General features: G+C 67.7%; 47 protein-coding genes, 1 tRNA gene and 2 pseudogenes (1 of these 50 running past the window's edge). 31 read left to right on the forward strand and 19 right to left on the reverse strand.

Annotated features, from left to right (window positions below; all coding sequences use genetic code 11):
- From SCNU_RS12490 to SCNU_RS12510, 5 genes are all read right to left on the reverse strand, one after another.
- Positions 1-355: the 5' portion of an aminodeoxychorismate synthase component I gene (locus SCNU_RS12490; protein ID WP_009679747.1), read on the reverse strand. The gene continues 809 nt to the left of window position 1, outside the view; 355 of the gene's 1,164 nt are visible here — the first part of the coding sequence; the start codon lies at positions 353-355; its stop codon lies beyond the left edge, outside the window.
- Positions 352-1,923: a methionine--tRNA ligase gene (metG, locus tag SCNU_RS12495; RefSeq protein ID WP_009679748.1), complete on the reverse strand. Its 1,572-nt coding sequence runs from the start codon at positions 1,921-1,923 to the stop codon at positions 352-354. Before metG ends, SCNU_RS12490 begins: the two co-directional genes overlap by 4 nt.
- A 51-nt stretch (positions 1,924-1,974) precedes the next feature.
- The gene (locus tag SCNU_RS12500) at positions 1,975-4,320 is read right to left on the reverse strand and encodes a glycoside hydrolase family 65 protein (RefSeq protein WP_040518377.1); all 2,346 of its coding nucleotides are present in this window, start codon (positions 4,318-4,320) and stop codon (positions 1,975-1,977) included.
- A 146-nt stretch (positions 4,321-4,466) separates the two neighbouring features.
- The gene (locus tag SCNU_RS12505; protein ID WP_040518378.1) at positions 4,467-5,198 is read right to left on the reverse strand and encodes an HAD family hydrolase; all 732 of its coding nucleotides are present in this window, start codon (positions 5,196-5,198) and stop codon (positions 4,467-4,469) included.
- Positions 5,199-5,296: 98 nt separating this feature from the next.
- On the reverse strand, positions 5,297-5,926 hold the full coding sequence (locus SCNU_RS12510) for a TetR/AcrR family transcriptional regulator (protein ID WP_009679751.1): 630 nt from the start codon (positions 5,924-5,926) through the stop codon (positions 5,297-5,299).
- Between the two features lie 162 nt (positions 5,927-6,088).
- Between SCNU_RS12510 and SCNU_RS12515 the strand changes: the two genes are divergently transcribed.
- The 9 genes from SCNU_RS12515 (at position 6,089) to SCNU_RS12555 (ending at position 16,571) form a co-directional block, all read left to right on the forward strand.
- Positions 6,089-7,831, forward strand: a complete 1,743-nt coding sequence (locus SCNU_RS12515) for an N-acyl-D-amino-acid deacylase family protein (protein WP_009679752.1) — start codon at positions 6,089-6,091, stop codon at positions 7,829-7,831.
- A gap of 33 nt (positions 7,832-7,864) precedes the next feature.
- Positions 7,865-8,731 carry a PhzF family phenazine biosynthesis protein gene (locus SCNU_RS12520; protein ID WP_009679753.1) on the forward strand — a complete coding sequence of 289 codons (867 nt, stop codon included), beginning with the start codon at positions 7,865-7,867 and terminating at the stop codon, positions 8,729-8,731.
- Positions 8,728-9,606, forward strand: a complete 879-nt coding sequence (locus tag SCNU_RS12525) for a TatD family hydrolase (protein ID WP_009679754.1) — start codon at positions 8,728-8,730, stop codon at positions 9,604-9,606. Before SCNU_RS12520 ends, SCNU_RS12525 begins: the two co-directional genes overlap by 4 nt.
- 76 nt (positions 9,607-9,682) lie before the next feature.
- Complete coding sequence (locus tag SCNU_RS12530) at positions 9,683-10,795, forward strand: resuscitation-promoting factor (protein WP_040518336.1); 1,113 nt, start codon at positions 9,683-9,685, stop codon at positions 10,793-10,795.
- A gap of 231 nt (positions 10,796-11,026) precedes the next feature.
- Positions 11,027-11,923, forward strand: a complete 897-nt coding sequence (gene rsmA / locus SCNU_RS12535) for a 16S rRNA (adenine(1518)-N(6)/adenine(1519)-N(6))-dimethyltransferase RsmA (protein WP_040518338.1) — start codon at positions 11,027-11,029, stop codon at positions 11,921-11,923.
- The gene (locus tag SCNU_RS12540) at positions 11,923-12,843 is read left to right on the forward strand and encodes a 4-(cytidine 5'-diphospho)-2-C-methyl-D-erythritol kinase (protein ID WP_009679757.1); all 921 of its coding nucleotides are present in this window, start codon (positions 11,923-11,925) and stop codon (positions 12,841-12,843) included. Before rsmA ends, SCNU_RS12540 begins: the two co-directional genes overlap by 1 nt.
- A 33-nt stretch (positions 12,844-12,876) precedes the next feature.
- The gene (locus SCNU_RS12545) at positions 12,877-14,694 is read left to right on the forward strand and encodes an ABC-F family ATP-binding cassette domain-containing protein (protein WP_009679758.1); all 1,818 of its coding nucleotides are present in this window, start codon (positions 12,877-12,879) and stop codon (positions 14,692-14,694) included.
- Positions 14,695-14,852: 158 nt separating this feature from the next.
- On the forward strand, positions 14,853-15,470 hold the full coding sequence (locus SCNU_RS12550; RefSeq protein ID WP_009679759.1) for a DUF4282 domain-containing protein: 618 nt from the start codon (positions 14,853-14,855) through the stop codon (positions 15,468-15,470).
- Between the two features lie 99 nt (positions 15,471-15,569).
- A complete protein-coding gene (locus SCNU_RS12555; protein WP_009679760.1) occupies positions 15,570-16,571 on the forward strand; it encodes an enoyl-CoA hydratase/isomerase family protein in 1,002 nt (333 codons plus the stop codon).
- A gap of 7 nt (positions 16,572-16,578) precedes the next feature.
- On the opposite strand, the gene SCNU_RS12560 is transcribed toward SCNU_RS12555, so the two are convergent.
- The 3 genes from SCNU_RS12560 to SCNU_RS12570 form a co-directional block, all read right to left on the reverse strand.
- Positions 16,579-17,262, reverse strand: a complete 684-nt coding sequence (locus SCNU_RS12560; RefSeq protein WP_040518341.1) for a hypothetical protein — start codon at positions 17,260-17,262, stop codon at positions 16,579-16,581.
- Positions 17,262-18,869, reverse strand: a complete 1,608-nt coding sequence (locus tag SCNU_RS12565; RefSeq protein WP_009679762.1) for a peptide chain release factor 3 — start codon at positions 18,867-18,869, stop codon at positions 17,262-17,264. Before SCNU_RS12565 ends, SCNU_RS12560 begins: the two co-directional genes overlap by 1 nt.
- A gap of 392 nt (positions 18,870-19,261) precedes the next feature.
- Complete coding sequence (locus SCNU_RS12570) at positions 19,262-20,281, reverse strand: beta-ketoacyl-ACP synthase III (protein WP_040518380.1); 1,020 nt, start codon at positions 20,279-20,281, stop codon at positions 19,262-19,264.
- A 151-nt stretch (positions 20,282-20,432) separates the two neighbouring features.
- On the opposite strand from SCNU_RS12570, the gene SCNU_RS12575 reads away from it, so the two are divergent.
- The 3 genes from SCNU_RS12575 to SCNU_RS12585 all read left to right on the forward strand — a co-directional run bounded on the left by SCNU_RS12575 (position 20,433) and on the right by SCNU_RS12585 (position 22,912).
- Positions 20,433-21,077 carry a PadR family transcriptional regulator gene (locus SCNU_RS12575; RefSeq protein ID WP_009679764.1) on the forward strand — a complete coding sequence of 215 codons (645 nt, stop codon included), beginning with the start codon at positions 20,433-20,435 and terminating at the stop codon, positions 21,075-21,077.
- An 85-nt stretch (positions 21,078-21,162) separates the two neighbouring features.
- Entirely contained in the window at positions 21,163-22,167 is a 1,005-nt protein-coding gene (locus SCNU_RS12580) for a daunorubicin resistance protein DrrA family ABC transporter ATP-binding protein (RefSeq protein WP_009679765.1), read from the forward strand.
- On the forward strand, positions 22,151-22,912 hold the full coding sequence (locus SCNU_RS12585) for an ABC transporter permease (protein WP_009679766.1): 762 nt from the start codon (positions 22,151-22,153) through the stop codon (positions 22,910-22,912). The genes SCNU_RS12580 and SCNU_RS12585 overlap by 17 nt, the downstream gene beginning before the upstream one ends.
- A gap of 245 nt (positions 22,913-23,157) precedes the next feature.
- Here SCNU_RS12585 and SCNU_RS12590 read toward each other — a convergent pair whose 3' ends face one another.
- The 3 genes from SCNU_RS12590 to SCNU_RS12600 form a co-directional block, all read right to left on the reverse strand.
- Complete coding sequence (locus SCNU_RS12590; RefSeq protein WP_040518343.1) at positions 23,158-24,276, reverse strand: beta-ketoacyl-ACP synthase 3; 1,119 nt, start codon at positions 24,274-24,276, stop codon at positions 23,158-23,160.
- 119 nt (positions 24,277-24,395) lie between these two features.
- Positions 24,396-25,685 carry an MFS transporter gene (locus SCNU_RS12595; protein ID WP_009679768.1) on the reverse strand — a complete coding sequence of 430 codons (1,290 nt, stop codon included), beginning with the start codon at positions 25,683-25,685 and terminating at the stop codon, positions 24,396-24,398.
- Positions 25,682-27,043 (reverse strand): GH1 family beta-glucosidase, encoded by a 1,362-nt coding sequence (locus tag SCNU_RS12600; protein WP_040518382.1) that lies wholly within the window; start codon positions 27,041-27,043, stop codon positions 25,682-25,684. Before SCNU_RS12600 ends, SCNU_RS12595 begins: the two co-directional genes overlap by 4 nt.
- A gap of 169 nt (positions 27,044-27,212) precedes the next feature.
- Between SCNU_RS12600 and SCNU_RS21140 the strand changes: the two are divergent.
- Positions 27,213-28,235, forward strand: a pseudogene (locus SCNU_RS21140) (isopenicillin N synthase family dioxygenase).
- On the opposite strand, the gene pth reads toward SCNU_RS21140, so the two are convergent.
- Complete coding sequence (pth, locus tag SCNU_RS12610; protein ID WP_009679770.1) at positions 28,223-28,789, reverse strand: aminoacyl-tRNA hydrolase; 567 nt, start codon at positions 28,787-28,789, stop codon at positions 28,223-28,225. The pseudogene SCNU_RS21140 and the gene pth sit on opposite strands and share 13 nt — an antisense overlap.
- Positions 28,790-28,812: 23 nt before the next feature.
- Positions 28,813-29,421, reverse strand: coding sequence for a 50S ribosomal protein L25/general stress protein Ctc (locus tag SCNU_RS12615; RefSeq protein ID WP_009679771.1), 609 nt, complete (start codon positions 29,419-29,421; stop codon positions 28,813-28,815).
- Positions 29,422-29,580: 159 nt separating this feature from the next.
- On the opposite strand from SCNU_RS12615, the gene SCNU_RS12620 reads away from it, so the two are divergent.
- Positions 29,581-30,048 (forward strand): limonene-1,2-epoxide hydrolase family protein, encoded by a 468-nt coding sequence (locus tag SCNU_RS12620; RefSeq protein WP_009679772.1) that lies wholly within the window; start codon positions 29,581-29,583, stop codon positions 30,046-30,048.
- Between the two features lie 51 nt (positions 30,049-30,099).
- Here the strand turns inward: SCNU_RS12620 and arsC are convergent, their stop codons facing one another.
- Both arsC and SCNU_RS12630 read right to left on the reverse strand, forming a co-directional pair.
- Positions 30,100-30,441, reverse strand: a complete 342-nt coding sequence (gene arsC, locus SCNU_RS12625; RefSeq protein WP_009679773.1) for an arsenate reductase (glutaredoxin) — start codon at positions 30,439-30,441, stop codon at positions 30,100-30,102.
- A gap of 10 nt (positions 30,442-30,451) precedes the next feature.
- The gene (locus tag SCNU_RS12630) at positions 30,452-31,045 is read right to left on the reverse strand and encodes a TetR/AcrR family transcriptional regulator (protein ID WP_009679774.1); all 594 of its coding nucleotides are present in this window, start codon (positions 31,043-31,045) and stop codon (positions 30,452-30,454) included.
- Positions 31,046-31,198: 153 nt separating this feature from the next.
- On the opposite strand from SCNU_RS12630, the pseudogene SCNU_RS20860 reads away from it, so the two are divergent.
- Together SCNU_RS20860 and SCNU_RS20865 are read left to right on the forward strand one after the other, a co-directional pair.
- Positions 31,199-32,596, forward strand: a pseudogene (locus SCNU_RS20860) (MFS transporter); the annotation flags it as partial.
- 30 nt (positions 32,597-32,626) lie between these two features.
- Complete coding sequence (locus tag SCNU_RS20865; RefSeq protein ID WP_238526441.1) at positions 32,627-33,472, forward strand: MSCRAMM family protein; 846 nt, start codon at positions 32,627-32,629, stop codon at positions 33,470-33,472.
- Positions 33,473-33,608: 136 nt separating this feature from the next.
- Here SCNU_RS20865 and SCNU_RS12640 read toward each other — a convergent pair whose 3' ends face one another.
- The 3 genes from SCNU_RS12640 to SCNU_RS12650 form a co-directional block, all read right to left on the reverse strand.
- Positions 33,609-34,586 carry a ribose-phosphate diphosphokinase gene (locus SCNU_RS12640; protein WP_009679776.1) on the reverse strand — a complete coding sequence of 326 codons (978 nt, stop codon included), beginning with the start codon at positions 34,584-34,586 and terminating at the stop codon, positions 33,609-33,611.
- A gap of 97 nt (positions 34,587-34,683) precedes the next feature.
- Positions 34,684-36,177, reverse strand: a complete 1,494-nt coding sequence (glmU, locus tag SCNU_RS12645) for a bifunctional UDP-N-acetylglucosamine diphosphorylase/glucosamine-1-phosphate N-acetyltransferase GlmU (protein ID WP_009679777.1) — start codon at positions 36,175-36,177, stop codon at positions 34,684-34,686.
- Between the two features lie 210 nt (positions 36,178-36,387).
- Complete coding sequence (locus SCNU_RS12650; protein ID WP_040518345.1) at positions 36,388-37,611, reverse strand: oxygenase MpaB family protein; 1,224 nt, start codon at positions 37,609-37,611, stop codon at positions 36,388-36,390.
- A gap of 140 nt (positions 37,612-37,751) precedes the next feature.
- Here SCNU_RS12650 and SCNU_RS12655 point away from each other — a divergent pair, with 140 nt between their 5' ends.
- The 15 genes from SCNU_RS12655 (at position 37,752) to SCNU_RS12725 (ending at position 52,063) form a co-directional block, all read left to right on the forward strand.
- Positions 37,752-38,411, forward strand: a complete 660-nt coding sequence (locus SCNU_RS12655) for a TetR/AcrR family transcriptional regulator (protein ID WP_009679779.1) — start codon at positions 37,752-37,754, stop codon at positions 38,409-38,411.
- A gap of 213 nt (positions 38,412-38,624) precedes the next feature.
- On the forward strand, positions 38,625-39,434 hold the full coding sequence (locus SCNU_RS12660; protein ID WP_040518347.1) for an MlaE family ABC transporter permease: 810 nt from the start codon (positions 38,625-38,627) through the stop codon (positions 39,432-39,434).
- The gene (locus SCNU_RS12665) at positions 39,434-40,294 is read left to right on the forward strand and encodes an MlaE family ABC transporter permease (RefSeq protein WP_009679781.1); all 861 of its coding nucleotides are present in this window, start codon (positions 39,434-39,436) and stop codon (positions 40,292-40,294) included. Before SCNU_RS12660 ends, SCNU_RS12665 begins: the two co-directional genes overlap by 1 nt.
- Before the next feature lie 3 nt (positions 40,295-40,297).
- Positions 40,298-41,602, forward strand: coding sequence for an MCE family protein (locus SCNU_RS12670; protein WP_040518348.1), 1,305 nt, complete (start codon positions 40,298-40,300; stop codon positions 41,600-41,602).
- Entirely contained in the window at positions 41,599-42,618 is a 1,020-nt protein-coding gene (locus tag SCNU_RS12675) for an MlaD family protein (protein WP_009679783.1), read from the forward strand. The genes SCNU_RS12670 and SCNU_RS12675 overlap by 4 nt, the downstream gene beginning before the upstream one ends.
- 10 nt (positions 42,619-42,628) lie before the next feature.
- Positions 42,629-43,672 (forward strand): MlaD family protein, encoded by a 1,044-nt coding sequence (locus SCNU_RS12680; RefSeq protein ID WP_009679784.1) that lies wholly within the window; start codon positions 42,629-42,631, stop codon positions 43,670-43,672.
- The gene (locus tag SCNU_RS12685; protein WP_009679785.1) at positions 43,673-44,824 is read left to right on the forward strand and encodes an MCE family protein; all 1,152 of its coding nucleotides are present in this window, start codon (positions 43,673-43,675) and stop codon (positions 44,822-44,824) included.
- Entirely contained in the window at positions 44,821-45,993 is a 1,173-nt protein-coding gene (locus SCNU_RS12690) for an MCE family protein (RefSeq protein WP_009679786.1), read from the forward strand. The genes SCNU_RS12685 and SCNU_RS12690 overlap by 4 nt, the downstream gene beginning before the upstream one ends.
- Entirely contained in the window at positions 45,990-47,219 is a 1,230-nt protein-coding gene (locus SCNU_RS12695) for an MlaD family protein (RefSeq protein WP_009679787.1), read from the forward strand. Before SCNU_RS12690 ends, SCNU_RS12695 begins: the two co-directional genes overlap by 4 nt.
- Positions 47,209-47,850, forward strand: a complete 642-nt coding sequence (locus SCNU_RS12700; protein WP_009679788.1) for a hypothetical protein — start codon at positions 47,209-47,211, stop codon at positions 47,848-47,850. The genes SCNU_RS12695 and SCNU_RS12700 overlap by 11 nt, the downstream gene beginning before the upstream one ends.
- A gap of 72 nt (positions 47,851-47,922) precedes the next feature.
- On the forward strand, positions 47,923-48,888 hold the full coding sequence (locus tag SCNU_RS12705; protein WP_050792823.1) for an oxygenase MpaB family protein: 966 nt from the start codon (positions 47,923-47,925) through the stop codon (positions 48,886-48,888).
- Positions 48,889-48,890: 2 nt separating this feature from the next.
- A complete protein-coding gene (locus SCNU_RS12710; protein ID WP_009679790.1) occupies positions 48,891-49,799 on the forward strand; it encodes an oxygenase MpaB family protein in 909 nt (302 codons plus the stop codon).
- 42 nt (positions 49,800-49,841) lie between these two features.
- Positions 49,842-49,913: transfer RNA gene (locus tag SCNU_RS12715), tRNA-Gln, on the forward strand.
- An 85-nt stretch (positions 49,914-49,998) separates the two neighbouring features.
- The gene (locus tag SCNU_RS20045) at positions 49,999-50,472 is read left to right on the forward strand and encodes a helix-turn-helix domain-containing protein (protein ID WP_009679791.1); all 474 of its coding nucleotides are present in this window, start codon (positions 49,999-50,001) and stop codon (positions 50,470-50,472) included.
- Positions 50,473-50,620: 148 nt separating this feature from the next.
- Positions 50,621-52,063, forward strand: coding sequence for an MFS transporter (locus SCNU_RS12725; RefSeq protein ID WP_009679792.1), 1,443 nt, complete (start codon positions 50,621-50,623; stop codon positions 52,061-52,063).
- Between the two features lie 11 nt (positions 52,064-52,074).
- Here SCNU_RS12725 and SCNU_RS12730 read toward each other — a convergent pair whose 3' ends face one another.
- Entirely contained in the window at positions 52,075-53,154 is a 1,080-nt protein-coding gene (locus SCNU_RS12730) for a DUF6670 family protein (protein WP_009679793.1), read from the reverse strand.
- Positions 53,155-53,902 lie beyond the last annotated feature (748 nt).

The following is a 53,902-nucleotide window of genomic DNA, read 5'->3' on the forward strand; positions in this document are numbered from 1 at the left end:
CCGCAGCGCGGCGCGGTGCGTCGAGCGCCGCTGCGGTCCACTCGGGTTGCGGCGCCCCCGAGACGCTCACCCACGACCACCGTCCATCGGCGAGTTTCAGCACGCCGTCGACCGTCCCGCCCACGACTGTGGGCAGCGGCGACTCGTCCGTGCGCACCGGGAAGCTGAGCGCTCCGAACCAGAACGCGTCCGGCCGGTCGGGCGGCAGTGTGCCCGCGGTCAGCTCGACCGACGGTGCGATGACCGCATCGGCATCGGCCCAGTCGCCGATCAACCCGGCGGGACCGGGCAGGCCGCGTTCGCGGGTCGCCGCGTCGAGCGCGTGCAGGACGTCGAGCGCGGTGTGCGCGGTCATGCCTGCGCGGCGGGGCTCTCCTGGCGCGGGAACACCGGCGTCGGCTTCGGCAGCTCGGCGCCGACCGCCAGCCGGTCGACGACGGCGGTGAACTGCCGGTTCTCGTCGCCGGACGGGACGGCGAGCAGGTCGAGCAGCGTCGCGGTCGACTGCGGCATCACCGGCTGGACCAGGACGGTCACGATGCGCACCACCTCGGCGCACACGTAGAGCACGGTGCCGGTGCGGTCGAGGTCGGTCTTGGCGAGCTTCCACGGCTCCTGCGCCGAGACGTACCGGTTCGCATCGGCGAGCACCGTCCACACCGCCTCCAGGCCGAGGTGGATCGACTGCTTGTCGAACTGTTCGCGGACCTTCGGCAGGAGTGCGTCGGCGGCGTCGAGCAGGGCGCGGTCGGCGTCGGTGAACTCACCGGGCTGCGGCACGCGCGATTCGAAGTACTTGCCGATCATGCTCAGCGTCCGCTGCGCGAGGTTGCCGTACTCGTTGGCGAGATCGGCGTTGTTCCGCGCGACGATCGCATCGGCGGAGTACGAGCCGTCCTGGCCGTACGACACTTCGCGCAGGAAGAAGTAGCGAACGGCGTCGAGGCCGAACTGCTCCACCAGTTCGTGCGGATCGACGACGTTGCCGATCGACTTGCTCATCTTCTCGCCGCGGTTGAACAGGAAGCCGTGCGCGAACACGCGCCTGGGTACCTCGAGGCCCGCGCTCATCAGGAAGGCCGGCCAGTACACGCAGTGGAACCGGATGATGTCCTTGCCGATGATGTGCAGGTCCGCGGGCCAGTAGCGGGACAGCGTCTGCTCGTCGTCGGGGAAGCCGACTCCGGTCAGGTAGTTGGTGAGGGCGTCGACCCACACGTACATGACGTGGTCCGGAGCGCCCGGCACCTTGACACCCCAGTCGAACGTGGTCCGCGAGATCGACAAGTCGTTGAGGCCGCCGGCGACGAAGCTGCGGACCTCGTTGCGCCGGACGTCGGGTCCGATGAACTCGGGATGCTCGTCGTACAGGGCGAGCAGCCGATCCTGATAGTTCGACAGGCGGAAGAAGTAGGTCTGCTCCTCGGTCCAGGTGAGGACGTGGCCGTTCTCCGTTGCGACGCGCCTGCCGTCGGCGTCGACAGTGGTCTCGTCCTCGGTGAAGAAGGCCTCGTCGCGCACGTCGTACCAACCGGCGTACGAGTCCAGGTAGATGTCGCCCGCGGCCTCCATCCGCTTCCAGATCTCCTCCGACGCCCGGTGGTGATCGGTGTCGGTGGTGCGGATGAACCGGCTCAGGTCGGTGCCGAGCGCCATGTGGAGAGCCTCGAACCGATCGGAGTTGGTCTTGGCGAGCTCAGCGGTGGAGACGCCCTCCTTCTCCGCGGTCTGCTGCATCTTCTGACCGTGCTCGTCGGTGCCCGACTGGAAGCGGACGTCGAAGCCGTCCAGCGCTTTGAACCGCGCGAGCACGTCCGCCGAGATGAACTCGTAGGCGTGCCCGATGTGCGGGGCGCCGTTCGGGTACGCGATGGCGGTGGTGATGTAGAAGGGCGACGACGCGCCAAAGGACTCGCTCGGCATAATGCGTCGATTGTACGTGCGGGGCCCTCGACCACCACACCAGCGGTCGCGTCAGGGACGCTGGTACGGCTCGCAGCCCGGAGGCGCGAGCGGGGCGGTGCGAGCGCCCAGGCGCGGGATGTCGCGGATCACCGGGTCGTCGCCGAGTACGAAGCGTTCGCCGTGGTGCGCGAGCTCGACGGTCGGGCCGGACAGCAGCCGGTAGGTGGCCTTCTCCGAATCGACGGCGACGACGATGCGCGACTCGCGGATCACCATCCGGAACGACATGTAGTCCAGCCTCGACGGCAGGCGCGGGGCGAAGGTGATCTGACCGTCGAAATCGCGCATCCCGCCGAAGCCGGCGACGCAGTCGGTCCACGCTCCGGCCAGCGCGGCGATGTGCAGGCCCGACGAGACATTGTTGTGCAGGTCGTGCAGGTCCGTGAAGACCGACTCGCTCATCAGGTCGTATGCGAGGTCGAGGTAGCCGACCTCGGCGGCGGTGACCGCTTCGCAGCACGCCGAGAGCGAGGAGTCGCGGACGGTGATCGGGTAGTAGTAGTCGAAGTTCGCGAGCTTCTGCTCCGGGGTGAAGCGATCGCCGAACAGGTACATCGCGAAGACGAGGTCGGCCTGCTTCACCACCTGCTTGCGGTACAGGTCGAAGTACGGGTAGTTCAGCAGCAGCGGATAGCGGCCGCGCGAGCGATCGAAATCCCACCGGTCGAGTTTGGTGAACGCCTCGCACTGCTGGTGCACGCCGAGCGCGTCGTCGTACGGGATCGTCATGTCGTCGGCGCAGCGCGACCAGTAGGCGGTCTCGTCGCCGGTGACGCCGAGATCGCCCGCGACGGTGGGCTGTCGGGCACACGCGGCGACGGCGTCGCGCAGTGCCTGCTGCGCCGCGAGATTGGTGAAGACGTTGTTGTTGACGATCGCCGTGTACTCGTCCGGGCCGGTGATGCCGTCGATGCGGAACTTGCCCGTCGAATCGTGGTGGCCGAAGCCGGAGAAGAACCGGGCGATCTCCACCAGCAGTTCGACCCCGCACTCGACCTCGAAGGCCTCGTCGCCGGTCGCCCGGATGTACCGGGCCGTCGCGTTCGCGATGTCGGCGGAGACGTGGATGCCCGCCGTTCCGGCAGGCCAGTAACCCGAGCACTCGTCGCCGTTGATCGACCGCCAGGGGAACATCGCGCCGTGCTGCGCGAGCTCGGCCGCCCGGGCCTTCGCCTTGTCCATCGTGGAGTGCCGCCAGCGGAGCTCCTCGCCCGCGGCCGCGGGGACCGCGTACGTGAGCATCGGGAGGATGAAGCTCTCGGTGTCCCAGAACGTGTGGCCGTCGTAGCCGGGGCCGGTCAATCCCTTGGCGGGGATGGCCCGGGACTGGCCGCGCGCGCCGGCCTGCAGCACGTGGAACAGGGCGAACCGGACGGCCTGCTGCAACTCCGGGTCGCCGTCGAGCTCGATGTCGGCGTCCAGCCAGAACTCGTCGAGGTAGTCGGCCTGCTCCTGCTTGAGGGCGTCCCAGCCGGTCTCCTTCGCCATGGCGAGCGCGGCCTCGACCTGCGCGCGCAGCGCAGGCACCGATCGGCGAGCCGACCACCCGTAACCCATGTACTTGGTGAGCACCAGCTTGGTGCCCTGCGGCACGGTGGCGGCCACGGTGAGGCGTGCGAGGTCGCCGTCCGCGCGGATGGTCGTATCCGCGGACGCGGGGAGCTCGAGCTCGTGATCCATGCCCGCGGCCACGCCCAGCTCCGACCGCCGCGTGTGGTGGACCAGCACCGCCGACAGGTCGTCGCACTCGGCGAGGGCGCCGACGAGCGGCTGGTCGAGGGCGGCGGCGAGCCGTGGATCGTCTTTCGCGGAGGCGCCCCCGATCGGCTCGTTCGCCAGCAGGTCGGACTGCAGCACCAGCTTCATGTCCTCGCCGATCGGCTCCACCTCGTAGCGGATCGCGGCGACCGTGCGCTTGGGGAACGACCCCAGCCGCTCGGACCGGATGCGCACGGTCCGGCCGGTGGGCGAGGTCCACAGGGTGCTCCGGCGCAGGGTGCCGGTGCGGAAGTCGAGGACGCGTTCGTGCTCGACCGTGCGCCCGTACCGAAGATCCATCGGCTCGTCCTCGACGAGGAGCCGGATCACCTTGGCGTCGGTCACGTTCACGACCGTCTGGCCGGACTCGGGATAGCCGTAACCGCTCTCCGCGTACGGCAGGTCGCGGAGCTCGTAGAAACCGCTGAGGTAGGTGCCCGGCTGATCGACCGGCTCGCCCTCCTCGAAACTGCCGCGGAGACCGATGTGGCCGTTGGACAGGGCGAAGAGCGTCTCGGTCCGGCCGATCATGTCCACGTCGAGGCCGCGCCAGCGCAGCTGCCACGGGCTGACGTCGAAGCCCTCGACGGGGTGCATGCCGTGGTGCGGCACATTGACCGGAGCCGTGTGGCTCGACGTGTCGCCGTGCGTGGTGTGGGCGAGCTCGCTGGTGGTCGGTTCGATCACGGGCGGTCCTTATCGGGCTGGTGCGTGCACGGGGTCGTTCGGGGCCGGGTCTGCGGTCAGTCCCCGGCCAGTAGTTCGTCGAGGTCGGTGACGACGATAGAGGCACCGGCGGTCGTCATGGCGTCCGACTGGCCGCCGCCGACCCGATCGATGCCCACGACGTACCCGAACCGTCCCGCGACGCCGGCCTCGACACCGGAGATCGCGTCTTCGAAGACGGCTGCCGCCGCGGGGGCGACGCCCATCAGCTCCGCGCCGCGGAGGTACGAATCGGGCGCCGGCTTGCCCGCCAGCTGCTCGGCGACGATGGTGTTCCCGTCCACTCTCCGCTCCACGAACTCCGACAGGCCCGCCGCCTCGAGCACCTGCTCGCCGTTGCGGGAACTCGTCACCACGGCGATGTGGAGACCCGCATCGCGTGCGGCGTGCAGGTACCGGACCGAACCGGGATAGGCGGTCACCCCGTCGCGCTCGAGTGAGGCCAGGAACGCCGTGTTCTTGCCGTCCGCGACCGCCGACGCGGTCGCCTCGTCGACGGTCAGCCCGCGCGAGGCGAGGAAGGTGCGCACGCCGTCCATCCGGGGGCGCCCGTCGACGTAGTCGAAGTAGTCCTGATCGGTGAACGGACGCAACTCGTCGGTCCGACCGCCGATGTCGCCGCCCGCGCGCTCGGTGAGGAAGTCGTCGAACGCTGCGGTCCACGCGATCCGATGCACCGACGCGGTGTCGGTGAGCACACCGTCGAGATCGAACAGTGCCACCGTGATGTCGTCAGGAAGTCCCAGCACCCACACGACTCTACCCGGATCGTGCCCCGTCCATCGGGCAACGTGCGCGGCGTGACTCGTTGTGGATTCGGCCCGCTCGCTCCGCGCCCGGTGCCGGACTACTCCGGCACCGTCAGCGCGGGGAACCAGACGTCGGTGAGGACGCGCACGGCCAGCTCCGCCGAACCCTCGATCGTGCCCAGGGTGGCCCAACGGACGAAGAACCGTTCCAACTGCGCCACCAGCAGTTCCACGCGCAGGCGCGCCTCGTCGCGGCGGTCGTCGGGCCAGCGCTCGAGATACTGCGTCATCGAGCCGGGCAGCGTCGCGATGCCCGCGCGGGCGATCTCGCGGAACTCGGGTTCCAGCGCCGTCGCCTCATCCCAGGCCCGGAACATCTCCGCGTAACCGCCGAACCATTGCAGGGCGTTCGCCACCCAGGCGGCGAACTCCACTCGTGAACCGGTCGCCAGCACCCGGTCGAGGTCCTGGTAGACGGTGACGGCACTCGGCCACACCGACGAGTCCGCCAGGGCGAGCAGGACGTCGATCTTGGCGGGGAAGTGCAGGTAGAAGGTGGCCCGACTGCAGCCGACGTCGGCCACGATGTCGTCGATCGTCACCGCCGCGTAGCCCCGCGCGGTGAACTGTGCACGGGCGGCGTCGATGAGCCGCGTGCGCGTCAGCAGCTTCTGCTCCTCGCGCAGCGATGCGCGCCGAGGAGTCTTGGCGGTGCTGTCCGTGCTCACCGGTCCACTGTGACCCACGTGACCGCCAGTCACAAGCCGACACGTCGGTGACTGATCTCTATGACAGTCACTTGACAGAGTGTCAGCGAGGTTGAAATATGACACCAGTCACACTGCGCGACCATCGGTGTCCCGCGACGAAACTGAATGGAGTGATCGGCGATGACCTACGACGCGATCGTCAAGAACGGGCGCTGGTTCGACGGGACGGGCGCGCCGTCGCAGATCCGCCACCTCGGGATCAAGGGCGGGCGTGTGGCCGCGGTCGCCGCCGAGCCGCTGGACGAGACCGGCTGTGCCGACGTCGTCGATGCGGAGGGCAAGTGGGTGATTCCGGGGATCGTCGACATCCACACCCACTACGACGTCGAGGTCCTGCTCCGGCCGGGACTGGACGAATCTGTGCGGCACGGCGTCACGTCGATCCTCGTCGGTTCGTGCTCGCTGTCGACGGTGCACGTCGACGCCTCCGATGCGGGTGACCTGTTCGGACGGGTCGAGGCGATTCCGCGCAGGCATGTCGTGGAGACGATCGAGACCAAGAAATCATGGAACACCGCCGAGGAGTACGTCCAGGCGCTCGAGGCCCTCCCGCTCGGACCGAACATCGCGGCGTTCATCGGGCACTCCGACATCCGCGCCGCCGAGATGGGCCTCGACCGCGCCACGCGCAAGAACGTGAAGCCGACGCCGGGCGAGATGGCGTCCATGGAGGCGCGGCTGGACGAGGCGCTCGACGCGGGCTTCGTCGGCATGTCGTCGCAGCAGCTCATGTTCGACAAGCTCGACGGCGAGGCCTGCCGGTCGCGCACGCTGCCGTCCACGTACGCCAAATCGAAGGAGCGCAGCCGCCTCAACTCGATTCTGCGCAAGCGCGGGCGGGCGCTGCAGGGCGGGCCGGACGTCGCGCGGCCGCAGAGCATGGTGGCGATGACGCTGAGCACGCTCGGCGTGTTCCGACCGAAGCTCAAGGTCAGCCTGCTGTCGGCGGCCGACGTGAAGGCGATCCCGGGCATCGCGAAGCTGTTCCCGGTGATGGCGCGGACGGTGAACTCACTCGGCGGCGACTTCCGCTGGCAGCACCTCCCGGTGCCGTTCGAGGTCTACTCCGACGGCATCGACCTGCCGGTCTTCGAGGAGTTCGGCTCCGGTGCGGCGGCGCTCGACCTCGCCAACCGGCTCGATGCGCAGCAGGCGATGCTGACCGACGAGGCCTACCGGCGCCGCTTCCGCAAGGACTACGACAAGAAGTACGGACCACGGGTGTGGCACCGCGACTTCTTCGACGCGGAGATCGTCGACTGTCCCGATCCCACGGTGATCGGCAAGACATTCGGCCAGGTCGGCATCGACCGCGGCGGCGTTCACCCCGTCGACGCCTTCCTCGATCTCCTGGTGGAGCACGGTAAGAAGGTGCGGTGGCGGACCACCATCTCGAACCACCGCCCGGAGGTGCTCAACACGTTCGCCTCGGACCCCGGCATTCAGCTCGGCTTCTCCGATGCTGGTGCGCACCTGCGGAACATGTCGTTCTACAACTTCGGTCTGCGACTGCTGCGGCGGGTCAACGACGCCGTGGAGGCGGGCACACCGTTCATGTCCGTCGAGCAGGCCGTGCACCGGCTGACCGGTGAGCTCGCCGATTGGTACGGACTCGACGCCGGTCACCTGCGCGTCGGCGATCGCGCGGACATCGTGGTCGTCGATCCGGCGCACCTCGACGAGACGCTCGACGGCTACGCCGAGAGTCCGGTGCCCGAGTACGACGGGCTGTCGCGCATGGTGAACCGGAACGATGCGACGGTGCCCGCGGTGCTGATCGGCGGCCGACCGGTGGTCGCGGACGGGAAGCCGCTGCCGATCCTCGGAGCGGAGCGGACCGGCGACTTCCTCCGGGCGAGCTGAGTCGTGGTGCCGCCTGCGCGGCACAATGAGCGGATGACTCACGACTTCGCGCAGGTGGACGTGTTCACCACCGAGCCGACCCGTGGCAATCCGGTCGCGGTGGTCTTCGGTGCGGACGGGCTGTCGGACGAGCAGATGGCGGCCTTCGCCCGTTGGACGAACCTGTCGGAGACCACCTTTCTGCTGGCGCCGACCGATCCGGCGGCCGACTACCGGCTCCGGATCTTCACGCCCGGGGGAGAGTTGCCCTTCGCCGGGCATCCCACCCTCGGTTCGGCGCACGCGTGGCTGGAGGCGGGCGGCGTCCCGGCGGGCGACGACCTGGTCCAGGAGTGCGGGATCGGGCTCGTGACCATCCGCCGCGAGCCGGGCGCGGGCCGCCTCGCCTTCGCCGCGCCGCCGCTGGTGCGGTCGGGACCGGTGGACGAGGCGACGATGACGACTGTTCGCGACGCGCTCGGGTTGGCGCCCGACGACGTGACCGACGCGAACTGGGTCTGCAACGGTCCCGAATGGCTCGGCGTGCTCGTCTCCGACGGGCAGCGTGTGCTGGACATCGAGCCGGACTTCGCCGCGCTCGGTGACCTCGAGGTCGGTGTGATCGGCCCGTGGTCGCCCGAGGAGGCCGCCGCCCGCGGCGCCGACTACGAGGTCCGCGCGTTCGTGCCGGAACTCGGCGTGCCGGAGGACCCGGTGACCGGCAGTCTGAACGCGGGATTCGCGGTGTGGCTGCGGGCCGCGGGGGTCGTGCCCGCGTCGTACGTCGTCGCACAGGGCACCGCCCTGCACCGGGCCGGGCGTGTCCAGGTCGACGACGACGGCGGTCGGATCTGGATCGGCGGCTCGTCGATCACCGTGATTTCCGGGACCGTCGACCTCTCGGGCAAGCTGAACCGGTGACCGACTCGACGGGTGAACTGACCGCCAAGGAGATCAAGAAGCGTCGGCGGCGTCTGCCGCCGCCGGATCCGCAGCCGCTGCGCGGGCTGGTGGACGCGCACACGCACCTGGCCGCCTGCGGTGGTCGTACCGAGGCCGATGTCCGCGCCATCCTCGACCACGCCGAGGCCGTCGGCGTCGACCAGGTGGTGACGGTCGCCGACGACATGGTCGACGCGCGCTGGGCCGTGGCCGCGGCGCACTGGGACGACCGCGCGTTCGCGGCGGTCGGACTGCATCCGACACACGCGGGCGACCTGAACGACGAGTCGCGCGCCGAACTCGAGGAGATGGTCGCCGATCCGCGAGTGGTCGCCGTCGGCGAGACCGGACTCGACTACTACTGGACCACGCGGTCCGATGACTGCGCGGACCCCGCCGCGCAGAAGGACGCATTCGCCTGGCACATCGACCTGGCCAAGCGGTCGGGCAAAACGCTGATGATCCACAATCGGGACGCCGACCGCGACCTGCTCGACGTTCTCGCAGCTGAGGGCGCTCCCGAAACGGTGGTGATGCACTGCTTCTCCGGCGACCGCGAGATCGCCCGCGAATGCATCGACCTCGGGTACGTGTTGAGCTTTTCCGGAACTGTGACATTCAACAACTCCACCGAATTGCGTGAGGCGGCTCTCCTGACGCCGGACGAGCTGATCCTGGTGGAGACCGACGCCCCCTTCCTGACCCCGCATCCCTACCGTGGCCAGCCCAATCAGCCGTATTGCGTCCCCTACACCGCCCGATTCCTGGCGGACCTCCGCGGAGTGTCGGACGAGCGAATGGCGGACGTTCTCGGATCAAACGCACGCCGGGTCTACAAGTTTCCGTTGCGGTAACCCACCCCGATTCGTTACCGTACCGTGATCCGTGCTGCCGACGCGGATGGATATACCCAACCCGGCAGGGAAACGAATGTCTGTCTTTAAACGAATCAACACGTCTACATCCATGCGCGCTCGAGTAGCCCTCGGCGCCGTGCTGACCACCGTCACGGCCGGAGCCGTCACCGGGGCAGTCATGCACAAGGAGGTGACGCTGGCAGTCGACGGGCAGACCTCGCACGTGAGCACCATGGCCTTCTCGGTCGGGAGCGTGCTCCGCGACAACGGTGTCGATCCGGTCGACGGCGACAAGGTGAGCGTTCCGCTGAACAGCTCCCCGCAGAACAACCAGACGATCACCGTGGACCGCCTCAAGAAGGTGCAGCTGGTCGTCGACGGGACGCCGCTGAACATCACCACCAACGCGTCGACCGTCGGCCAGGTGCTCGCCGAGCGCGGCATGGCCACCAGCTCGGTCACCGCACCCCTCAACGACGTGCTGCCCGTCTCGGGCGCCGACCTCGACGTCACCTCGCCCAAGCAGGTCAAGCTCGACGACGGCGGCGACAAGTCGACGCCGACCATCGCGGCCAAGACCGTCGGCGACCTCCTCGCCCGCGCGGGCAAGCCGCTGTCGGCCACCGACAAGGTGACGCCGGCCGCCGACAGCCCGGTCAGCAAGGACATGAACATCCTGGTCACCCGGATCAAGACCGAGGACAAGACCATCACCGAGGACGTCAAGCCCCCGGAGAACACCAAGAACGACGACACCCTGATCCGCGGCACCAAGAAGGTCGAGGACCCGGGCACGCCGGGCAAGGCCGACGTGAAGTACTCGATCACCACCATCAACGGCAAGGTCGTCAAGAAGACCAAGCTCAGCGAGAAGGTGCTCGTCGAGCCCAAGGCCGCGACCGTCCGCGTCGGCACCAAGCCGGGCGCACCGGCCGTCCCGTTCGGGGTCTGGGACCGTCTCGCGCAGTGCGAGTCGACCGGTAACTGGGCCATCAATTCGGGCAACGGTTTCTACGGCGGCATCCAGTTCGACCAGAACACCTGGGATCGCTGGGGCGGTCAGGAGTACGCGCCGCGCCCGGACCTCGCCACCCGCGAGGAGCAGATCGCGATCGCCGAGAAGACTCAGGCCGCACAGGGCTGGGGCGCCTGGCCGTCCTGCTCGTCGCAGATCGGTCTCCGCTGATCTGAGCACCCCGCGCTTCGCCGGTCGAGCGAGTCGAAACCCCGAAACCCGGGCTGGTACTGACATCCAGCCCGGGTTTCGTCGGTTTCGACTCGCTGCGCTCGCTCAACCAGCGGACCTCGTCGGTTGAGCGAGCGAAGCAAGTCGAAACCACCGTCACGCAGGCTGGGACTCGGGTGACTCCCGTCGCCGGTGCGAGGTCGGGGCGCGATCATCAGTCACAATGTTCAGGTGAACTCCGTCCCTGATTCGCCGCGTCTGCTCGGCCCCGCCGAGATCCGTGCGCTGGCCGCAGAGCTCGATGTCCGTCCCACCAAGACGCTGGGGCAGAACTTCGTGCACGACGCGAACACGGTCCGCCGGATCGTGACCGCCTCGGGGATCGGCGCCGACGACGTCGTGCTGGAGGTCGGTCCGGGTCTCGGCTCACTCACGCTGGCACTGCTGGCGGAGGCCGGGCGGGTGGTCGCGGTGGAGATCGACCGCAAGCTCGCCGCACGACTGCCGCGGACGATCGCCGAGTTCGCACCGGGCCAGGCCGCGAACTTCGACGTGGTGACCGCTGACGCGCTCGGCGTGCTGCCCGGCGACCTGCCGCAGACACCGACCGCCCTGGTCGCGAACCTGCCGTACAACGTCGCGGTACCCGTGCTCCTGCACCTGATGGCGCAGTTCCCGACCATCCGCACGGCGCTGGTGATGGTCCAGGCGGAGGTCGCGGATCGGCTGGCCGCCACCCCGGGCGGTCGGATCTACGGTGTCCCGAGCGTCAAGGCGCGCTTCTTCGGCGACGTCGCTCGGGCGGGATCGATCGGCAAGCACGTCTTCTGGCCCGAGCCCAAGATCGAATCCGGACTGGTCCGCATCGATCGGCGCGATGCGTTCGGGACCGACCCCGCACTGCGGTCGGAGACGTTCGCGGTCATCGACGCCGCGTTCGCACAGCGCCGCAAGACGCTCAGATCGGCGCTGTCGTCGTGGGCGGGCAGCGCGCCGCATGCCGAGGAACTGCTCCGCGCGGCCGAGATCGACCCCGGACTCCGGGGCGAGCGCTGCACGGTCGACGACTTCGTCCGGCTCGCTCGGGCAGGTCACGAGGCGGGCATCCGGAACGGGGCCGCCCGATGATGGGTGGCGCCACCGCGCGGGTGCCCGCGAAGATCAACCTCCATCTCGGCGTCGGCCCCCTGCGCGACGACGGCTTCCACGAGCTCTCCACGCTCTACTGCGCGCTGTCGCTCTTCGACGACGTCACCGTGCGGGCCGACGACGCGCTCTCGGTCACCGTCCGCGGCGAGAGCCGCAGGCAGGTGCCCGCCGACGCGACCAACCTCGCGGCCCGGGCGGTGGTCGCGCTGGCCCGGCGCGTCGGCGCCGACCCGCATGCGGCGATCACCATCGACAAAGCCATCCCCGTCGCGGGCGGCATGGCGGGCGGTTCGGCCGATGCGGCGGGTGCGCTGGTCGCCGCCGCTCGGCTCTGGCGCCTGGACATCGCGCGCGACGACCTGCTGGAGATCGCGGCCGAGCTCGGCTCCGATGTGCCGTTCTCCGTGGTCGGCGGCGCCGCGCTGGGCACCGGCCGCGGCGAGAAGCTGCTTCCGGTACTGCATCGCGGCGACATGCACTGGGTGCTCGCCGTCGCGGGCACCGGGCTCTCGACGCCGGAGGTGTACCGCGAGATCGACCGGCTGCGGGCCCGCGGCGACGACGACCAGCCCGCGGCCGCCGGAACCACCCGGCCGGACGCGCTGATGCAGGCGCTGGCCTCCGGCGATGTGCATGCGGTGGCGCCTTTGCTTCACAATGATCTGCAGCCGGCCGCGCTGTCGCTGCAGCCGCTGCTGCGTCGCACACTTCGCGCCGGACGCGAGGCGGGAGCCCTCGCCGGGATCGTGTCGGGCTCGGGTCCGACCTGCGCGTTCCTCTGCGCGGACGCGGACGCCGCAGTCGAGGTGGCCGCCGAACTCTCGGGCTCGGGCGTCGCCAAGGCGGTCCGGACCGCGTCGGGACCGGTGGCCGGAGCCCGCCTGATCGCGGCCAACTGAGCCGGCGACGATCGACCAACGGAAAGAGCGAGAATGTCCCCGCGTACGAACACGTCGCTGATCAACGCCGAGCGCATCAGCAAGAGCTTCGGCATCAAGCCGCTCCTGGACGAGGTGAGCGTCGGCGTGCACGAGGGCGAACGGATCGGTGTCGTCGGACTCAACGGCGGCGGCAAGACCACACTTCTGGAGATCCTCGCCGGGATCGCCGAACCCGACTCGGGGCGCATCTCCCGGGTCGGTGACATCCACGTCGCCACGGTGACGCAGGGCGGCGACCTCGATCCGGAGATCACGGTCGCCGACGCGGTGGTCGGCGCGGAGGTCGCCGAGCACGAGTGGGCGGGCGACGCCCGCATCCGCGGCATCCTGGCCGGCATCGGCGTCGACGAGATCCTGCACCGCAAGGTCGGTGAGCTCTCGGGCGGGCAGCGCCGTCGCACCGCCCTCGCCGCCGCACTGGTCACCGACTCCGACTTGCTGATCCTCGACGAGCCGACCAACCACCTCGATATCGAGGGCGTCTACTGGCTCGCCGAGCACCTGGTGAACCGGCGGAGCGCGCTGATCGTCGTGACCCACGACCGCTGGTTCCTCGACACCGTCGCCACCCGGACCTGGGAGGTCCACTCCGGTCGCGTGGACGAGTACGAGGGCGGCTACAACGACTGGGTGTTCGCGCGCGCGGAACGCGCCCGTCAGGCCGACGCCGCAGAGGAACGTCGCCGCAACCTCGCACGCAAGGAACTGGCCTGGCTGCGTCGCGGTGCGCCCGCACGGACGTCCAAGCCGCGGTACCGCGTCGAGGCGGCCGAGAAACTGATCGCGAACGTTCCGCCGCCGCGCGACACCGTCGAGCTCTCGGCGTTCGCCAAGCGCCGCCTCGGCCGCGTCGTCATCGAACTCGAGAACGCGCACCTCACCACACCGTCGTCCGGCGACGTCGAAGGACGCGTGCTGCTCGACGACGCCACCTGGCGACTCGCACCCGGTGAGCGGGTGGGCCTGGTCGGCGTCAACGGCTCCGGCAAGACCACCCTGCTGCGGGCCCTCGCCGGGGAGGTGCCGGTCGCGCCCGGCCGCCGGATCGAGGGCAAGACCGTCTCCATCGGCTGGCTGCGCCAGGAGCTCGACGACCTCGACCCCGACCTGCGCCTGCTCGACGCCGTCGAGGAGGTCGCAGGCACGGTGATGCTCGGCGACAAGGAACTCTCGGCCGGCCAACTGGCCGAACGCCTCGGCTTCTCGCCGGCCCGCCAGCGGACGCCCGTCGGCGACCTGTCCGGCGGCGAACGCCGCAGGCTGCAGTTCACGCGCGTGCTGATGGCCGAACCCAATGTCCTCCTGCTCGACGAGCCGACCAACGACCTCGACATCGACACCCTCCAGCAGGTCGAGGACCTCCTCGACGGCTGGGCGGGCACGCTGGTCGTGATCAGCCACGACCGCTATCTGATCGAGCGCGTCTGTGACAGCACGTGGGCGCTGTTCGGCGACGGGAAGCTGACCAATCTGCCCCGCGGCATCGAGCAGTATCTGGAGCGCCGCGCGGCCGATCAGAGCGCGGCACCGGCGAAGAAGGCCGCGCCGGCGGCGGAGCAGAAGCCGGCGTCGTCCACCGGTGGGCTGTCGGCGGCCGAGCATCAGGCCGCCCGGAAGGAGTTCAACGCGGTCGAGCGCAAGCTGGAGAAGCTGGCCAAGGAGATCGCGAAGATCCACGAGAAGATGGCCGCCTTCGACCAGAGCGACTATGCAGGCCTCGGCGAACTGACCGAGAGGCTCCGGGTCGCCGAGGGCGAGACCGCCGATCTCGAGGAGCGTTGGCTGGAACTGTCGGAGCTGGTTGGCTGACCCGGGACGTCGCAACACGGCCTCGGCCGTGTCACGAACGTGTCGTTCGGAGACGGGCCGCAGCGTGGTTCTCAGCGTGTCGCGCGCGAGGTTGTTAGGTTGTTCCCACATAGGTCGCCGACCGGGCGATCAGGCTTGTCTACCTGAGAGGTTCACGTATGACGACTCCGCCCAATGATCCGTCCAACCCGTCCGACGGCCAGCCGTCGCAGCCCGGGCAGCCGGAAGGACAGCAGCCGCAGCCCGGCCAGCCTCAGTACGGTCAGCAGCCCGGCGCGTACGGCGAGCAGCCGACGTACGGTCAGCAGCCGACGTACGGCCAGCAGGCCGGGGGCTACGGGCAGCCGTCCGACTACACCCAGCAGTTCAGTGCGTACAACCAGCCGTACCCGGCCTCGGGCGGTGCGCAGCAGCTTCCCCCGGAGGAGTCGGGGTCGTTCCTGTCGGCCCTGTTCGACTTCCAGTTCAGCAAGATGGTCGCGACCCGCGTGATCCCGGTGCTGTACATGATCGTCACCATCGTGTTCTCGATCATCGCGGTGATCGCGCTGCTGGTCGGCGTCGTCGGCGGCTTCGCCGAAATGGGCGACAACGTCGGCTCGGGGCTGCTGATGGTGATCGGCGCCCTGATCTTCGTTCCGCTGTTCTACCTCATCTACCTGATCCTGGCCCGCGTCCTCTTCGAGCTCTACATCGCGATCTTCAAGATCAGCCAGAACACCGCGCGCATCGCGGAGAACACCGGCACCGTCGCGAGCAACACGTCGCGTCACTGACCCGAGTCGCACTCGTCCCCGTGAGGTGAAGTCAGGCCGAGAGGCCCGCTCACGGGGACGATTGCGTTGCGGCACAGGGCACTGCGATACCGTGACCGCATGTCTTTCATCCGAACCGAGGTCCGTGGCGGCGTCGCCGAGATCATCCTCGACCGCCCGCGCGCCCTGAACGCCCTCGACCTGACGATGATCGAGGACATGCATGCCGCCCTCGAGGCGTGGGGCAACGACGAGTCGATCGAGCGGGTGCTCGTCACGTCGGCGCACGACCGCGCGTTCTGCGCGGGCGGCGACATCCGCGCGATCCGCGATCTCGCACTGGCAGGGGAGTCGGCTGAGGTCACCCGCTATTTCGCCGCCGAGTATCGGCTGAACCAGTTGATCGCCGAGTATCCGAAGCCGTACATCGCGCTGGTCGACGGTGCGGCGATGGGCGGCGGACTCGGCATCAGCGTCCACGGGGAGATCCGGGTGGTCACCGAGCGCGCCCTGCTCGCGATGCCGGAGACCGCGATCGGCTTCTTCCCGGACGTCGGTGCCACCTACTTCCTGCCGCGGCTGCCGCATGGCATCGGCATGTGGCTGGGGCTGACCGGCGCCCGGCTGCACGGCGCCGATGCCGTCGCCGTCGGCCTGGCCACCCACTTCGTGCCGTCGGATCAGCTCGGCGACGTCGCCGACGCGATTCGCCGGGGCGTCGAACTGCGCGAGGTCTTCGCCGACCATCGCGGGCAGGTGAGCACGGATCTGCGCCTGCGGAAGATCACCGAGTACTTCGCCGACGACAACGTCATGGCCATCCTCGGCGGCCTCCGCGGCGCGGTCGGCGACGCGTGGGCGGAGGAGATGCTCGATCTGATGGCGTCGGCCTCGCCGACCAGCCTGTGCGTCACCGCGGACCTCATCACCGCGGGCAAGACGTCCTCGCTGGCCGAATGCCTCGATCGTGAACTGTCGGCGGCCGGTCGGATCACCGCGCACCCGGATTTCGCCGAGGGCGTGCGGGCGGTCCTGGTCGACAAGGATCGCGATCCGCACTTCGACCCGGCGACGGTCGAAGAGGTCGACCTGGCCGTGACCGCCGCGATCGCGGGCGTCTGACCCGAGGTCAGCGCCCGACGACGAAGAGCCCCGACAGCGCCGCAGTCTTCGGCGGTGTCGCAGCGGTCGCCGGGTCGTCGTGGGCGATGTCGTCGTCGGGATTCAGCGGATCCTCGGTCTGCGCGACCGCGGACGGGCAGGAGAATCGGCCCGCCGCCCGCTGATCGGTCACCGTCGTCAGCGCCAGCGTGCACGACGGGGAGGCGAAGTAGACGCCGTCGAGCGACACCCCGACGGTCGTGGTGATGGGTGCACCGGGCGGTCGTGCCACGGCGCCGGCCGGCCACGGAAGTGTGCCGCCTGCCAGGTCGACCGCGAGGAACTCCAGCTGCGCGCCTTCGCCGCGATCACCGGCGAAGGTGAACAGCAGCGTGTCCGGCGGAACCGCCGGGTCCGCCCTGCCCGATTTGGCGAACTCGACGCACGTCGGCGCACCGCCGTCGGGCTTGACCGCGATCGTCATCGTCCCCGTCGAATAGCTCAGGCCGTAGCCGCTGCGGACGATCCGGCCCGACGGCGGCGTGGCCTCGCAGGCGGCGGCGTCGATCCGGGCCGTCGACGCTTCGACGGAGCTCGGATGCGGCGCCAACGACGGGGCGATCCCGGAATCGGGAGCGCCGCACGCCGCGACTGTGCCGACGACCGCCGTGGCCGCGACGGCGCCCACTGCGGCCCGGCGTACCGGGCCCATCAATCCGCCGCTGCGACCAGCGGTTCCAGCAGCAGGTCGGAGTGCTCCTTCTCGATGTACTGCAGGCGCCACTTGTCGGAGAAGAGCGCGAGGATCGCGCCGTCGCTGCGGGTGAAGACCTCCACACCTCGCTGCCGGTTCAGTTCGGGCGCGCTCTGCTCGTCGGTCCGTCGTGCCAGCGAGTAGCCGAGCGGCTCGATGATGGTGTCGACGTTGAACTCGGCCTTCATCCGGGCGGTGACGACCTCGAACTGCATGGGTCCGACGGCCGCGAGAACCGGCGAGGCGTCGCCGCGGACGTCGTTGCGGAGCACCTGCACCACACCTTCCGCGTCCATCTGATCGACGGCCTTGCGGAACTGTTTGTACTTGTCCGCGGTGGTCACGCGCAGCGTCGAGAAGTGTTCTGGCGCGAACGACGGGATCGGCGGGTACTGCACCTTCGGGTCGATGTACAGGGTGTCGCCGGGCGCCAGGGCCATCGCGTTGACGAGGCCGACGACGTCGCCCGGGAACGCGGTGTCGACCGTCGAACGGTCGCGGCCGAACACCGCCTGCGCGTACTTGGTGGCGAACGGCTTGCCGGTCTGCGCATGCGTGACGACCATGCCGCGCTCGAACTCACCGGACACGATGCGCATGTACGCGAGGCGGTCGCGGTGGCTGCTGTCCATGCCTGCCTGGACCTTGAAGACCACGGCGCTGAACGGGTCGGTGACGCTGCGCTCGACTCCGTCGATCGACTCGCGGCCGCGTGGCGGCGGCGCGAACTCGACGAGTGCGTCGAGGAGCTGCCGGACACCGAAGTTCAGCATCGCGGAGGTGAAGATCATCGGCGAGGTCTGGCCGGCCAGGAACATCTCCTGATCGTGGTCCTGTCCCAGCTCGGCGAGCAGCTCGCTCTCCTCGCACGCGGCGGACCAGACGTCGCCCTCGCGTTCGGCGGCCTGATCGGCGGTGAGGAACTCCTCGGGCGCGATCTTCGCGCCACCCGCGGTGCGCTCGAAATGGATGTAGTCGCCGGTGCGGCGGTCCAGGAGGCCGCGGTAGTCGCCCGCGATCCCGACGGGAACGTAGAGCGGAGTCGGGATGAGCCCGATCCGTTCGCTGATCTCGTCGATCAGCTCCAGCGGGGTGCGGCCGGGGCGGTCCCACTTGTTGATCACGGTGATCACCGGGATGCCGCGGTGGCGGCACACCTGGAACAGCTTGAGGGTCTGCGGCTCCAGGCCCTTGGCGGCGTCGATCAGCATGACCGCGGCGTCGACCGCTGTCAGCACCCGGTAGGTGTCCTCCGAGAAGTCCGAGTGTCCGGGGGTGTCGACGAGATTGATGACGTTGGGGACGTCGGTGTCGGTGTCCGGCGACGAGTAGCTGAACTGCAGCGCCGTGGAGCTCACCGAGATGCCGCGGGCCTTCTCCATCTCCATCCAGTCGGAGACCGTGGAGCGGCGGCCGCCCTTGCCGTGCACCGCGCCCGCCTCGCTGATCATGCGTGCGTGCAGCGCGAGCGCTTCGGTCATCGTCGACTTACCGGCGTCCGGATGGGAGATGATGGCGAACGTACGACGCCGCTTGACTTCACGGCTGATGACCTCGGAACTCACCCGTCTACGCTATCGGTTTGTCGTGGTCACCGGCAATTTTGCCGCGGAGCGGCAGGTCGAGCCGATTCACGAGGCCGAAGGCCGAGAATCGGTCGAGACCCGGCGGGGGAGGGACCCGAGTCCGCGTCGCCGGCCTGCATCCGCTCCCGCGACCTGCAGGCGCTCCCGAAACCTGCATGTGCGCACCTCCGGAGGGGAGCGGATGCAGGTTAGGGGAGCGGATGGACCGCGGATGGTTGAGCGACCCGCCCGCTGGTTGAGCGAGCATCGCAGCGAAGCGAGAAGCGCAGTCGAAACCTGTGCTTCGGTTCCAGCGTTACTCACCGTGGTTTCGACCGACGCTCGGCCTTCGGCCTCGTTCGTCGGCTCAACCCGCGACTCCGTCGCGCGCGCTATTCGAAAGGGATGGGCGGCATCTTCACGACCTGGGCCGCGTAGCTGAGGCCTGCGCCGTATCCGAGGAGCAGGGCGGTGTCGCCGGGCTTGGCCGCGCCGGTCGAGAGGAGGTCCTCCATTGCGAGGGGGATCGACGCGGCGGAGGTGTTGCCGGTCTTCTCGATGTCGTTGGCGATCACCGTCGACTCCGGGAACTTCAGGCTGCGGGCCAGCAGTTCGTTGATGCGCGAGTTGGCCTGGTGGGGGACGAAGACGTCGATCTCGCTGGCGTCGACCTTCGCGACGTCGAGGGCTCGCTGCGCCGCCTTGCCCATCTCGAACGCGGCCCAGCGGAACACCGCGGTTCCCTCGAGTCGCAGGTAGGGGCGGTTGTTGATGTCACCGCCGTCCATGTAGCTGATCCAGTCGATGTCCTGGCGGATGGCGTTGAACTGGGTGCCGTCGCTGCCCCACACCACCGGGCCGAGCTGCTGATCCTCGGTCGGTCCCACCACGACGGCCGCGGCGCCGTCGCCGAAGATGAAGCAGTTGGACCGGTCGGTCATGTCGAGGGTCACCGAGAGCTGCTCGGATCCGACCACCAGCACGTGGCTGGCGCTGCCGCCGCGCACCATGTCCGACGCAATCGACATCGCATAGCCGAAGCCCGCGCAACCGACCGTCACGTCGAATGCCGGGACACCGTTGGCGCCGAGCTCGGTGGCGATGGCCGTCGCGCCGGCCGGGGTCAGCAGCAGGTGCGTGTTGGTGGCGAGGATGACGGCGTCGATGTCCGAGCCGGACAGCAGGGCGTTCGCGATCGCCTTGCGGCCCGCGTTCACGCCCATCTCGACGACGGTCTCGTCCCGGCGCGCGAATCGCCGGCTCTTGATTCCGGTGCGCGTGTAGATCCACTCGTCGGAGGAGTCGATGGTCGCGCAGATCTCTTCGTTCGTGACGACGCGTTCGGGCCGGTGTGCGCCGATCCCGAGCATCCCGATCTTTCGTGTTCCGACAGCTTCGGGCAGTTCGGCCATGCTGATCTCTCCCATACTCTGCTTTCGTGTGCCGAAGCACACTTCTGCTTTCGACGGTCTCACGTCTGTCCGGTTACCTGGAAGTAGGAATTTTCACCGGGGTCCGGCGGGCCCTGGTCCGCCGATCACGATGCCGATTACCGTTACCCGTATGTCTGTCACGACTACGAGGCTGTTACTCCTCGGCGCGGTCGGATTGTTCGAGCCGGTGAACGGCTACCAGATCCGACGAGAGCTGCTGTCGTGGCGGGTGGACGAGTGGGCCAGCATCAAACCGGGGTCGATCTATCACGGGCTGAGAAGCCTCGCCGACCAGGGGTTGATGTCGGCCCAGACGGTCGCCGACGGCGGCCGGGACGTCGTCGTCTATCAGCTGACGGACGCCGGCCGCGCCGCACTCGAGGACGCGATCGTCTCAGCCGTGGTCGACGTGAACGTCTTCGACCGGCACGCCTTCCAGGCCGCCTTCGGCCTGCTGCCGATGCTCGGCGGCGAGCGCGCCGAGGACGCCCTCCGCCGCCGTCGTGCGGCCGTGCGGCAGTCGATCCCGGAGATCCTCCCACCCGAGGGGTCGAACCCGTACGCGCCTCCGCATGCGGTACGGAGCCTGGAATTGTGGAAGAGCTTCGCCGAGGTGGAACTCCACTGGCTCGACGGGGTGCTGGACGACATCGGCGCCGGTCGCCTCGACTTCGACGGCACCGGGAGGTGGGCGCAGCCCGCCGACGACCCCGGCTACCAGATGATGGACGACCGCGAGCGGTACCGAGCCGAGCTCGGCGGGCGTCGAGACTGATCGGCCGATCGGTTGACACCCGGCGCGAGCTGCCGCAGTATTGAATAGTCAAATTTGAATAGGATCGACGGAAGGGGGCGAGCGGATGATCCACGCGCGCGGACTCGCGGCGACATTCGTGACGGGCAAAGGCAAGAACAGACGAGAGGTGCGCGCCGTCGACGGCGTCGACCTCGACATCGCCGAGGGTGAGGTGGTCGGCTTCCTCGGCCCCAACGGTGCAGGCAAGACCACCACGCTGCGCATGCTGACCACGCTGCTGCGTCCGACCGCGGGGACGGCGACGGTCAACGGCTTCGACGTGGCGACGCAGTCGGTGCAGGTGCGCCGCAGCATCGGCTACGTCTCGCAGGCGGGTTCCACCTTCTCCCAGGCGCTCGCCGGCGACGAGGTCACCGACCACGGACAGCTCTACGGGATGAACCGCCGGGACGCCGTCCGGCGCGGTAAGGAACTCTTCGACCAGCTGCAACTCGAAGGACTCTGGGACCGGATGCCGAAGAACATGTCGGGCGGGCAGCGCCGGCGGCTCGACATCGCGATGGGCCTGATCCACGACCCGACCCTCGTGTTCCTCGACGAGCCGACCACGGGACTCGACCCGCAGGCACGCGCGAACCTCTGGGAACACATCGCCAAGCTGCGGACCGACCGCGGCGCCACGGTGTTCCTGACCACGCATTACCTCGACGAGGCCGACGCGCTGTCCGACCGGATCATGATCATCGACAACGGCACCATCGTCGCCGCCGACACCCCGGAGAACCTGAAGTCGCAGGTGTCCGGCGATCTGCTGCACCTGGAGTTCGCGGCCGCCGAACCGGTATCCCGGGCCGCGGCGCAGCTCGAGTCGCTCGGCGCGACGGAGGTCTCGGTCGACGGCTTCGGCGTCCGGGCTCGCCTGCGCGGCTCCGCGAAGGTGGTTCCGGGGCTCCTGCGGGAATTGGAGGCCGGCGGCAACACCCTCGAAGAGATCGAGATCAAGCGGCCCACCCTCGACGACGTGTTCCTGACTCTCACCGGCCGCAGTCTCCGCGACGCCGAGGCCGGCTCCGACGACAAGGAGGGCAGCGATGAGATTCCTGCGTGAGTCGTACATCGTCTTCCGCCGCCAGCTGCGCATGAACCTGCGCAACCCGGCGTGGGTGCTCATCGGCATCATGCAGCCGGTGATGTACCTGGTCCTGTTCGGACCGCTGCTGAAACCGCTCGTCTCGCAGTTCCCCGGCGTCGGCGACAACGCCTACACGTTCCTGGTTCCGGGTCTGCTGGTTCAGCTCGGCATGTTCGGGGCGATGTTCGCGGGCTTCGGCCTCATCGGCGAGTGGCGCGAGGGCGTCATCGAGGCCGAACGGGTGACGCCGGCCAGCCGGACGTCGTTGCTGTTCGGACGCCTGTTGCGCGATCTGTTGCAGTTGCTCGTCCAGGCGCTGATCCTGGTCGCACTCGGCTATGCGATGGGCATGCGCGCCTCGGTGCCGGGCATGATCCTCGGCATCGTCATCACCCTGCTGGTCGGCGGCGCCTGCGCGGCGGCGTCGAACGCGCTGGCGCTCACGACCAAGAGTGAGGACGTGATGGCACCGGTGCTGAACATGCTGTTGATGCCGATCCTGTTGCTCTCGGGAATCCTGCTGCCGATGACGCTGGGTCCGGCGTGGCTCGAGCGGGTGTCGGACTTCATGCCGTTCCGCTGGATCGTCGACGCGGTCCGCAGCTCCTTCCTCGGCGACGTCCTGAGCTCGCAAGTGGCGTGGGGCCTGCTTGCCGCGATCGTCCTCAGTGCCCTCGGCGGCTGGTGGGGCACGAGCGTCTTCCGCAAGGAGAATGCCTAGCCGCTCCGAGTGCGCACCATCCTGCTTCGGCCTGCGGCGCGGAACATCGGGCTGGAACCGAACGCAAGCGAGCAGATGCAGCCGCCGGGAGAACAACAGAGCCGACCTTCAGCGAAAACAGGGATGAGGCCCGGTGTTCTTCCTGAGTCCTCCGCAGGCGCGAGCCGCTAGGCGAGCGACGAGGACTACCGAAGGAAGAACACCGGGCCTCATCCCGGTCTACGACGACGAAGAAGAGAACAGCGTCAGTCGACGATCCCGGCCAGATGCAGAGCGAGCTCCCCGGGCTCATCCTCATCGAGCCCGTCGAACGACGAGATCTTCGGTGCGGGAGGCAGCGTGGCGACGCAGCCCGCGTAGCTCAAACCGGCGCCGAAGCCGAGCAGGAGGGCCAACTGGCCGCCCTTCGCCTTGCCGGTGGCGAGCATCTCCTCGATGGCCAGCGGGATCGACGCTGCGGAGGTGTTCGCGGTGTTCTCGATGTCGTTCGCCATCGGAAGATCGTCGGGCAGCCCGAGGTTCTTCTTCATCAGGTCGTTGATGCGTGCGTTGGCCTGGTGCGGGACGAAGACCTCGATGTCCGCGGGGCCCGCGCCGGACTCGGTGAGCATCTTCTTGAGCGCCTTCGGCAGGGTGATGGCGGCCCAGCGGAACACGCGCGGACCCTCCATCTTGATGATCATCCGGCCGACCGGGTCGGTCTCGGAGTCCTTGCCCTGGTACTCCACCGACCGCGCCATGTAGTCGACGGTGTTGATGTTCTGCTTGATGGCTTCGGCGTTCTCGCCGTCGCTGCCGGAGACGATCGGGGAGATGCCGTTGACGTCGCTGGCGCCCACGACCACCGCGCCCGCGCCGTCGCCGAAGATGAACCCGGTGCTGCGGTCGGTCGGATCCAGGCCCACCGACATGGTCTCGACGCCGATCACCACCACGTAGTTCGCGCTGCCCGCGCGCAGGGCGTCTGTCGCGACCCCGAGTGCGTAGCCGAAGCCTCCGCAGCCGGCCGCGACGTCGAACGCGGGAATGCCGTTCAGGCCGATGTCGGAGGCGACGATCGGGGCGCCGTGCGGCACATTCCACGGCCAGCTGCTGGTCGCGAGGATGAGCATGTCGATCTTGTCGCGATCGATGCCGGAGTTGACGATCGCGCGGTCGGCGGCCGCGGCCGACATGCTGCGCATGGTCTCGTCACCGCTGATCCAGCGACGGTTGCGGATGCCGCTGCGCTCGTAGATCCACTCGTCGGACGAGTCCATCACCCGGCACAGCTGGTCGTTGCTGATCAGTCGTTTGGGTCGGTATGCACCGATTCCCAGCATCGCAACGTTCGGGTGGCCCGACGGGGTAGCCAGTGTCGCCAAGATTCGTCCGTCCTCATTACTCACTTCCGGCGCTTCGACTGCGCCGGATACTCGGGCGTAATTCTACTTCCGGGCGCTATGTCGCTCGGCACAGGCCGCCGCGGAGCGCGGACCGCTGTTCAGACGATCAGCGGAGTGGTGGTGCCGGTGGCCGGCGCGTCGGCCCGCTTCTCCCGTGCGCCGAGCGTCATCACGCCGCCGACCACCGAGAGGACGCAGGCCATCACGAAGACGAGCCAGAACCCGCCGACCGCGGCGACGAGGCCGGCGCCGAGCATCGGACCGATCAACTGGCCGAGTGCGGCAGTCACATTGACGATGCCGAGGTCGCGGCCGTGGTCCTCCTCGTGCGGCAGCAGATCGGTCGCGAACGCGAGTCCGACCGTCATGAAGGCGCCGTATCCGACGCCCATCAGTGCGGCACCGATCATCGTCATCGTGTACGTGGTGTGCAGGACGATCACCAGGCCCGAGCAGGCCTGGACCATCGCGGCGACCACGGTGAGCATGCGGCGGTGCCCGCGGCGGTCGGAGATCATGCCGAACACGATGGAGCTGCCGACCACGAAGATCGTGTAGACGACGATCAGCAGCAGCAGGTTGTCCTCGGCGGCATCCTTGTCCTGGTGCAGCCCGTACAGCAGGAAGAACAGGAACAGCGACGTGCCGAGCGCGTTGCCGATGTTCGCGACGAGGCGGCCGCCGAGCATCCAGCAGAAGTCGCGGTCGCGCAGGGACGCCCACTTGGGCCGGTCGGTGATGTCCACCGCGAGCTCGCTGCGGGGTACTCGCCGGTCGGGAAGACCGAACGACGCCCACGTGCCGACGACGGCGACCAGGCCGGCGAGCACCAGGTAGCCGGGGAGGACGTCGAGCCCCAGCACGACCACCGTGCCGACGCCGAGGACGATCCCGAGGGCCTGCGACGACCCGATCGACGCCGACGCCGCACCGCGCTGATCAGGTGCCAGCTGGTCGGGGATCATCGCGGTGAAGGCGGCGGATGCGACGGCGACTGCGACCGAGACGCCGACCCAGCACAGCGCCACCAGCCACGGCTGATGAGCGAGCCCGGTCAAGGCGAGGAAGATCGCCATGCCCCAACTGCCGCCGAGCGCCCACACACGACGGCGGCCGCCGAGCCACGACGGGAAGCGCGAACCGTCGGTGCGATCGGACGCGGCGCCGGCGAGCGGGCCCGCGATCACGCCGACCAGCGCGCCGATCCCGAGGATCAGGCCGGACACCACCACGCTGTGGATCCAGCGGTCGCCGTCGTCGGACGTCTGGGAGTCGAGCTGCAGGGGGAGCAGCAGTTGCAGGGGCGTCAGCTGGGCCATCCAGATCACCAGCCAGGCCAGCGTGAACAGCGTCATCCATCGGCGGCCGATGGGGGCGGGCCGGTTCATCGGCGATTTCCGTCGATCACCCGGCGGTACCAGTCGTAGGACGCCTTGGGCGTGCGCTCGGCTGTGTCGAAGTCGACGTGCACCAGACCGAAACGCTGCGTGAATCCGTCCGCCCACTCGAAGTTGTCGAGCAGCGACCAGACCGTGTACTCCTCGACGTCTGCACCACCGTCGATCGCGCGGGCCACCGCGCGGATGTGACCGTCCAGGAACGAGATCCGGTCGGTGTCGTCGACGAAGCCGGCCCTGGCGGGTTCGGGGAACGAGGCGCCGTTCTCACTGACGATCAGCGGCGGCAGTCCGGGGTAGCGCTCGGTGAAGTCGAGCAGCAGGCCGGTGAGGGCTTCGGGCACGATCGGCCACTCCTCACCGAAGCCGGTGACCGGTGCACCCGGGGTGGGCACGATGTCGAACGGGATCGGATTGTCGGCGCCGGTGGGGGCGGTCACGGTGGTCGGGTTGTAGAAGTTGACCGCGTAGAAGTCCGGACGCGCGCCGATCAGTTCGAGGTCACCGTCGCGTACCGGCATCTCGTAGCCGAACGCTGCCAGGTCCGGATACGCGCCGGTCAGGATGGGGTCGGCGAAGATCCGGTTGTGGAGGATGTCGTACGCCTCGAGGGCGGCGCGGTCCGCGTCGTCGTCCCGCAGGGCTCGCACGTGCGTGTGATTGTTCGCGACGCCCACCGCCTCGGCGCCGGCCGAGCGGAGCACGGTCGAGGCGAGTCCGTGTGCCAGCAGCTGGTGGTGGGCGGTCGGGAGGGCGTCGAAGAGCAGGAACTCGCCGGGCGCGAGCGCGCCGACCGCGTAGCCCTGCAGCGTCGTCATCGCGGGCTCGTTGATCGTGTACCAGTTCTTGACGCGGTCTCCGAGGCGATCGACGACGAGCGCGGTGTAGTCGGCGAACCGCGCGGCGGTGTCACGAGAGCACCACCCGCCGGCCTCGTGGACCGGGACCGGCAGGTCCCAGTGGTAGAGCGTCGGGAACGGCGTCACGCCTGCTTCCAGAAGTCCGTCGACCAGACGCGAGTAGTAGTCGAGCCCGGCGCTGTTCGCGCCGCCGGTGCCGTCCGGCTGCACTCGTGTCCACGAGATCGAGAAACGGTAGCGGTCCAGTCCGAGACCCGCGGCCAGTGCCACGTCCTCCGGCCAGCGGTGATAACTGTCGGGCCCGGGCTCGGCGGTCGAGCCGTCGATCACCTTGTCGGGCGTCTCGACCCACTGATCCCATACCGATCGGCCACGACCGTCCGCCGCGCGCGCCCCTTCGATCTGGAATGCCGCGGTCGCGGCGGACCAGCGGATTCGCCGGGGGAGCTCGGGCACGTCCGGCTGGCAGGTGCGGTCGGGCGCGGTCATTCCGATGGGCTCCTTCATGTCCTCAGGTCTTGATCGAACGATCAACTGTGACTGAGCACATCATCGCCGACGGTGGCGGGATGGGGAAGGCCTCGCGCAAATTTGTCCCGGCACGTCCGCGCCTCGCCGGACGGGGCGCGATCGCCGATCACGGAGTAGAACTGCAGACATGGGTACCGCGTCGGGACTCCCGATCATCGATATGGCACTGCTAGACGGCGCTGCGCACGACGTCGCAGAGTTTCGGGAGCGGCTGCGATCGGCGACCCACGACTACGGCTTCTTCTACCTGGTCGGGCACGGTGTCAGCGACGACGCGATCGCCGCGATCTTCGGTGCCGCGAGAGCGTTCTTCGCGCTCGACGACGTGGCCAAGGCAGCGGTCGAGATGACCCGGAGTCCCCAGTTCCGCGGCTACACGAGGTTCGGTGGCGAATACACCCAGGGGCAGATCGACTGGCGCGAGTAGATCGATCTGGCAGCCGAGTACGAGCCGACGGCCGGCAGTGCCGACTACCTTCGCCTGGAGGGACCGAACCTCTGGCCCGCGGACTTGCCGGAGCTCAAGACTGCCGTCCTCGACTGGCAGCGGGACTGCTCGCGGATCGGCATGCGGCTGCTCCATGAGTGGGCGTCCGCCCTCGGCTCCCGCGCCGACCTGTTCGACGAGGCGTTCGCCGACCGTCCGTCGACGCTGATCAAGCTGGTCAAGTATCCGGGCAGGGACGATGACCGGCAGGGAGTCGGTGCGCACAAGGATCCGGGGGTGCTGACCTTGCTGATGATCGAGCCGGGCAAGGCCGGACTCCAGGTGTTGCGCGACGGGGACTGGGTCGACGTGCCTGTCCTGCCCGGGGCGTTCGTCGTCAACATCGGCGAGCTCATGGAGTTCGCGACCGACGGCTATCTGAAGGCCACCATGCACCGCGTGGTCTCACCGCCACCGGGACAGACGCGTCTGTCCATCCCGTTCTTCTTCAACCCGGCGCTGGCATCTTCGATGCCGCATGTCGACCTGCCGGCCGAGTTCCGGGCGGCCGCACCCGGAGTCACCCGAGATCCGGCGAACCCGATCTCGGGGACGTTCGGGGAGAACCTGCTCAAGGCGCGGCTGCGCGCACATCCCGATGTCGCGCGAATCCATCACCCCGACCTGGTCCGAGCGCGGCGGGGTGACGGTCACCAGGCGTGAACGGTGTTCTGCGCGGCTTCGAGACCCTGTTCGACCAGGAGTTCGGCGGCATCGACACCATTGGCGACGAGCAGCTCCACTTCCGCCGCGGCCGAGCCGGGGAAGGGCTTGAGAACGAAGTCTGCCGGGTCCTGGCGACCCGGGGGGCGACCGATCCCGAGACGCACGCGCAGATAGTCGCGCGTCCCGATGGTCTGGGAGATCGAACGCAGGCCGTTGTGCCCGCCTTCACCGCCCCCGAGCTTCAGGCGCACGGCGCCGAAGTCGATGTCGAGCTCGTCGTGCAGGACGATGAGGTCTTGGGGTGCGACGGAATAGTACGACGCCAGCGGGCCGATCTGCCTGCCGGTGACGTTCATGTAGGTCCGTGACTTCGCGACCAGCACCGGCTCTCCGCCGATCCGCACGGTGGCGGTCAGCGCGCCGGAGCGCTTGTGCACGGAGAACTTCTCGCCGTGCGAGGAGACCAGGCCGTCGGCGACCATCGCGCCGACGTTGTGCCTGGTCTTCTCGTAGGCGGGACCGGGATTACCCAGTCCGACAATGAGTTTCACTCAGAGTCCTCTGCGATGCGGATTTACTCCGCAGCTTCCTCGGCGGCCTCGTCGGCTGCGTCGTCGGTGCCCGCGGTCTCGGCGGCGTTCTTGGCGGCCTCGATGCTCACGATCAGCGCTTCGCCGTCGGTGACCAGCTCGACGCCGGCGGGGAGCAACAGGTCGGCGGCGGTGATGTTGGTGCCTGCGGCCAGGTTGTGAACGTCGACGACGATGTTCTCCGGGATGTGCAGGGCCTCGGCCTCGACCTCGACGACGCTCGCGTCCTGGATGGTGAGCGTGCCGCTGGCGGCGACGCCCTCGATCACGATGCCGACCTCGACGTTGACCTTCTCGCCACGCTTGACGATGAGGAGATCGACGTGCTCGATGTAGTTGCGGATCGGGTGGACGTCGACCTGCTTGGTCAGGGCGAGCTGCTTGTCGCCCGCGATGTCCAGCTCGACGACGGCGTTGACGCCGTTGGCGCGCAGGATGGCGGCGAGCTCGCGGTTCGGGAGCAGCAGGTGCTTGGGGTCGGTGCCGTGGCCGTAGAGGACGGCGGGAACCTGGCCGGCGGCGCGGGCGCGACGGGCCGAGCCCTTGCCCTTCTCTTCGCGGGCGGTGGTGGCGAGCTGCGGGGCGGTAGCCATGCGATTCTCCTCGATAGGGGTGTTTCGTGGTGGCGCCTCAGCGTCGCCGCACACGGTCGAGGAGGGACTGGATCAGTCCGAAGAGCTTCAAACCGCCGCGCCGATAACGGTGCTTTCGCACCCTCGCCGAGACAACAGGCCACAGAATACCATCGGGGCATGACCTCACAGAAACCGACGGATCTGGTCCACGCCTTCTTCGCCGATCTCGCGCAGGGACGGGTCGACGCCGCTCTCGAGCGCGTGGACGACGACATCGTGTACACGAACGTCTCGCTGCCGACCGTGCGGGGTAAGCGGCGCTTCGCCAAGGTGATGTACGGGCTCAACGGGGATCGCGTCGGATTCGACGCGCGGATCCTGGCGATCGCGGCGGACGAGGATGGCGTGGTGCTCACCGAGCGGATCGACGAACTGCGGATCGGCCCGCTCCGCATGCAGTTCTGGGTCTGCGGCCGCAATGAGGTGCGTGAAGGGCGGATCGCCGTCTGGCGCGACTACTTCGACTTCTGGAACTGCACGCGCGCTTTCGTCCGCGGCGTCGCCGCGGTCATCGTCCCATCGCTGCACCGCCCGCTGGCCGACCCGGTGAGCGAGTACGCGATCGATGCGGTGGGGTCTCGCTGACGCCACAGTGCTGCGCGTCGGGGCCGGTCGACCGACCCGGGGCGGCCTCGTCTACAGGATCTCGTCGAGCCTGCCGATCGGCCGGGCCAGCCGGGTGCCCTTCTCGGTGACGACGAACGGACGCTCGACCAGCACCGGGTGCGCGACCATGGCGTCGAGGACTTCGTCGTCGGAGGCGTCGGCGAGATTCAGTTCCTTGTAGAGCTTCTCCCGCTTGCGGGCGGCCTGCGCGGGAGTCAGACCGGCCGCGGTGAACATCTCGGAGAGCTGCTCACGCGTCCAGCCGGTGTCGAGGTACTTCACCACTCGCGGGTCCACACCGCCGTCGCGCAGCTTGGCGAGCGCATTGCGGGAGGTCGTGCAGCGGGGATTGTGATAGATCGTCGCGTCCACGATCCCCAGGCTACTGCGGTCGCGGCGGCTGCGGCCGGAGTCCGTCGGCGATCAGCGCGATCGACGCGCGCGCGTGGTCCGACGACTCGCTGACGAACGCGACGCCGGTGAGGGCGCGCAGGATGTCGACCGGGTCCACGTCCTGCCGAACGGTCTCGGTGCGACGCCCCTCGGCGATGAACTCGGCGAGCGCCGAGACGAGATTGTTGCGCGTCTCGGTCCGGAAGTCGGTGTCCGTCGCGAGCAGCGGCTTGATGGCGTCAGGCACCGCCTTGTTGGTGATGAGCATGTCGACGTACATCGACATCCACACCTGCAGCGCCGCGTGCGGCGACGATTCGCTCTCGAGGATCGCAGCCGTGGTGTCGCACAGGGTGATGATCCGGTGCCGATACACCGCCTCCACCAGGTGCGCGCGAGTGGGGAAACGGCGATAGAGGGTGCCGATGCCGACGGAGGCCTCGGCGGCGATCGTGGTGAGCGGCGCGTCCGGTCCCTCGCGCTCGATCACCGTCGTCGCCGCGGCGAGGATGCGGTTGTAATTCGCCTGCGCGTCCGACCGGAGATGTGCGCACGCGTCGGACGCGGTCGTCGTGGTGTCCATCGCGACGTCTCCTCGGGCAGATCTGTTCGGTGCGATTACGACAATAGCCGCTCCGACTTTGCTATCCGGAGGGTCCTCCGGATAGCGTGGCGTTCTGTTGCAACGCGGATGGGTGTGCCCGTTCGCATTTCTGATTACGTGAGGTTGCTGTAGATGCTTGAACACAAGACGGGGACCGCCGCCCCGGAGAAGGTCCCGGCCACCGGCGCGGTCGTCGCGGTGCTGGCGCTCGCCGGAATCGTCGTCTCGCTGATGCAGACGCTGGTGATCCCGATCATCCCGCATCTGCCCGAGTACCTGAATGCGCCGGCATCGGATACCGCATGGGTGATCACCGCGACGCTGCTCGCGGCCGCGGTCGCCACTCCGGTGATGGGCCGCCTCGGCGACATGTTCGGCAAGCGTCGCATGCTGCTGGTCAGCATCGGGGTGATGGTCGTCGGATCGGTGATCGGCGCGCTCAGTTCGACGGTCACCCTGATGATCGTGGGCCGTGCGCTGCAGGGGCTGGCGTCGGGTGTGATCCCGCTGGGAATCAGCGTGATGCGTGACGTACTGCCCAAGGAGAAGCTGGCCGGTGCGGTGGCGACGATGAGCGCCTCGCTCGGTGTCGGCGGCGCCTTCGGTCTGCCAGTCGCCGCGCTGATCGCCGAGTACGCCGACTGGCACTGGCTCTTCTGGGTCTCGGGCATCATGGGCGTGATCGCCGCGATCGCCGTCGTCATCGTGGTTCCGGAGTCGCCGGAGAAGTCCGGCGGCAGCTTCGACTACCTCGGCGCGGTCACCCTTTCCGGCGGTCTCTTCGCGTTGCTGCTCGGCATCTCCAAGGGCGCCGACTGGGGCTGGTCCGCGGGCAGCACGCTCGGCTGCTTCGCCGTGGCGGTCGTGCTGTTCGCCGCCTGGGTGACCTGGGAGCTCCGCAGCTCCGAGCCGATCGTCGACGTCCGCGTCTCGGTCCGGCCGCAGGTGCTGTTCACGAACATCGCCTCGATCGTCTTCGGCTTCGCGATGTTCGCCGCGAGCATGGTGTTCCCGCAGGTGGTCCAGATGCCGGAGGCCACGGGCTACGGTCTGGGACAGTCGATGCTCGTCGCCGGTCTGGTGATGGCGCCGTTCGGCGTCATGCTCCTCTTGGCCGCGCCGCTGTCGTCGTGGCTGACCAACAACTTCGGCCCCAAGATCACCCTGATGGTCGGTGCCGTGGTGGTCGCCGCGGGCTACCTGCTCGGCGTGTTCGCGCTGCACTCGATCTGGCAGCTGGTCATCGTCGGGGTGATCATCGGCTTCGGCACGGGTCTGGCCTACGGCGCGATGCCCGCACTGATCATGGGCGCGGTGCCGCCGTCTCAGACCGGTGCCGCCAACAGCTTCAACACGCTGATGCGATCGCTCGGAACCTCCTTCGCCAGTGCCCTGGCCGGGGTGATCGTCGCGCAGATGACCATGACGCTCGGCGGGCGTGAGCTGCCCACCGAGGGCGCCTTCCAGCTGATCATGGGATTGGCGGCCGGTGCCGCAGTGGCTGCGCTGGTGTTGGCCTTCTTCATCCCGGGCCGCGCCGACGCCGTGGCCGCGGCGCAGATGGCGGCCGAGGAAGTGGTGCCGACCGACGCACCCGCCGCCGCTGCGGCCGTCGACCGGGCGCAGGCGGCCCCCGTCGCAGAGCCGGCTGTCGTCGGAACCGTCACCTCGCCGTCCGGCGAGCCGATCGCCCACGCGTCGATCACCGTGACCGATGCGCACGGCAGGCAGACCGGCCGCGCATCGGTCGCCGACGACGGGTCGTACGCGCTCGCGGGTCTCGAACCGGGGATGTACACCGTGATCGCGACCGCGGCCGATCGCGCGCCGCGGGCGGTCTCGGTCGCGGTTGTCGACGGAGCGGTACTGCGTCGCGACTTCAGCCTCGAGGGCGGCGCGGTGCTTCGCGGCGTCGTCGGCGACGGCGTGCGAAATCTTCCCGCCAGCGTGGTCGTCACCGATCAGCAGGGCGAAGTGGTGGCCCAGACGAAGGCCGGGGCGGACGGTGTGTTCGTGCTGACCGGGCTGTCCGACGGCGAGACCGTCGCGGTCACGGCGACGGCTCCGGGCTATCAGCCGAGTAGTCGACTGGTGACCGTCGACGGCCGGATGACCGGTCCGGTCGAGTTCGGGCTGACGGCGCACGGCAATGTGCAGGGCTACGTCCGTGCGATCGGTGGCGGACTTCTGGCCGGTGCGACGGTCTCGGCGATCGGGCCGGACCAGACGATCGTCGCAGCCGTGCGCACCGATTCGGACGGCTGGTACCGGATCGAGGGCCTCGACGACGCCCGCTACACACTGGTCGCCAGCATGTACGAGCCGCAGGCCCGGCAGGTCAGCGTTGCGGCGGGGGAGCAGAACAACGTCGACATCGAACTCGGGACGGCTGCCGAGACGCTCTAGCTCGACGCGCCGACGTCAGCAGTGTTCGGTGTGACCACCAGGTGGTCATACCGAACACTGCCGATTCGACGCGTGGCGACGAGAGACGCCGTGCCCCGGAAGACCGGGGCACGGCGTCTCGTGGTTCGGCCGGGCGTCAGGCGTTGCCGTCGAACAGGCTGGTGACCGAGCCGTTCTTGAACACCTCGAGAATCGTCTGCGCGAGCAGCGGTGCGATCGAGAGCACCGTGAGGTTCTCGAAGCGCTTCTCCTCGGGGATCGGCAGGGTGTCGGTCGCGATGACCTCCTTGGCGCCGCAGTTCGCCAGGCGCTCGGCGGCCGGGTCGGAGAACACGCCGTGGGTGGTGGCGATGATGACGTCGCCGGCACCGGCGTCCTTCAGCACCGAGACGGCGCCGGCGATGGTGCCGCCGGTGTCGATCATGTCGTCGATCAGCACGCAGGTCTTGCCCGCGACGTCGCCGACCACACGGTTCGACTTGATCTGGTTCGGCACATCGGGATCACGGGTCTTGTGGACGAAGGCCATGGGGGCGCCGTCGAGGGCATCGGCCCACTTCTCGCCGACCTTCACGCGGCCTGCGTCAGGCGACACGACGCAGATGTTGTCCGTGCCGTACTTGTTGCGGACGTACTCGGCCAGCTGGCCCTGGGCGTGCATGTGGTCGACGGGGCCGTCGAAGAAGCCCTGGATCTGGTCGGTGTGCAGGTCGACCGTCACGATGCGGTCGGCGCCCGCGGTCTTGAAGAGATCGGCGATCAGACGAGCGGAGATGGGCTCGCGTCCGCGGTGCTTCTTGTCCTGGCGCGCGTACGGGTAGAACGGGATGATCGCGGTGATGCGCTTGGCGGAGCCGCGCTTCAGGGCGTCGATCATGATGAGGGTCTCCATGACCCACTGGTTCATCGGGTACGGGCAGCTCTGCAGCACGAAGGCGTCACTGCCGCGGACCGACTCCTCGAAGCGGACGAAGATCTCGCCGTTCGCGAAGTCGCGCGCCGTCTGCGGGGTGATGTGAACGCCCAGCTCTTCCGACACGGCCTGCGCCAGTTCCGGGTGTGCCCGTCCGGCGAACAGCATGAGATTCTTCTGGTTGTCGGTCGTCCAAGTCATGGGTGACTCATTCTCTCCTAGGCGGTCGGCTTCTCTACTGGGAGTCTGTGTCGGCATCGCGCTGTTACCGGCGATTCCTTACTTATTCTGCTCGGCGTCACTTATTCTGCTCGGCGTCGCGGGCGGCCTCGGCGGCAGGGGTGCCCGGCCGTTTGGCCACCACCCAGCCCTCGATGTTGCGCTGCGGTCCGGCGGACACCGCGAGGGCACCGGCCGGGACGTCGTCCCGCAGCACGGTACCGGCACCGGTGTAGACGCCGTCGCCGATGGTGAGCGGCGCGACGAACATGTTGTCGCTGCCGGTGCGGCAGTGCGAGCCGATGACGGTCTTGTGCTTGTTCACACCGTCGTAGTTCACGAAGACGCTCGAGGCACCGATGTTGGTCTTCTCGCCGATCTCGGCGTCGCCGACGTAGGTCAGATGCGGCACCTTGGTGCCCGCGCCGATCTGCGCGTTCTTGGTTTCGACGAAGGTGCCGATCTTGCCGGCCTCGCCGAGCACGGTGCCGGGGCGGAGGAACGCGAACGGACCGACGGTGGCGCCCGCGCCGATCTCCGCGCCCCCTCCGTGCGTGCGGATCACCTGTGCGCCCTCGCCGATCACGACGTCGGTGAGGCTGGTGTCCGGGCCGACGACGGCGTCGTCGGCGACGACGGTCCGGCCGTGCAATTGCGTTCCGGGCTCGATGCGCACGTCCTGGCCCAGCTGCACGTCGACGTCGATCCAGGTGGTGGCGGGGTCGACGACGGTGACGCCCGCGAGCATGTGGCGGCGCACGATCCGCCGGTTCAGCTCGGCGCCGAGGTCGGCCAGCTGCGCGCGGTCGTTGCACCCGGCGACGACGTTCGGATCGGCGACGGTCAGGGCGTGGACCGGCCGGCCGGCGTCGCGTGCGATGCCGACGAGGTCGGTGATGTAGTACTCGCCTTGGACGTTGTCGGTCGAGAGGCTCGCCAGTCCGGTGCGGAGCATGTCCGCGGAGAAGGCGTAGATCCCCGCGTTCACCTCGGTGATCGCCCGCTCGGACTCGGTAGCGTCCTTGTGCTCGGTGATCGCCAGCACGTCCGACGCGGCGATGTCCAGACCGGGGCCGCCGGCACGCACGATGCGTCCGTAGCCCGTCGGGTCGTCGGCGATGAAGCTGGTCAGGGTGACCGCGGCGGCGGCGCCGTTGTCGACGCGCAGATGCTCGGCGACCAGGGCCGACAGCGTCTCACCGTCGAGCAGCGGAGCGTCTGCCACGGTGACGAGCACGGTTCCCGCGAAGTCGTCGGGCAGCCCGGTCATGCCGGCGCGAGCCGCGTCGCCGGTGCCCAGCGGCTGGTCCTGCACGGCGATGGTCACCGGGCGGCCGAGGCCGTCGGCGATCTCATCGATCGCCGCGATGACTCGTTCGCGCTCGTGACTGACGACGGCGACCAGATGGTCGGGGTTCAGTGCGGCGGCGCCGTGGAGCGCGTGGCCCACGAGGCTTCGACCGCCGATCTCGTGCAGGATCTTGGGAGTCTTCGACTTCATCCGGGTACCGGCACCTGCCGCCAGCACTATGACGGCGATTTCTCCGTTCGACTGGGCCGGCTGTCCGGTCATCCGAGTCCCTCCGCATCTACGGTCGCGAGCGTCAGTGTCCCCGTCCGAGCTTTCCATCCCGGGGAGGCACGCGGGGGAAATCCTACGCAGGCGGGACGCTCGGGTGGTATTCGACAGGGCTCACAGTGGCAATGGCAACAGTGAGACCTGCGCAAAACGCCCCGTCGGACGAGGAGGACTCCGCCCGAGCGATCTGCGACGCGGTCCCGCCTATCTGTAGTGCGGGTTGTTCATGGTCGGGATCTGGATCGAGATCGGCATCCGGAGCTCGGACATGTAGAGGAGCACGAACTGACGGAGGAACTCGTCGAAGAGCCAATAGGCCTTCGGCGGCATCCCGACGTCGAGCAGTCCCTCTCGGACCTGGATGTACGGACCCCAAGCCGCCTCGAGCATGGGGGACCACACGGGCTCGCGGGGAATGTGGAGCCAATCGGCGACCTGGTCGCCGAGCATGAATCGCGTGAGGGCGCCGAGGACTCCGCGGCTCAGGAGCGTCAGATCCAGGTTCATGCCGAGATCGAGCAGCATGTCGGCGAGCTTGATGCCCTCCGACGTGGGGCCGATGATCGGATCGAGGACCTGCCGGGCCTGCGATTCGGCCGATGCCCAGTCCGCCGGGATGTACTCGTCGCGAATCCCGAGGAAGTGCGCCGTCAGCTGCCATGAGTGCAGAAAGCCCGCGGACTCCGACTCGTCGACCGGCACGCCCCACTTCTTGAACTGCCGCATGGCACTCGTGGGAAGGCTGTGCCAGGTGACCATCATGTCGGCCTGGCTGATCGGCAGCTTCTCGTCGGCCGAGTGCTGCCAGTACGGAGACTTCGGCAGGATGTGCCGAACACCGGAGTGGGCCAGTCGGGTCTTGATGCACGTCACGATGTGCTCCCCGTCGGGCGCGAAGGCGTTCGCGGTGCCGATGTCGTAGCCGAGTTTGGCGGTCTTGGAGATCCGCTCCTTCATCGCGGCGCCGCCCCACGAGTAGTAGACGGCGCGGGCCTCGTGGGGGATCACGGTGCTGAGCATGCCGCTGACGAACCCGTAGATCACGCCCAGGTAGGTGCCGCGCTTCTCATTGAACCGGGCGGCCGCCGCGAGCTTGCTCCGATCGGTCCAGGCCGGCAGCTTCCGCGCCTTCGTGAGGAAGTCGTGCAGATCGTCGGGAAGGCCGGCGGGCAGTGGCTGCTCGTTGTGGATCCACCCCTTGAGCAGCTTGTTGACGCGCGGGATCTCGCCGCGCTCGGCCAGCGAGGCGACGAGCTCGTCGCACTCGGGATCCCACACCTGATGTGGATCGGTGCCCGCGCCCCGACCGGGTACCGACCGTGCGGGCGACCACGTCCAGGGCGTGGCCTGTGCCGCGGTGGTGAGCGCGCCGGCCGCTCCGAGTGCGGCACCGGCTTTCAGGACTGTGCGACGGTTCATCTCTTGCATCTTCGGCTCCCCGCGATCGATCGTGAAACAAATAGTTCGTATGTGTAACATAGCCTCGTGTCGGATCGCTCGTCTCGAGTTCGAGCGATGCCGTAGCGTGAAGTGGTCGGGGTGTCTGCTGAACGAGGAGTTGAACGCGAGTGGTGACCCCTGTGACGGGCCGGTCGGAGGCGACGTTCTTCGAGCGCGCGATGGAACGCGTGGCGACGAACGACGATTCGGCGCCCGACCCGACTCGGACCAAACTGCTCGACGCCGCCTACGAGCAGTTCTGCGAGTCGGGGATCGCTCGGACCTCGATGGAGGAGGTCGCGCGGCGCGCGGGCACCGCGCGGATCACCATCTACCGCAAGTTCGACACGAAAGACGCGCTGGTCGACGCGGTGATGATCCGCGAGTTCGAGAACTACTTCGTGGAGTTCCTGCAGGTCATGGCGCAGGCCCCGACGCCTGCCGACCGTGTGATCGTCGCGTTCGTGACCTCGTTGCGAACGATCGGCGGCAACCCGCTGATCCGAAAGCTCCTCGAGACCGAGCCTGCATTGGTTCCCGGCTTCGTCGGCGGCGGCGACGGTCGTACGCTCACGGCGGTGCGTGACTTCGTCGCGCACCAGATCCTCCGCGAACAGACGGCGGGGAACATTCCCAAGAGGGTGCGCACCATTCCCGCGGCCGACCTGGTGGTACGGATCGCCGGGTCGTTTCTCACCATCCCGAGCGACCTCATGGACTACGACGACCCCGACGAACTCGCCGGCTTCGCTCGCGAATTCCTTCTGCCGGTGCTCGGGCTGAAGTAGTCGGGCCGATTGCCGGATCAAGGCTGTCGTTTGGTGTCACCAGGAGACACCAAACGACAGCCTTAGTCTTTGAGCCTTCTTTCCGGGTCGGTCCAGCAGTCCGCGGTTGATGCGGTCACCTCTTGCCTCGCGCAAACCTCCATGTTACTTTTCCTTCAACTTTGTAACATCGGGCATCCGAGGGACTCGCTTCCTCCGGGATGAGGGGCGACTATGGCGTTTGAACTACCGCAATCGAAGGGGCCGATGCGCGACCTCGCGGTCGAAGCGGGGCACACGTTGGGGTTCGCGCTGCAGGCGATCGGTTCGCTGTTCGTCGCGATCGCGCGGTTTCGGCTCTCGCTCAGCGAGACCCTCAACCAGACCGTCTTCATCGGTCGGGTCAGCACCGGACCGTCGCTGCTCCTGATGATCCCGGTCGGTGTCTTCATCGCGGTGTCGGTCGGTGAGCTCGCCGGCCGGATCGGCGCCGGCGGCTACTCCGGTGCCGTGGTCGCGTTCATCATCGTCGGGCAGGCCTCGTCGCTGGTCTGTGCGTTGATGATGGCCGGAGTCGCCGGGTCGGCGATCTGCACCGACCTCGGGTCGCGCAAGATCCGCGAAGAGATCGACGCGATGGAAGTGATGGGCGTCAACATCCTCGAGCGCCTGGTCGCGCCGCGGATCGCCGCGGCGATCATCGTCGCGCTCGTCCTCTGCTCGCTGATCACCGTGACGGGCGTCGGGGCATGCTTCCTCTACCACGTCTACGTGCAGCATCTGCCCGCCGGATCGTTCATGGCCACCTTCAGCCAGTACGGCCGGATGTCGGACTTCGTGATGGCACTCGTGAAGTCGTCGATCTTCGCACTCCTGGCCACCATCGTCGCCTGTTTCAAAGGGCTGCATGCCCGCGGCGGCCCCAGCGGGGTGGCCGATGCCGTCAACGAGGCCGTGGTGATCGCGTTCGCGCTCGTCTTCGTGTTCAACACCGTGCTCTCGCAGTTGTATGCGGTCATGGTTCCGGCAGTGGGGTCGTACTGATGGTCTCTGCCGACGTCAGCGCTCGAGTGGAGCGCGGTTACCGCAACCGCATGGACACCGCGGTCAGCGGACTGGTCCGCTTCGGCGAGTACGTGACCTTCGTGGTCCGGGCCGTCCGCGCGGTGCCGTTCACCCTGATCCACTACCGCAAGCACGTGATCCGGCAGATCGCCGAGGTCACCTTCGGCAACAAGTCGCTGCTGTCCGGCGGCGGGACCATCGGCATCGTGCTCGCGATGTCGCTCGCGGCGGCCGCGATGCTCGGCATCGAGACCTATCGCGGTCTGCAGCTGGTGGGCATGACGTCGATGTCCGGGATGCTGGCGGCGATCGCCAACACGCGGGAGCTGGCACCGGTCGTCGTGGCGATCGCACTGGCGGCCAAGGTCGGCACCGGCTTCACCGCCCAGATCGGTGCCATGCGGATCTCCGACGAGATCGCCGCGCTCGACGCGATGGCGATCCGGTCGGTGCCGTTCCTGGCAACCACCCGGATGATCGCGGCGATGGTCTGCGTCCTCCCGATCTACATGGTCGGCCTGCTGGCGAGCTACGTCGCCACGCGGCTGGTGGTGGTCTGGTACCACGGCGAATCGTCGGGCACCTACGACTACTTCTTCCACCTCGCGCTCACGCCGACCGACCTGTTGTACTCCGCGACCAAGGCCGTGGTGTTCGCCGCGATCGTCACGCTCGTCCACTGCTCATACGGCTACTTCGCGAGCGGCGGGCCCGAAGGGGTCGGCCAGGCGGCGGGTCGTGCGCTGCGGACGTCCATCCTCTCGATCGGCGTGTTCGACGTGATCCTCACCTTCGGGCTGTGGGGCCTCGTCCCGCAGATTCCGGGAATGGGGATCTGACCGATGACAGTCATGCTGCCGGGCAGGCCCGTGTCCAAGGCGAAGTACATGATGCGCGGTGCGATCGCCGGTGTACTGATTCTGGCGTTCGCGCTGTGGATGGTGGGCCGGAGCACCGGGGTGCTCGACCACGATCCGCAGGTGTACGCCGAGGTCCCGGTGTCCGCCGGCCTCATCGCGACCGGGGCGCCGGTCCGCTTCCACGGCGTCAAGGTCGGCGAGGTCAGCGAGATCGATCCGGGCACCACGTCGTCACGCGTCGAGATGACCGTCGACGAGGCCGCGCTCGGACAGATACCGCGATCGGTGACGGCCCGCATCCTGCCGCGAACCTTCTTCGGCGACATCTACGTTCAGCTGGTCCCGATCAGCGGATCGACATCGTCGGAGGCGCTGTCCGCGGGCGATCGCATCGCGGTCGACGACGGCCCCGACGCGGTGAACCTGTACGACGTCTTCACCAGGATGTCGCGCCTGATCGCCGAGGTGCAGCCGCAAAAGCTCAACGTCGCACTCGCGGCCGTCAACAAGGCGGTCGGCGGACGGGGTGACGAGATCGGTGTGATGATCGACGACTGGTGGGCGGCGTCGAAGGAGCTGGAGTCCTCCGTCGACCGGTTCATCGAGGCGACTCCGCAGTTCCGCGAGGTGACCGAGAGCCTCGAGCGGGCCACCCCGGACATCATCGAGACGATGGGCTCGGTGGCCGACCTGTCACGCGGGATCGCCGAACATCAGGACTCCCTGGCGGGATTCCTCACGGCTGCTTCGGGATTCGTCTCCAGTATCGGATCGTTCGTTGCCCAGGAACGCACCCAGATCATCACGGTGCTGGATGCGACCGGCAAGATCCTCTCGACCATCGCCGAGAATCCCGCCGGAGTCTCTGAGACGGTCGAGGAGGCGCAGAAGTTCGGTCGCGCAGGCGCAGTGCTGTTCTCGTCCGGCAGATTCGACATCACCACGGTGGCGACCTTCTCGAATCCGATGCCGTACACCGCTGCAGACTGTCCGACCTACGGTTCGCTGCACGGCGCGCAGTGCAACGGGACGGGGGCGGAGACCGGCGTCGGCGCCGTCCACCAGCCGGGGGAGGGGCCGGGCCGGGTGCTGAACCCACCGCGTCGCAACGCTGCCCCGGCGAGCAGCACGTCGTCCGAGATCGTCGGCGGCGCAGGCGAAGTGCAACCTCTGGGACTGATGGAGAAGTCGTTGACCGGTGGACGGACAGCTCCGGCGCAACCCAATGCGGCGACGACTCTGATGCTGGGGCCGATGGTGCGCGGCACGGAGGTGACCGTCCGATGAACACGCTGTCGTACCGCACCATCGTGAAGTCCGCGCTGTTCGTGATCGTCGGGGTAGTCGCCGCCGCGCTGGTCATGAACACCCTGCGCGTCCCCGTCCACGGGCCGAGCGACGAATACATCCTGGTCTTCACCGACGCCGAAGGTCTGGTGGACGGCAACCCGGTGAAGATGTCCGGCGTGCGCATCGGCCGCGTCGACGGAGTCTCGCTCGACCCGCAGGACGACGGCACCGCCCTCGCCCGCGTCCGTGTCCGCGTCGAGTCCGGCCATCCGCTGCCCGAGCACGTGCGTGCGTCCATCCGCTACGGCGACATGCTCGGCGCCCGCTACATCGCGATCGACGACGCCGGACCCGACGGCCCCGAGCGTGACGGCAACACCGTCACCGCGGCGGCGACCACACCGCCGGTGAACCTGACCGCATTGATGAACGGATTCCAGCCGCTGTTCGCCTCGCTGGATCCGCAGCAGGTCAACGAACTCGCGCAGGGCTTCGTCGACACCTTCGCGGGACGGACGAAGTCGGTGAACCTGCTGCTCAGCCAGATCGCGAAGATGGGGTCGAACCTCTCGACCAACAGCGCGGTGTTCGCCCGTCTGGTGGCCAACCTCGACACGCTGATGGGCAACGCCGACCAGCGCAGCGGTCAGCTCAAGGAGTTGTTCGCCGGGCTCGGACAGCTGACCACGGCGATCGTCGGCGATCAGGGCCGGCTGACGTCGCTGTTCGACTCGGGCGATCGGGCGATCGCGTCGCTGGCACAGATGATGACCGTCGCGGGCGACGACTTCGCGCGGTCGATCACCGGCCTGCGGGACGTCACGGGTGCGTGGATCCCGCAGACGGAGAAGTTCGAGACCTTCCTGGCGAAGATGCCGGTGATGGCCGACCGCATCAACCATTCGGGGCGCTACGGCGGCTTCATGTCGCTGTACATGTGCAACTTCACGCTCAAGGCGGGCCCCGCGGAAGTCAACTTGTTCGGATCGTCGCACTCGCAGATGTGCAGATAGGGGGCGATGAATGTTTCTGGTCAGATTGATCGACGTCTTCGTCGGGGTACTCGAATTCATCTTCAAACCCGAACGTCGGGGTTCGGGAGCCTCACCCGCGGTGCTCGGCACCGCCGGAATCGTCGTGCTGGTGGTCCTCATGGTCGCGGCCATCGGCGTACCGCAGCTCACCTATCGGTCGGGCACCTCGCCGTATACCGCGGAACTGCACAATGCCGGCGGTCTCACCAAGTCCGACCCGGTGCTGGTTGCCGGCGTCCCGGCCGGCCGGATCGAATCCATCGCACTCGCCGGTGACCGTGTCCGAGTAGGCTTCCGCCTCGACGACGAGCAGCCGCTCGGCAACCGCACGCGGTCGAACGTCCGGCTCCGTACGGTGCTCGGCAAGCGCTATCTGGAGATCATCCCAGGTGGCACCGGCAGGGTCGGGCCCGACGACACCATCCCACTCTCGAGGACCGGCGACTCGTACACGCTCGACGACGTCTCGGCCGACGTGGTGCACACCTCGACAGACATCGATCCGCAGGTGGTCCGCAGCATGATGACGACGATGCGGTCGCTGATCCCCAATGCGGACCGGCTGACCGCGTCGATGGACGGCGTCAGCGGCGCCGCGCTCGCGGTGAGCGGAACCGGACAGCAGCTCGACCGCCTGCTCGGCATGGCCAAACGACTCGCCGGAATCTCGGCGCAGCAGGCCGACTCGATCTCCACGGCGTTCGGCAACGCACAGGCGATCGCCCAGATGCTCGTCGTGCGCCGCGAGATCCTGTCTCGCCTGGCCGACAACCTGCGACTGATCCTCGGCAAGATGGCCGCGACTTTCCCGCAGATCCCGATGGGGCAGTTGACCACGAACGTCGTGTCCGTCACCGACACGCTCAAGCGGAACGTCGGACAGATCGACGCGATCATGGTGGACCTGCCGCCTGCGATGCGGACCATCACCGACGCCACCGGAAACGGCAACTGGGCCGATGTGAACTCGCCCGCCGCCATCCTGCCCGACAGCCTGCTGTGCGTGCTCGGCGTGATGAAGGGATGCCAGTAGATGACCTTCCGTCAGGTACGTGAAGTCCGCCAGCGAAAGCGATACGGCGGCAAGGTGATCGGAGTCCTGATCGTGGTCGCCGCGTTGGTGGCCGGGCTGTGGTACGCCTTCGTCCGGGAACCGGACGTGCGAACCGTCCACGCCGACTTCGCCTTCGTCAACGGCCTCTACGAAGGCTCCAAAGTGACGGTTCTGGGTGTCCCGGTGGGGCGGGTGGACTCCCTCGAGACCAGGGGCGACCACGTCTCGGTCACCATGACCGTCGACGGCGACGTCGCGCTGCCCGCCGACGTCGGAGCGTTCATGCAGAACCCGTCGGTCATCAGCGAACGGCACCTGGAGCTGTCACCCGCCTACACCGACGGCCCGAAGCTGGCCGACGGTGCCACGATTCCATTGCAGCGCACCCACTCTCCGATCAGCTTCGACCAACTGCTGGGCAGCATGAGCACGCTGACCGACGTGCTCAGCCCTGAGGACACGACGCGCTCGACCGATCTCAGCAGCCTGCTGAACAAGACCGCGACCGCATGGAAGGGCAGTGGGCCGAAGTTCAACAGCGCCATGACCGAACTCGCCTCGGCGAGCAGCGTATTCGGTGCGCGGACCGACGACGTGGAAGGGCTCATCACGAGTCTCGACAAGCTGATGAACTCCTTCCACGCCAAGCAGGTCTCGCTCGACGGACTGGTGCGTTCGATGGGCGTTCTCGCCGACCAATGGCACGACGCGAATCAGGACATCACCACGCCGATCAACGATCTGAAGACGGTCTTCGACCAGATCAACCAGTTCGTGACGGAGCACGGCGACGACGTCGGCATCGTCGCGGCGAACCTGGAGGAACTCGGAGAAGTACTGTCGGCCAATCGATCCGGACTCGCCGAGTTCATGGACCTGGCTCCGCTGATGATGCAGAACCTGTCGAGCACGATCGGACCCGATCGCCGCGGTCGGATCAGGCTCAACGTGTCGACCACGCTCACCCAGTTCAAGACGCTCAAGCCGCTGTGCGACAAGTTCCCGATGCCGATCTGCGTCGGTGCCGGACTGGTCAACCCCATCTCGTTCCCGATCTCCATGTCCGATCCGCTGGGCATCGTCTCCGCCATCAGCGGCGGTGCACTCCCGAACCGAGGGGGACCGCGATGAGCGCCCGGCCGAACCGCCTCCGACGACGCCGTCAGGCGGCGGCGGGCACCGCAGTCGTGCTCTCGATGTCGGTGTCCGGCTGTGCCTACGGACTTCAGGACCTTCCGGTGGGCGGCGGCAACGGCGGCTTCCAGGTGACCGCGGACTTCAAGGTCGCCGACGGCGTGGTGGCCGGAGCCGACGTTCGCACCGGTCAGCAGGTGATCGGCCGCGTCACCGACATCGGTTTGACGGGATCGGGAGCCGAATTGACGCTCAAACTCGAGCCGGACACGGTTTTGCCTGCCAATGTGACTGCGGCGGTGGAGATTCCGTCCGCGCTGGGGACGGCCTTCATTCGGTTGGAGGCGCCGGAGAATCCGGCGGGCCGCCTGACCGACGGCAGCCGGATCGAGGCGGATGAGACATCGGTCGGCCCGCAGGTGGAGGGCACTCTGGCTGCCCTGGGCAATGTCGTCGCCGGCAGTGGTCTCGGTCAGCTCGAATCGATCATGACCAGTCTCAACCGGGCGTTCGCCACCCGCTCGGACAAGGTGGGCGACCTGATCGACACCCTTAACCGGCTGTTGTCGCGGACGTCGCCGTACACCGCAGACTTCAACCGGGCGATGGAGGCGGCGGCGCGCGTGAGCGATGTGTTCGCTGCCGAGCAGGGCAAGGTATCGGAGTTCCTCGAGCAGACACCGAAGGCGGTGTCGGTGCTGTCCGCGCAGCGAGACCGGATCTCGTCGCTGATGGATCAGACCACCGGGCTGGCGAAGAACCTCGATGCCATCACGACGGGCCGCCAGAGCGAACTCGATCAGCTGGTACCCGATGCGGAGAAGCTCGTCGCGGCGCTGTCGTCGTTCAACGGACAGGTCGGCGGGACCCTCACTCAGATGAACGCCTTCATGACGAACTTCTCGAAATCGATTCGCGGAGACTATCTCTCGTTCGACGGCGCCCTCGATGTCCCCGGCAGCATCGACAAGATCCTGACCGGAGGGATGCTCGCGTCGGGCCAGCCGCTTCCGACGCCCGGTGAGCTCGCGGACGTGCTGACCGGTGGGATGAGACCGAAGTCGGCGCGGCGCAAGGATCGCGAGAAGCCCAGTGCCGCACCGAAGTCGAGCACTCCTGCGGAGTCGAGTCCAGCGTCCGAGCCGGCCCGAGGAGGCGCCCGATGAGAGATCGCTTCCCCGCGGGGACCTTCCAGTTCGTGCTGTTCATCGTGGTGGCCGCCGTCGTGATTCCGCTGGGCATCAACTACATCGCCGGTCCCGCCGGATTCGGCTCGAAGCTGCGACTTCACGCGTCGATGCAGGACGCCTTCGGCCTCTCCTCGGGAACGGGAGTCACGTTGCGCGGAGTGAACGTCGGGACGGTCACCTCGTCGACCCTGGCGCCCGGCGCCGAATCCGCGGACGTCGAACTCTCGTTGCGGGGAGACGTGCAGATCCCGAAGGACTCGTACCTGCAGGTGACGATGGGTTCGATGGCGGGCATCCAGACGGTCGACATCATCACCACGGCCTCGGGCGGGCCGTATCTCGGCGACGGAGACCAGATCGCTGCGCCGCCGGACAAGCAACCGATGCAGATGGACGCCATCATCACTCGCGCCGCGCACCTGTTGGAGACTGTGCGTGACGGCTCGGTCGCCACCATCGGGACGGAGCTGTCCGAAGCCTTCGCCGGCGACGGCGAATCGCTCGCGAAGCTGGTCGCCAACGGTTCCGCGATGGCCTCGCTGGTCAGGCGCAACGCACCGCTCCTGAAGGGGCTGCTCGGTGAATGGGTCGACACCCTCGATGCGATGGCCGACAACACCGGCAGTTTCGAATCCGGTATGCGGTCGGCGGCGAGTTTCACCGACCAGCTCGATGCCGCGCAGCCGGTCTTCTTCTACCTGCTCGACCAGTCGCCCGCGTCGCTCACGCGCGCACAGCAGTTGTTCGACGAGTACCGAGGCACGTTCGGCGGCGTGCTCGCGAATCTGGTGACCGTGGAGCCGATCATCGCGAACCGTTCGCCTGCTCTGCGGACCGGACTCAAGACCATTCCGCAGGGGCTGCAGGACCTGCGATCCATCGTGAAGAACAACCGCGCCGACTTCACCCTCATCGCCGCGCAGGGCCCGGTGTGCCTCTTCTACGACGAGCCGCGACGGGCCGTCGGCGACCTGACGCCGTCGCAGCCGAACCTCGCGCGGTACTGCCCACCCGGCAACGGTCACGGACAGCGCGGTGCGGTCAACGCACCTCGTCCCGACGCGCTCGGAACGCAGAACTGGAAGTACCCCGGCGGCGTCGCCGGACCACCCGCCGTCGACGACCCGCTGTTGGTTCCCGACGGCTCCGACCTGCTGCTGATGTGGCGAGACCTCTTGGAAAGGACCCGAAATGGCAAGTGACACCGACGTGATGGAGGTCGGCGCCGACGTCGACCCGGAGCAACTCGACGTCGAGACGGCGGAGGCCGAGACGGCGAGCGGTGCGGCGCCCGAGCGCCCGGTCGCCCGGAAGGTCTCCCCGCTGCGACGGACGGCGACCGTGCGTCGCAGGCCGCCTGCGATCGCAGTGCTCTCGGCGCTGCTCGCCGCGTTCGTCGCCATGACCGTGTTCTTCGGCTACCACTACTTCGCCGACTCGGCAGGCGGCGATTCGGCGACCGGCGACAGGCAGCAGGTGCTCGACGTCGCGAACGACTATGCGACGAAGCTGGCCAGCTTCGACTACCGCGACCTGAACAAGAACCGGGATGCGATCACCGCGATGTCGACGCAGGGGTTCGCGCAGAAGTACGACGAGATGGTGAAGGCCCTGACGGAGATCGTCTCCAACGGTCAGGGCGTCGCCACGGCGAAGGTGGCGAAGTCGGCGGTCGCGTCGATCGACGGAGACAAGGCGACGGCGATTCTGTTCGTCGACCAGAAGGCGACCAACGTCGTCGCCCCGAACGGAAAGGATCAGCCTTACCGCATGGTGCTGACGATGAAGCGCGACGACGGCAAGTGGCTCGTCGACGACGTGCAGACCGTGTGACCCGACCACCTGAGGATTCACCGAGGAGGACTTGACATGACCATCGACTCTCCCACCGAACAGGGACGCGAGATGCCCACTGCTGCGCACCGGGACCAGGACGGAGACTACGACTGGACGAAGTACCACACGAAGTACCTGACGGACCTCGACGTCGCGGTTCCCGAGGTGACCACCGCGCAGACCCGCATCAAGATCTCGACGCGCAAACGCCGGGCGACGAGTGTGCGGAAGCCGCCGGTCGTGCAGGAGGCGCTCGACTTCTGGAGCTTCGCGGGCGCCGCGGCGAACGTCGTGATGCAACTCGGCTGGCCGGAGGTCGGCTACGGCGTGATGGAGAGCAAGGTCGAGACCGGCGCCCTGACCAAGCATCCGTGGAAGCGGGCCCGAACCACCACCCAGTACCTGGCCGTCGCCATTCTCGGATCGCCGGAGGAACAGGAGGCGTTCCGCGAGGCAGTCAACTCGGCGCACCGGCACGTGCGGTCGGATCCCCGCAGCCCGGTGAAGTACAACGCGTTCAACCGTGAGCTGCAACTCTGGGTCGCGGCCTGTCTGTACGTCGGGATCGAGGACTCGCATCAGCTGCTGAGCGGGGTCATGACGGAGGAGGAGGCCGAGACCTTCTACCAGTCGGCGAAGACGCTCGGCACCAGCCTGCAGGTGCCGAACGAGATGTGGCCGCCGACCCGTGTGGAGTTCGATCGATACTGGAACTACGCGTGCCAGCGCGTCGTCATCGACGACACCACGTGCGACTTTCTCAACGACCTCGTCGACCTCAAGATGATCAGTCCGCTGATCCGACTGCCGTTCGTGAACCTGCTGCGGTTCCTCACCATCGGCTTCCTGCCGCCGATGTTCCGGGCGCAGCTCGGACTGGAGTGGACCGAGGACGACCGCAGGCGGTTCGAGCACCTGTTCACGTTCGTCTCGATCGTCAACAAGTTCCTGCCGAAGTCGATCCGGTTCGGCGGATCGCGCTGGCTCATGCGTGACCTGCGACGCCGCATGAAGCACGACAAGGACATGATCTGACAATGGGGCGCAGGTCTCGACCGACGCTGCAGGGCCTGCTCGACGACTCGATCAGCGATCTCCTGTGGCCGCGCGCGGCGCTGATGCAGTTGGCCGATTCGGACGTCGCGCAGACCGAGGTGGACAGCGGTGGATACGGCAACCGGGCAGCGCATCGGTGGTCGGCGACGATGGAGTTCATGCGGATGACTGCCGCGTGCGACGACGAGTCGATGGCGCTGCTGGTCAGGGACGTCAACCGTATTCACGCGACGATCCGGGTGCCGGAGGACGACGAGGGGTGTCCTGCGGCCGGACCCGGCAGACGTCGGCCGGTGTTCGACCCGGCGAATCAACTGTGGGTGGCCGCGACCTGGTGCCACAGCATGATCGAGACCTATCGCCTGCTGGTGGCAGAGATCGACGAGGACGTGCTCGACGTCCTCGTCGCCGACTTCGCGCGGGTCGGAACGCTGCTGCAGATGGACCTCGTCGACTGGCCCGCGGACTACGCCGCACTGCAACGCTGCATTCGTGCGGGGGAGGCGCGGTACCCGATTCCGCTCGCCCGGGCCGCCCCGTGGGATCCGCCGGAGACCGTCCTGCCGGGCGACGTCGGACGGCAGGTGTTCACCACCTACTCGCACCCGAGGCGAGTGGTCCGCCGGATGCCTCGCATCAAACTCTTCACGTGGGGCATGGCGGGGCCGCAGCTTCGCGCCGCCTACGGGATCGATTGGACGGAGCGGCATCAGGAGCGGTTCGAGGCCGAGGTCGCGGCCCGCCGACGGCATGTGATGCTGACGTCTGCCGCCTGGCGCCGACGGGCCGGCCGTAAGCAGCGACGACGCGCCGAGGCACGCCTGCGGAAGCACATGACGATGTCGTACAGCGAGATCCACGCACGCGAGAACAGGGCCCCCGCCTCCTGACGGCACCGAGCGGTGGCTGTGGCAGAATCATCTCCGCAGTAATCCGCCGTGGTGTAATCGGCAACACTCCTGATTTTGGTTCAGGCATTTCAGGTTCGAGTCCTGACGGCGGAGCAGGCGTAGATCGGCCGTCGTACGTTGAGACGGAAGCTCACCGAACGGCGAAACGTGCGCGTTGCGTGAAGGAATACTTCGATTCATGGCACGCGCAATCCTCCCTGAACCCTGGAACTCCGCTCTCGTCGAAGCGGGCTTCGTCGACTCCTATGGTGCTGCGAGTCTTCAACCGCTCGCAGACGAGGTCAGCGTGCATCCCAGCACCCTGTCGAGGGCGATTCGTGGACTCAATGTCCGACCTTCGGGCGCGGTGGTCAAGTCGCTCAGCAACGCCCTCGGGCTCCCGATGTCGACGATCGCCGAATGGATCAGCGCGGCGTACTCGGAGGAGGGGCTGGGCGCGCCCTACCTCGCGCCACGGGGATCGGAGACGCTGACCCAGATTCAACGGAACTCGGTCACCTCCATCATCAACGCCTTCATCGACCAGAACGCTCGCACGCGCCGGCCGTCGATGAACTCGATGGAGGTGGCGATCTTCGCTCGAGAGCTGGGAGTCTCGCGGGGACGGGTCGTCGAGGCGATGGACGTCGTGCAGCAGCAGACGGAGCGATGACCGCCGGCGAGTGTCTCCGACACGATGCAGTTTGCGCGTCGTCCGACAGTGAGGCGGTCGATGTGCCTACGGTTGACGAATGTCGAATGTTCAATCGAAACATCAGACGACGCGCATCTTCCGTGGGGCTGCTGGTCGAGTTGCGGCATTGCGACTCCACACGCTCGCCTCGCTCATCAGACGTAAGCCGCCGCTGACTGAGGAATCGATCACCGTCGTCGACCAGCCGATGCTCAAACGGGCGATCTCGGCCGCAGCGCTCGGCAACATGATGGAGTGGTTCGACTTCGGCGTGTACGGCTATCTGGCCGTGACTCTCGGAAAAGTGTTCTATCCGGAGGCGTCGTCGTCGGCGCAGATCCTCGCGACGTTCGCGACCTTCGCCGCCGCATTCCTGGTTCGACCGCTCGGCGGCTTCTTCTTCGGTCCGCTCGGCGACCGCGTCGGACGGCAGAAGGTCCTCGCGATCACGATGATCATGATGGCGGCCGGAACGTTCGCAGTGGGACTCATTCCGTCGTACGCGTCGATCGGCATCTGGGCGCCGATCCTGCTGCTGTGCGCGCGCATGGTGCAGGGCTTCTCGACGGGTGGGGAGTATGGCGGCGCGACCACCTTCATCGCCGAATACTCGCCGGACCGTCGACGCGGCTTCCTCGGCAGCTGGCTCGATTTCGGCACATTCATCGGCTATTCGCTCGGCTCGCTGCTCGTCACGGTTCTCAACGGTGCGCTCGGCGAGTCGGCGATGGTCGAATGGGGCTGGCGCATCCCGTTCTTCATCGCGGGTCCGATGGGCATCGTCGGCCTGTACCTGCGACTCAAGCTGGAGGACACCCCGGCTTATCGTGCCCAGCTCGATGAGCACGACGCCAAGGTCAAGCAGGCCGAGAGCGCGGGCCGCGAGATCGGCACCATCTTCATCCGGTTCTGGCGGCCGCTGCTCATCTGCATCGGCCTGGTGACGCTCTACAACGTCACGAACTACATGATCACCGCGTATCTGCCGACGTACTTCACCGACGTGATCGGTCGCAGTCAGTTGAGTTCTGACCTGATGGTTCTGCTGTCGATGGTGGTCGTCGTACTCCTGATCGTAGGCATCGGCGCACTGAGCGACCGGGTGGGCCGACGGCCCGTGTTCGCGTTCGGTGCCATCGCACAGATCGTGGTCGCGGTTCCACTCTTCTATCTGCTCGGACTGCAGGGCATCTGGGCGCCGATGCTCGCCTGCGCTGTCTTCGGCGTCATCCTGGCGTGCTTCGCCGCGCCGACCGCGTCGACACTGCCCGCGCTCTTCCCGACGTCGGTCCGGTACGGCGCGCTGTCGATCGGCTTCAACATCGCGGTGTCCGCGTTCGGTGGTACCACTCCGCTGGTGACATCCGCACTGGTCGACGTGACAGACAACAACCTCGTCCCCGGGATCCTGCTCGTGGTGAGCGGGCTGGTCGGGCTGGTCTCGGTGGTCTTCCTGAAAGAGTCGGCTGGGCAGCCGTTGACCGGATCACCGCCGCAGGTCGCCGACGCCGACGAAGCGGCCGCGACCTACGAGGTGGCACGACGAGAGGCCGAAGCTCTCCCGGCGTAAGTCGGTCGGAATCAGCTCCAGACGGACTTCGGCTTGGTCTGGGTATCGACCCACTCGATGTAGCCGGTGCCCGAGATGTCTTGTCCTCGAAGTGAACCCGCGTAGGTGTACGCGCCGACATAGCCGCGTCCGTGTCCGAACCGCCAGGTGCTGTCGGGCACGGCCTCGATGGACAGCAGCGACTCGGCGCCATCGCGGGCGGTCCAGCGGAAGCCGGTCGGGACCCGCATCGCCCGACCCCACTCGTCGACCAACGGATCGTCGTAGCCGAGCACCTCGAACCGGACGTCGTCGAAGACTCGCGTCTCCTCGCCGAGGACGCGGAGGTGAACGAGCAGGCAGGCGTTCCGACCTCGGGCGCTGACGCTGGTCAGCAGCAGTTGCGTCCGCTCGTCGACCTCGATGATCTGATACGTGAAGAAGTCGGCGGGCAACTTCAATCGAGGGGGCAACGCCCTTCTGCTGATCTGCTGGTGGGTGGTCGCCCGCGCGTACTCGAAGGTGCCGAGACCGGAGACCTCGGTGCTGCCGCGGTCGTCGGTGATGGTGCCTTGAAACGGTGCCAGCCGGCTGAGATGGTCGTAGACGGGCGTCTTCACGAAGAACGAGACCTGGTCGGTGATCGACAGTTCGAGGTCGACCGCGAAGTTCGGATAGCGACCGCTGACCCGGGCCGTGTCGCCGTCGACGTCGATGGTCAACTCGTCCGACCAGCGGAGATGCGAACCGTCGGGCGCGAACGTACAGTCCCGGCTCGCGTCGTAGGCCCGGTAGAGATACTGGTCGTCGTGGGCCGTGGAGGTCAGCACCGTGGTCGTATTCCGCACATCGCGCGCGGCCAGCTGGTCGTTGTCGAAGATCTCCACACCGGGCGCACCGATCAGCGTCATCGTGTTCAGATACCGGTACGGGTCCGGGAGTTTGGGAACGAAGACGCCGTAATGAACCATCGACCACCGAGTATTCGCGTTAGGCGTCATCTGCGGCGTTCCGGTGTACGGCACGGTCGACGCGTCGATGCGCGAGTCGACGAGGGGAAGAGCCCCGTCGACGACGAGCCGTGAGAGCGCCGTCGAGATGAACTGTGACATGGGTCGTCGCCTTTCGGTACGAGCTGAGCGTCGACGTCGCAATAAGATGCCGAACGCTTGCAGAATACCTGTAACTCACAGTCACATTCTAGTTGCGAAGGCCGCGCCGACATTGTTCGACAGTCGGTGCCGGCGGCGACATATCGTCACTGTGTCGAATTCGGTTGTCCGAGCAATTCGGGTGATCGACCGGATCGAAGGCGCCCTGCGACGGGCGGGGAAGGTGCGGGAATAGGCGACGCCAGGCTGAATCACGATGCAGTGATTGCCGGACCATCTGGCGTTCACTCTTCTGACCAGGCGATTTGACCATCCGACCGCCGATGCGTAACTTATTCCAGGTCAGAGCGGCCCGGCCGCGAAGACGAAATCCCAACGAACTCACCGCGACGTCGATCGCGGCGGGTGGCGCTGGGGCCGGCCACATCGGCCGGGGGATCGGCGATCAACGGAATTCCACGGAAGACCAGCGATTTGCAGAAGCTCTCGCGGTGGTGTTAGGCTGGTGGGGTTGCTCCGGAGACGGGGTGGCCGCAATATAATTGCAGATGTCTGCTGGAGTTCGGCCTTGGTTTGTTTGGGGTTGGTGCTGGTGGGTGTGTGTTCTTTGAGAACTCGATAGTGTGTTTTGGATTTCCTGTGCCACATTGTTTTTTGTTTTGTGGCATGGAGATTTTTGGACAGATGTGCCGGCCATCCTTGTGGGTGGTTGGTTTTTGGATGAATTTTTTACCATGTCAGTTTTTTG

This window comes from Gordonia neofelifaecis NRRL B-59395 (genome assembly GCF_000192435.1).
In the GTDB taxonomy this organism is placed as follows: Bacteria; Actinomycetota; Actinomycetes; order Mycobacteriales; family Mycobacteriaceae; genus Gordonia; species Gordonia neofelifaecis.

Bases quoted from the DNA above. Each gene is read 5' to 3' on its own strand.
- metG (WP_009679748.1), bottom strand. From the start codon at position 1,923: ATGCCGAGCGAGTCCTTTGGCGCGTCGTCGCCCTTCTACATCACCACC.
- SCNU_RS12500 (WP_040518377.1), bottom strand. From the start codon at position 4,320: ATGCACCCCGTCGAGGGCTTCGACGTCAGCCCGTGGCAGCTGCGCTGG.
- SCNU_RS12515 (WP_009679752.1), top strand. From the start codon at position 6,089: ATGACCTACGACGCGATCGTCAAGAACGGGCGCTGGTTCGACGGGACG.
- SCNU_RS12520 (WP_009679753.1), top strand. From the start codon at position 7,865: ATGACTCACGACTTCGCGCAGGTGGACGTGTTCACCACCGAGCCGACC.
- SCNU_RS12530 (WP_040518336.1), top strand. From the start codon at position 9,683: ATGTCTGTCTTTAAACGAATCAACACGTCTACATCCATGCGCGCTCGA.
- SCNU_RS12540 (WP_009679757.1), top strand. From the start codon at position 11,923: ATGGGTGGCGCCACCGCGCGGGTGCCCGCGAAGATCAACCTCCATCTC.
- SCNU_RS12545 (WP_009679758.1), top strand. From the start codon at position 12,877: ATGTCCCCGCGTACGAACACGTCGCTGATCAACGCCGAGCGCATCAGC.
- SCNU_RS12550 (WP_009679759.1), top strand. From the start codon at position 14,853: ATGACGACTCCGCCCAATGATCCGTCCAACCCGTCCGACGGCCAGCCG.
- SCNU_RS12555 (WP_009679760.1), top strand. From the start codon at position 15,570: ATGTCTTTCATCCGAACCGAGGTCCGTGGCGGCGTCGCCGAGATCATC.
- SCNU_RS12560 (WP_040518341.1), bottom strand. From the start codon at position 17,262: ATGGGCCCGGTACGCCGGGCCGCAGTGGGCGCCGTCGCGGCCACGGCG.
- SCNU_RS12570 (WP_040518380.1), bottom strand. From the start codon at position 20,281: ATGGCCGAACTGCCCGAAGCTGTCGGAACACGAAAGATCGGGATGCTC.
- SCNU_RS12575 (WP_009679764.1), top strand. From the start codon at position 20,433: ATGTCTGTCACGACTACGAGGCTGTTACTCCTCGGCGCGGTCGGATTG.
- SCNU_RS12580 (WP_009679765.1), top strand. From the start codon at position 21,163: ATGATCCACGCGCGCGGACTCGCGGCGACATTCGTGACGGGCAAAGGC.
- SCNU_RS12585 (WP_009679766.1), top strand. From the start codon at position 22,151: ATGAGATTCCTGCGTGAGTCGTACATCGTCTTCCGCCGCCAGCTGCGC.
- SCNU_RS12595 (WP_009679768.1), bottom strand. From the start codon at position 25,685: ATGAACCGGCCCGCCCCCATCGGCCGCCGATGGATGACGCTGTTCACG.
- SCNU_RS12600 (WP_040518382.1), bottom strand. From the start codon at position 27,043: ATGACCGCGCCCGACCGCACCTGCCAGCCGGACGTGCCCGAGCTCCCC.
- SCNU_RS12615 (WP_009679771.1), bottom strand. From the start codon at position 29,421: ATGGCTACCGCCCCGCAGCTCGCCACCACCGCCCGCGAAGAGAAGGGC.
- SCNU_RS12620 (WP_009679772.1), top strand. From the start codon at position 29,581: ATGACCTCACAGAAACCGACGGATCTGGTCCACGCCTTCTTCGCCGAT.
- SCNU_RS12630 (WP_009679774.1), bottom strand. From the start codon at position 31,045: ATGGACACCACGACGACCGCGTCCGACGCGTGCGCACATCTCCGGTCG.
- SCNU_RS20865 (WP_238526441.1), top strand. From the start codon at position 32,627: ATGGCGGCCGAGGAAGTGGTGCCGACCGACGCACCCGCCGCCGCTGCG.
- SCNU_RS12640 (WP_009679776.1), bottom strand. From the start codon at position 34,586: ATGACTTGGACGACCGACAACCAGAAGAATCTCATGCTGTTCGCCGGA.
- glmU (WP_009679777.1), bottom strand. From the start codon at position 36,177: ATGACCGGACAGCCGGCCCAGTCGAACGGAGAAATCGCCGTCATAGTG.
- SCNU_RS12650 (WP_040518345.1), bottom strand. From the start codon at position 37,611: ATGCAAGAGATGAACCGTCGCACAGTCCTGAAAGCCGGTGCCGCACTC.
- SCNU_RS12660 (WP_040518347.1), top strand. From the start codon at position 38,625: ATGGCGTTTGAACTACCGCAATCGAAGGGGCCGATGCGCGACCTCGCG.
- SCNU_RS12665 (WP_009679781.1), top strand. From the start codon at position 39,434: ATGGTCTCTGCCGACGTCAGCGCTCGAGTGGAGCGCGGTTACCGCAAC.
- SCNU_RS12670 (WP_040518348.1), top strand. From the start codon at position 40,298: ATGACAGTCATGCTGCCGGGCAGGCCCGTGTCCAAGGCGAAGTACATG.
- SCNU_RS12675 (WP_009679783.1), top strand. From the start codon at position 41,599: ATGAACACGCTGTCGTACCGCACCATCGTGAAGTCCGCGCTGTTCGTG.
- SCNU_RS12680 (WP_009679784.1), top strand. From the start codon at position 42,629: ATGTTTCTGGTCAGATTGATCGACGTCTTCGTCGGGGTACTCGAATTC.
- SCNU_RS12685 (WP_009679785.1), top strand. From the start codon at position 43,673: ATGACCTTCCGTCAGGTACGTGAAGTCCGCCAGCGAAAGCGATACGGC.
- SCNU_RS12690 (WP_009679786.1), top strand. From the start codon at position 44,821: ATGAGCGCCCGGCCGAACCGCCTCCGACGACGCCGTCAGGCGGCGGCG.
- SCNU_RS12695 (WP_009679787.1), top strand. From the start codon at position 45,990: ATGAGAGATCGCTTCCCCGCGGGGACCTTCCAGTTCGTGCTGTTCATC.
- SCNU_RS12700 (WP_009679788.1), top strand. From the start codon at position 47,209: ATGGCAAGTGACACCGACGTGATGGAGGTCGGCGCCGACGTCGACCCG.
- SCNU_RS12705 (WP_050792823.1), top strand. From the start codon at position 47,923: ATGCCCACTGCTGCGCACCGGGACCAGGACGGAGACTACGACTGGACG.
- SCNU_RS12710 (WP_009679790.1), top strand. From the start codon at position 48,891: ATGGGGCGCAGGTCTCGACCGACGCTGCAGGGCCTGCTCGACGACTCG.
- SCNU_RS20045 (WP_009679791.1), top strand. From the start codon at position 49,999: ATGGCACGCGCAATCCTCCCTGAACCCTGGAACTCCGCTCTCGTCGAA.
- SCNU_RS12730 (WP_009679793.1), bottom strand. From the start codon at position 53,154: ATGTCACAGTTCATCTCGACGGCGCTCTCACGGCTCGTCGTCGACGGG.